Annotated in this window: 54 protein-coding genes and 3 tRNA genes; 37 read left to right on the top strand and 20 right to left on the bottom strand. The window is 70.7% G+C overall.

Annotation, left to right across the window (positions count from 1 at the left end; all coding sequences use genetic code 11):
• The 12 genes from ACFU8V_RS14870 to ACFU8V_RS14925 all read left to right on the top strand — a co-directional run.
• Positions 1–1,039 (top strand): acetate/propionate family kinase (locus ACFU8V_RS14870; RefSeq protein WP_378872369.1); only part of this gene is annotated, 1,039 nt, incomplete at its 5' end.
• Positions 1,040–1,138: 99 nt separating this feature from the next.
• Positions 1,139–1,897, top strand: coding sequence for a beta-phosphoglucomutase family hydrolase (locus ACFU8V_RS14875; protein WP_025104252.1), 759 nt, complete (start codon positions 1,139–1,141; stop codon positions 1,895–1,897).
• Positions 1,894–4,401, top strand: coding sequence for a glycoside hydrolase family 65 protein (locus ACFU8V_RS14880; RefSeq protein ID WP_025104253.1), 2,508 nt, complete (start codon positions 1,894–1,896; stop codon positions 4,399–4,401). The genes ACFU8V_RS14875 and ACFU8V_RS14880 overlap by 4 nt, the downstream gene beginning before the upstream one ends.
• Positions 4,402–4,527: 126 nt before the next feature.
• On the top strand, positions 4,528–6,780 hold the full coding sequence (locus ACFU8V_RS14885; RefSeq protein WP_378872374.1) for a DNA polymerase III subunit gamma and tau: 2,253 nt from the start codon (positions 4,528–4,530) through the stop codon (positions 6,778–6,780).
• Entirely contained in the window at positions 6,780–7,373 is a 594-nt protein-coding gene (recR, locus tag ACFU8V_RS14890) for a recombination mediator RecR (RefSeq protein ID WP_025104255.1), read from the top strand. Before ACFU8V_RS14885 ends, recR begins: the two co-directional genes overlap by 1 nt.
• Positions 7,370–8,284, top strand: a complete 915-nt coding sequence (locus ACFU8V_RS14895; protein ID WP_315109293.1) for a DMT family transporter — start codon at positions 7,370–7,372, stop codon at positions 8,282–8,284. The genes recR and ACFU8V_RS14895 overlap by 4 nt, the downstream gene beginning before the upstream one ends.
• Before the next feature lie 81 nt (positions 8,285–8,365).
• Entirely contained in the window at positions 8,366–9,646 is a 1,281-nt protein-coding gene (locus tag ACFU8V_RS14900; RefSeq protein WP_025104257.1) for an aspartate kinase, read from the top strand.
• A 249-nt stretch (positions 9,647–9,895) separates the two neighbouring features.
• Positions 9,896–10,966, top strand: a complete 1,071-nt coding sequence (locus tag ACFU8V_RS14905; RefSeq protein ID WP_378872379.1) for an aspartate-semialdehyde dehydrogenase — start codon at positions 9,896–9,898, stop codon at positions 10,964–10,966.
• Positions 10,967–11,012: 46 nt separating this feature from the next.
• Positions 11,013–12,485 carry a malate:quinone oxidoreductase gene (locus ACFU8V_RS14910; RefSeq protein WP_378872382.1) on the top strand — a complete coding sequence of 491 codons (1,473 nt, stop codon included), beginning with the start codon at positions 11,013–11,015 and terminating at the stop codon, positions 12,483–12,485.
• Positions 12,486–12,494: 9 nt separating this feature from the next.
• Positions 12,495–13,148 carry a thymidine kinase gene (locus ACFU8V_RS14915; protein WP_062636208.1) on the top strand — a complete coding sequence of 218 codons (654 nt, stop codon included), beginning with the start codon at positions 12,495–12,497 and terminating at the stop codon, positions 13,146–13,148.
• Positions 13,149–13,302: 154 nt separating this feature from the next.
• A complete protein-coding gene (locus ACFU8V_RS14920; protein ID WP_378872385.1) occupies positions 13,303–14,025 on the top strand; it encodes a FadR/GntR family transcriptional regulator in 723 nt (240 codons plus the stop codon).
• A 10-nt stretch (positions 14,026–14,035) separates the two neighbouring features.
• Positions 14,036–15,313, top strand: coding sequence for an alpha-hydroxy-acid oxidizing protein (locus ACFU8V_RS14925; protein WP_378872388.1), 1,278 nt, complete (start codon positions 14,036–14,038; stop codon positions 15,311–15,313).
• An 85-nt stretch (positions 15,314–15,398) separates the two neighbouring features.
• Here the strand turns inward: ACFU8V_RS14925 and ACFU8V_RS14930 are convergent, their stop codons facing one another.
• The 5 genes from ACFU8V_RS14930 to ACFU8V_RS14950 all read right to left on the bottom strand — a co-directional run bounded on the left by ACFU8V_RS14930 (position 15,399) and on the right by ACFU8V_RS14950 (position 20,396).
• Positions 15,399–16,166 carry an HAD-IIB family hydrolase gene (locus tag ACFU8V_RS14930; RefSeq protein WP_366215345.1) on the bottom strand — a complete coding sequence of 256 codons (768 nt, stop codon included), beginning with the start codon at positions 16,164–16,166 and terminating at the stop codon, positions 15,399–15,401.
• Positions 16,163–16,639: a VanZ family protein gene (locus ACFU8V_RS14935; protein ID WP_126894486.1), complete on the bottom strand. Its 477-nt coding sequence runs from the start codon at positions 16,637–16,639 to the stop codon at positions 16,163–16,165. Before ACFU8V_RS14935 ends, ACFU8V_RS14930 begins: the two co-directional genes overlap by 4 nt.
• A 68-nt stretch (positions 16,640–16,707) precedes the next feature.
• A tRNA-Pro gene (locus ACFU8V_RS14940) sits at positions 16,708–16,784 on the bottom strand.
• A 118-nt stretch (positions 16,785–16,902) separates the two neighbouring features.
• A complete protein-coding gene (locus ACFU8V_RS14945) occupies positions 16,903–17,844 on the bottom strand; it encodes a metallophosphoesterase (protein ID WP_378872392.1) in 942 nt (313 codons plus the stop codon).
• Positions 17,835–20,396, bottom strand: coding sequence for a transglycosylase domain-containing protein (locus ACFU8V_RS14950; RefSeq protein WP_378872395.1), 2,562 nt, complete (start codon positions 20,394–20,396; stop codon positions 17,835–17,837). The genes ACFU8V_RS14945 and ACFU8V_RS14950 overlap by 10 nt, the downstream gene beginning before the upstream one ends.
• Before the next feature lie 89 nt (positions 20,397–20,485).
• On the opposite strand from ACFU8V_RS14950, the gene ACFU8V_RS14955 reads away from it, so the two are divergent.
• On the top strand, positions 20,486–20,710 hold the full coding sequence (locus ACFU8V_RS14955; protein ID WP_378872398.1) for a hypothetical protein: 225 nt from the start codon (positions 20,486–20,488) through the stop codon (positions 20,708–20,710).
• Positions 20,707–21,165 carry a RidA family protein gene (locus ACFU8V_RS14960; protein WP_025104268.1) on the top strand — a complete coding sequence of 153 codons (459 nt, stop codon included), beginning with the start codon at positions 20,707–20,709 and terminating at the stop codon, positions 21,163–21,165. The genes ACFU8V_RS14955 and ACFU8V_RS14960 overlap by 4 nt, the downstream gene beginning before the upstream one ends.
• A 98-nt stretch (positions 21,166–21,263) precedes the next feature.
• Here the strand turns inward: ACFU8V_RS14960 and acs are convergent, their stop codons facing one another.
• Positions 21,264–23,231 carry an acetate--CoA ligase gene (gene acs, locus ACFU8V_RS14965; protein WP_378872401.1) on the bottom strand — a complete coding sequence of 656 codons (1,968 nt, stop codon included), beginning with the start codon at positions 23,229–23,231 and terminating at the stop codon, positions 21,264–21,266.
• A gap of 400 nt (positions 23,232–23,631) precedes the next feature.
• Between acs and ACFU8V_RS14970 the strand changes: the two genes are divergently transcribed.
• From ACFU8V_RS14970 to ACFU8V_RS15025, 12 genes are all read left to right on the top strand, one after another.
• The gene (locus ACFU8V_RS14970) at positions 23,632–24,636 is read left to right on the top strand and encodes a TadA family conjugal transfer-associated ATPase (RefSeq protein ID WP_378872404.1); all 1,005 of its coding nucleotides are present in this window, start codon (positions 23,632–23,634) and stop codon (positions 24,634–24,636) included.
• Positions 24,630–25,529, top strand: a complete 900-nt coding sequence (locus tag ACFU8V_RS14975) for a type II secretion system F family protein (protein WP_378872407.1) — start codon at positions 24,630–24,632, stop codon at positions 25,527–25,529. Before ACFU8V_RS14970 ends, ACFU8V_RS14975 begins: the two co-directional genes overlap by 7 nt.
• A gap of 37 nt (positions 25,530–25,566) precedes the next feature.
• Entirely contained in the window at positions 25,567–25,767 is a 201-nt protein-coding gene (locus tag ACFU8V_RS14980) for a DUF4244 domain-containing protein (protein ID WP_025104272.1), read from the top strand.
• Positions 25,764–26,144, top strand: a complete 381-nt coding sequence (locus tag ACFU8V_RS14985; RefSeq protein ID WP_025104273.1) for a TadE family type IV pilus minor pilin — start codon at positions 25,764–25,766, stop codon at positions 26,142–26,144. The genes ACFU8V_RS14980 and ACFU8V_RS14985 overlap by 4 nt, the downstream gene beginning before the upstream one ends.
• Positions 26,144–26,473, top strand: coding sequence for an Rv3654c family TadE-like protein (locus ACFU8V_RS14990; protein WP_085606247.1), 330 nt, complete (start codon positions 26,144–26,146; stop codon positions 26,471–26,473). Before ACFU8V_RS14985 ends, ACFU8V_RS14990 begins: the two co-directional genes overlap by 1 nt.
• A gap of 78 nt (positions 26,474–26,551) precedes the next feature.
• A complete protein-coding gene (gene topA, locus ACFU8V_RS14995) occupies positions 26,552–29,428 on the top strand; it encodes a type I DNA topoisomerase (protein ID WP_085606245.1) in 2,877 nt (958 codons plus the stop codon).
• A complete protein-coding gene (gene tmk, locus ACFU8V_RS15000) occupies positions 29,425–30,054 on the top strand; it encodes a dTMP kinase (RefSeq protein ID WP_025104276.1) in 630 nt (209 codons plus the stop codon). Before topA ends, tmk begins: the two co-directional genes overlap by 4 nt.
• Before the next feature lie 87 nt (positions 30,055–30,141).
• Positions 30,142–31,299: a DNA polymerase III subunit delta' gene (locus ACFU8V_RS15005; protein WP_378872414.1), complete on the top strand. Its 1,158-nt coding sequence runs from the start codon at positions 30,142–30,144 to the stop codon at positions 31,297–31,299.
• Entirely contained in the window at positions 31,296–32,849 is a 1,554-nt protein-coding gene (locus ACFU8V_RS15010) for an alpha/beta hydrolase (RefSeq protein ID WP_378872417.1), read from the top strand. Before ACFU8V_RS15005 ends, ACFU8V_RS15010 begins: the two co-directional genes overlap by 4 nt.
• Before the next feature lie 69 nt (positions 32,850–32,918).
• A tRNA-Thr gene (locus ACFU8V_RS15015) sits at positions 32,919–32,991 on the top strand.
• A 78-nt stretch (positions 32,992–33,069) separates the two neighbouring features.
• A complete protein-coding gene (locus ACFU8V_RS15020; protein WP_025104279.1) occupies positions 33,070–33,651 on the top strand; it encodes an isochorismatase family protein in 582 nt (193 codons plus the stop codon).
• Positions 33,648–34,181: a DUF1697 domain-containing protein gene (locus ACFU8V_RS15025; protein WP_025104280.1), complete on the top strand. Its 534-nt coding sequence runs from the start codon at positions 33,648–33,650 to the stop codon at positions 34,179–34,181. Before ACFU8V_RS15020 ends, ACFU8V_RS15025 begins: the two co-directional genes overlap by 4 nt.
• On the opposite strand, the gene ACFU8V_RS15030 is transcribed toward ACFU8V_RS15025, so the two are convergent.
• Positions 34,162–34,380, bottom strand: coding sequence for a hypothetical protein (locus ACFU8V_RS15030; protein ID WP_025104281.1), 219 nt, complete (start codon positions 34,378–34,380; stop codon positions 34,162–34,164). The two genes, ACFU8V_RS15025 and ACFU8V_RS15030, sit on opposite strands and share 20 nt — an antisense overlap.
• A gap of 25 nt (positions 34,381–34,405) precedes the next feature.
• Between ACFU8V_RS15030 and ACFU8V_RS15035 the strand changes: the two genes are divergently transcribed.
• Positions 34,406–34,924, top strand: coding sequence for a CGNR zinc finger domain-containing protein (locus ACFU8V_RS15035; RefSeq protein ID WP_025104282.1), 519 nt, complete (start codon positions 34,406–34,408; stop codon positions 34,922–34,924).
• Positions 34,925–34,927: 3 nt separating this feature from the next.
• Here ACFU8V_RS15035 and ACFU8V_RS15040 read toward each other — a convergent pair whose 3' ends face one another.
• Positions 34,928–35,473: a type 1 glutamine amidotransferase domain-containing protein gene (locus ACFU8V_RS15040; RefSeq protein WP_025104283.1), complete on the bottom strand. Its 546-nt coding sequence runs from the start codon at positions 35,471–35,473 to the stop codon at positions 34,928–34,930.
• Between the two features lie 158 nt (positions 35,474–35,631).
• Between ACFU8V_RS15040 and ACFU8V_RS15045 the strand changes: the two genes are divergently transcribed.
• A complete protein-coding gene (locus ACFU8V_RS15045) occupies positions 35,632–36,096 on the top strand; it encodes a hypothetical protein (RefSeq protein WP_338566544.1) in 465 nt (154 codons plus the stop codon).
• An 8-nt stretch (positions 36,097–36,104) separates the two neighbouring features.
• On the opposite strand, the gene ACFU8V_RS15050 is transcribed toward ACFU8V_RS15045, so the two are convergent.
• A tRNA-Lys gene (locus ACFU8V_RS15050) sits at positions 36,105–36,177 on the bottom strand.
• A 135-nt stretch (positions 36,178–36,312) separates the two neighbouring features.
• Positions 36,313–36,972, bottom strand: a complete 660-nt coding sequence (locus ACFU8V_RS15055) for a fasciclin domain-containing protein (protein ID WP_062636269.1) — start codon at positions 36,970–36,972, stop codon at positions 36,313–36,315.
• Between the two features lie 167 nt (positions 36,973–37,139).
• Here ACFU8V_RS15055 and ACFU8V_RS15060 point away from each other — a divergent pair, with 167 nt between their 5' ends.
• The 5 genes from ACFU8V_RS15060 to ACFU8V_RS15080 all read left to right on the top strand — a co-directional run bounded on the left by ACFU8V_RS15060 (position 37,140) and on the right by ACFU8V_RS15080 (position 41,977).
• The gene (locus ACFU8V_RS15060; RefSeq protein ID WP_126893379.1) at positions 37,140–38,852 is read left to right on the top strand and encodes a cytochrome c biogenesis protein DipZ; all 1,713 of its coding nucleotides are present in this window, start codon (positions 37,140–37,142) and stop codon (positions 38,850–38,852) included.
• A gap of 31 nt (positions 38,853–38,883) precedes the next feature.
• A complete protein-coding gene (gene sigK / locus ACFU8V_RS15065) occupies positions 38,884–39,486 on the top strand; it encodes an ECF RNA polymerase sigma factor SigK (RefSeq protein ID WP_025104287.1) in 603 nt (200 codons plus the stop codon).
• The gene (locus ACFU8V_RS15070; RefSeq protein ID WP_378872428.1) at positions 39,483–40,262 is read left to right on the top strand and encodes an anti-sigma factor domain-containing protein; all 780 of its coding nucleotides are present in this window, start codon (positions 39,483–39,485) and stop codon (positions 40,260–40,262) included. The genes sigK and ACFU8V_RS15070 overlap by 4 nt, the downstream gene beginning before the upstream one ends.
• A gap of 29 nt (positions 40,263–40,291) precedes the next feature.
• Positions 40,292–40,921, top strand: coding sequence for a DNA-directed RNA polymerase subunit beta (locus ACFU8V_RS15075; RefSeq protein WP_378872431.1), 630 nt, complete (start codon positions 40,292–40,294; stop codon positions 40,919–40,921).
• 171 nt (positions 40,922–41,092) lie between these two features.
• Entirely contained in the window at positions 41,093–41,977 is an 885-nt protein-coding gene (locus ACFU8V_RS15080; RefSeq protein ID WP_025104290.1) for an aminodeoxychorismate lyase, read from the top strand.
• Positions 41,978–42,091: 114 nt separating this feature from the next.
• Here ACFU8V_RS15080 and ACFU8V_RS15085 read toward each other — a convergent pair whose 3' ends face one another.
• The 8 genes from ACFU8V_RS15085 to ACFU8V_RS15120 all read right to left on the bottom strand — a co-directional run bounded on the left by ACFU8V_RS15085 (position 42,092) and on the right by ACFU8V_RS15120 (position 51,337).
• The gene (locus ACFU8V_RS15085; protein ID WP_378872434.1) at positions 42,092–42,904 is read right to left on the bottom strand and encodes a DUF559 domain-containing protein; all 813 of its coding nucleotides are present in this window, start codon (positions 42,902–42,904) and stop codon (positions 42,092–42,094) included.
• A gap of 225 nt (positions 42,905–43,129) precedes the next feature.
• On the bottom strand, positions 43,130–43,909 hold the full coding sequence (gene pstB / locus ACFU8V_RS15090; protein WP_062636281.1) for a phosphate ABC transporter ATP-binding protein PstB: 780 nt from the start codon (positions 43,907–43,909) through the stop codon (positions 43,130–43,132).
• 29 nt (positions 43,910–43,938) lie between these two features.
• Positions 43,939–45,036, bottom strand: a complete 1,098-nt coding sequence (gene pstA / locus ACFU8V_RS15095) for a phosphate ABC transporter permease PstA (protein ID WP_025104292.1) — start codon at positions 45,034–45,036, stop codon at positions 43,939–43,941.
• A gap of 1 nt (position 45,037) precedes the next feature.
• On the bottom strand, positions 45,038–46,021 hold the full coding sequence (pstC, locus tag ACFU8V_RS15100; RefSeq protein WP_060923075.1) for a phosphate ABC transporter permease subunit PstC: 984 nt from the start codon (positions 46,019–46,021) through the stop codon (positions 45,038–45,040).
• A gap of 106 nt (positions 46,022–46,127) precedes the next feature.
• Positions 46,128–47,231, bottom strand: a complete 1,104-nt coding sequence (locus ACFU8V_RS15105; protein ID WP_062636284.1) for a phosphate ABC transporter substrate-binding protein PstS — start codon at positions 47,229–47,231, stop codon at positions 46,128–46,130.
• Between the two features lie 225 nt (positions 47,232–47,456).
• Positions 47,457–48,443: an NUDIX domain-containing protein gene (locus tag ACFU8V_RS15110; RefSeq protein WP_378872439.1), complete on the bottom strand. Its 987-nt coding sequence runs from the start codon at positions 48,441–48,443 to the stop codon at positions 47,457–47,459.
• On the bottom strand, positions 48,440–50,608 hold the full coding sequence (locus tag ACFU8V_RS15115) for an RNA degradosome polyphosphate kinase (protein ID WP_025104296.1): 2,169 nt from the start codon (positions 50,606–50,608) through the stop codon (positions 48,440–48,442). The genes ACFU8V_RS15110 and ACFU8V_RS15115 overlap by 4 nt, the downstream gene beginning before the upstream one ends.
• Before the next feature lie 45 nt (positions 50,609–50,653).
• The gene (locus ACFU8V_RS15120) at positions 50,654–51,337 is read right to left on the bottom strand and encodes a response regulator transcription factor (protein ID WP_025104297.1); all 684 of its coding nucleotides are present in this window, start codon (positions 51,335–51,337) and stop codon (positions 50,654–50,656) included.
• A 74-nt stretch (positions 51,338–51,411) separates the two neighbouring features.
• Between ACFU8V_RS15120 and ACFU8V_RS15125 the strand changes: the two genes are divergently transcribed.
• The 3 genes from ACFU8V_RS15125 (at position 51,412) to ACFU8V_RS15135 (ending at position 53,580) form a co-directional block, all read left to right on the top strand.
• Positions 51,412–51,702 (top strand): hypothetical protein, encoded by a 291-nt coding sequence (locus ACFU8V_RS15125; protein WP_062636289.1) that lies wholly within the window; start codon positions 51,412–51,414, stop codon positions 51,700–51,702.
• A gap of 147 nt (positions 51,703–51,849) precedes the next feature.
• Positions 51,850–52,452, top strand: a complete 603-nt coding sequence (locus ACFU8V_RS15130; protein ID WP_025104300.1) for an FABP family protein — start codon at positions 51,850–51,852, stop codon at positions 52,450–52,452.
• 12 nt (positions 52,453–52,464) lie between these two features.
• A complete protein-coding gene (locus ACFU8V_RS15135; protein WP_378872444.1) occupies positions 52,465–53,580 on the top strand; it encodes a YgfZ/GcvT domain-containing protein in 1,116 nt (371 codons plus the stop codon).
• Positions 53,581–53,595: 15 nt separating this feature from the next.
• On the opposite strand, the gene ACFU8V_RS15140 is transcribed toward ACFU8V_RS15135, so the two are convergent.
• A complete protein-coding gene (locus ACFU8V_RS15140; protein ID WP_315105073.1) occupies positions 53,596–54,417 on the bottom strand; it encodes a class I SAM-dependent methyltransferase in 822 nt (273 codons plus the stop codon).
• 59 nt (positions 54,418–54,476) lie between these two features.
• Here ACFU8V_RS15140 and ACFU8V_RS15145 point away from each other — a divergent pair, with 59 nt between their 5' ends.
• Positions 54,477–55,226, top strand: a complete 750-nt coding sequence (locus ACFU8V_RS15145) for a phosphoglyceromutase (RefSeq protein WP_315105071.1) — start codon at positions 54,477–54,479, stop codon at positions 55,224–55,226.
• A 79-nt stretch (positions 55,227–55,305) separates the two neighbouring features.
• On the opposite strand, the gene phoU is transcribed toward ACFU8V_RS15145, so the two are convergent.
• A complete protein-coding gene (gene phoU / locus ACFU8V_RS15150) occupies positions 55,306–56,004 on the bottom strand; it encodes a phosphate signaling complex protein PhoU (protein ID WP_025104304.1) in 699 nt (232 codons plus the stop codon).
• Positions 56,005–56,072: the final 68 nt, after the last annotated feature.

The raw sequence follows: 56,072 nt of genomic DNA on the forward strand, positions 1-56,072 counted from the left end.
CGCCGTTGGGAGGGCGGGGAGACGAGCACGCCCCCGCTCGGTGGCGGATCGGGCCGCGACGGGTTCCCCCGCGCACGGCCCCTCCCTCGAGGCGCATCCCCCGGTCGCGGTCGGGCATCGGGTCGTGCACGGTGGTGCGCGCTTCTACGCGCCGACCCTGATCGACGCCGACGTCGAGCGGCAGATCGACGAGCTCGCCGTGCTCGCGCCGCTGCACAATCCGGCGAACCTCGCCGGCATCCGGGCGGCCCGCGCCGTGTTCGACAGCGTCCCGCACGTGGCGGTGTTCGACACCGCGTTCCACCAGACGCTGCCGCCGGCGGCCTACACCTACGCGATCGATGCGGCGCTCGCCGCCGAGCATCGGGTCCGTCGGTACGGATTCCACGGCACGAGCCACCAGTACGTCAGCGAGACCGCCGCGAGTTTCCTCGGGCGCGACCTCGGGACCCTCCGGCAGCTCGTGTTCCACCTCGGCAACGGCGCGTCGGTCACCGCGATCGACGGGGGTCGCTCGGTCGAGACCTCGATGGGCCTCACGCCGCTCGAGGGCCTCGTCATGGGCACGCGGTCGGGCGACATCGACCCGGCCGCTCTCGTGCACCTGTCCCGCCGCGCCGGCTACACCATCGACGACCTCGACGCGCTGCTGAACACCCGCAGCGGGCTGGCGGGACTCGCCGGACGCAGCGACATGCGCGACATCCTCGCGGGCGTCGCCGCGGGGGAGGAGGCCGCGACGCTGGCCTTCGACGTGTACGTCCACCGTCTGCGGGCCTACGCCGGCGCGTACATCGCGCAGCTCGGCGGGGTCGACGTCGTGTCCTTCACCGCGGGCGTCGGGGAGAATGCGGCGCCCGTGCGGGCGGCGGCGATGGCGACGCTCGGCTTCGCGGGGATCGAGATCGACCCGGCCCGCAACGAGGCGAAGGAGCGCGGCGTCCGCGTCATCTCGACGGATGCCTCGGCCGTGACGGTCCTCGTCGTCCCCACCGACGAGGAGCTCCAGATCGCCAGGCAGACCGCCGAACTGCTCTGATCGCGGTCCGGGGTTACCCCGCGCGCGCCACCGCCATTACGCTTGCACAGTGGCACGGAGAGGTGCCGACCCGACCCTCGTCCTTCTCCTGGAGGCTCTGTGCCAGACGCGCTGCCCGACCTGTTCCACGCCGACGGTGTGCTGTTCGACCTCGACGGCGTCCTCACGCCGACCGCCGAGGTGCATATGCGCGCCTGGAAGGCGGTCTTCGATGACGTCTTCGCCCGCTGGGACATCACGCCGCCGTACACCGACGAGGACTACTTCGCCTACGTCGACGGCAAGAAGCGCTACGACGGCGTCGCGAGCCTGCTGCGCAGCCGCAATGTCGAGGTGCCCTGGGGCTCGGTGGACGACGACCCGTCCGCCGAGACCATCTGCGGGATCGGCAACCGCAAGAACGCCGCGTTCGCGGCGTCGCTCCGCAGCCAGGGCATCGCTCCGTTCCCCGGCTCCCTCGCCGTGGTCGAGGCGCTGCACGCCGCGGGGATCCCGCTCGGTGTCGTCTCCAGCTCCAAGAACGCCGAGGAGGTACTGGCGGCCGCCGGCATCCGGTCCTTCTTCCGCGTCGTGATCGACGGCGTCGTCGCCGAGCGTGAGCACCTCGCCTCCAAGCCCGCGGCCGACATGTTCGCCGCCGGCGCCACGGCCCTCGGCGTCGACCCGGCCCGCAGCATCGCCGTCGAGGACGCCACCTCCGGCGCCGCTTCGGCCGCCGCCGCCGGATACGCCGTCGTCATCGGCGTCGACCGCGGCGCCGGCGCCGACGCACTCCGCGCCGCCGGCGCGACCCACGTCGTCGACGACCTCGGCGTCCTGCTTCCCGCCGCCCGCACCGACACCCCGGAGACCGCATGATCGACCGCGACCGCTTCCCCGTCGACCCGTGGCGTCTCATCGAGACGCGCTACTCGGAGGAGGGCGTCGGCGAGACGCTGTTCTCGGTCGGCAACGGCTACCTCGGGCTCCGGGGCAACCACATCGAGGGGCGCGGCGCGCAGGAGCACGGCACCTTCATCAACGGCCTGCACGAGACGTGGCCGATCCGGCACGCCGAGCAGGCCTACGGCTTCGCCGAGGTCGGCCAGACGATCGTCAACGCCCCCGACGCCAAGGTGATGCGCCTCTACGTCGACGACGAGCCGATCTCCCTCGACGACGCGGACGTGCGCGAGTACGCCCGCACGCTCGACATGCGCACGGGTGTGCTGGAACGGCGCGTCGTCTGGGAGACCCCGTCCGGCAAGCGGGTACGCATGCGGGATCAGCGTCTCGTGAGCTTCGAGGAGCGCCACCTCGCCGTGCTGCGGCTCGAGGTCGTGGTCGAGAACGCCAACGCCCCGGTCACGATCAGCTGCCAGCTGCTCAACCGTCAGGACGGGGCGGGCGTCTACGCCGGCTCCCCGATGACGACCAAGGGCGCCGCCTTCGACCCGCGCAAGGCCGAGCGCATCGCGGACCGCGTGCTGGAGCCGGCCGAGCACTGGCAGGACGGCCTGCGCTCCGCGCTGTCGTACCGGGTCGCCGCGTCCGGGATGACCGTCGCCGTCGTCGCCGATCACATCATCGAGACGGAGAACGACTACAACGTCCGCACGCTCATCGAGCCGGACATCGCCAAGAACGTCTTCCGCGTCCAGGCGAAGGCCGGCGTCCCCATCACGATCACCAAGCTCGTCAGCTACCACTCGTCCCGCGGCGTGCCCCCGCGGGAGCTCGTCGACCGCTGCCGTCGCTCTCTCGACCGGGCAGCGGACGAGGGCGTGGAGACGGTCTTCCGTCGTCAGCGCGAGTGGCTCGACGCGTTCTGGGAGCGCAGCGACGTGCAGATCGGCGGGCGCGACGACCTGCAGCAGGCCACCCGGTGGTGCCTGTTCCAGCTCGCGCAGGCCTCGGCCAGGGCGGACGGCGCCGGCGTCCCCGCGAAGGGACTCACCGGCTCCGGCTACAGCGGCCACTACTTCTGGGACACCGAGATCTACGTGCTCCCGTTCCTCACCTACACGACGCCGCGCTGGGCGTACAACGCTCTCCGGGCCCGGGTGAAGATGCTCCCCGCGGCGCGCCGCCGGGCCGCTCAGCTCAACGAGGCCGGAGCGCTCTTCCCGTGGCGCACGATCAACGGCGAGGAGGCCTCGGCGTACTACGCCGCCGGCACCGCGCAGTACCACATCAACGCCGACATCAGCTTCGCGCTCGGCAAGTACGTGCGGGCGACCGGGGACGAGGCCTTCCTGCGGCGCGAGGGCGCCGACGTCGCGATCGAGACCGCGCGGCTCTGGGCCACCCTCGGCTTCTGGCGGGGATCGCGGCTCGTGGAGCAGTCCGGCGCCGGCGACGGCCTCCAGACGTTCCACATCCACGGCGTCACCGGCCCGGACGAGTACACGACCGTCGTGAACGACAACCTGTACACGAACGTCATGGCACGGTACAACCTCCGGTACGCGGCCAAGGTCGTGCGGGAGATCCGCGACAGTTACCCCGAGGACTACGCGGCCCTCGTCGAGCGCACGGGCCTCGGCTCCGGTGAGGCGGAGTCCTGGGAGCGTGCCGCGGAGGCGATGTACATCCCGTACAGCGAGAGCCTCGGCATCCACCCGCAGGATTCGCTGTTCCTGGAGCGGGAGGTCTGGGACCTCGCGAACACCCCGGCCGACCAGCGCCCGCTGTTGCTGCACTTCCACCCGCTCGTGATCTACCGCTTCCAGGTGCTCAAGCAGGCTGACGTCGTGCTGGCGCTGTTCCTCCAGGGCAACCACTTCTCGCCCGAGGAGAAGAAGGCCGACTTCGACTACTACGACCCGCTGACGACGGGCGACTCGACCCTCTCGGCGGTCGTGCAGTCGATCCTCGCGGCAGAGGTGGGCTATCAGGACCTCGCGCAGAAGTACTTCGAGCAGTCGCTGTTCGTCGATCTGCACGACCTGCACCACAACGCGGCGGACGGGGTGCACGTGGCCTCGGCCGGTGGCGTGTGGACGGCCCTCGTCTGCGGCTTCGGCGGTATGCGCGACTACGGCGGTGACCTCAGCTTCGACCCGCGGCTCCCCGAATCCTGGCCGTCGCTGTCGTTCCCGCTGCAGTGGCAGGGGACCGCGATGCAGGTGACCGTCACGAGGCACGAGCTGCGCGTCGAGGTGCGCAGCGGACCTCCGGTGCCGTTCAGCGTGCGGGACAACGCGTACATCGCGACACTGGAGGACGAGGTCATCGTCCCGCTCGCGAACCAGGGACCCGTGATCCCCGGACGCCCGACCCTGCAGGAGTTCGCCGACGCCCGCCGCGACGACGGCACGCGGCTTTCGGCCTCGGTCCCCGTGATCACGAGCGCGATCCCCGTCATCGAGAACCTCGACTGACCGCCGACCCACCCCTCTGCGTGCGTCCCACCCCGTTGCGGACGCGCGCAGAGGGGTGGCTCGCGTGAAAGGGGCCGGGTCGACCGGGAGGGGAGCAACGTCGGTGGCACGCCGTAGGCTGGAGGGGTGACCACAGCCCTCTACCGCCGCTACCGACCCGAGACGTTCGGCGAGATGATCGGGCAGTCGCAGGTGACCGATCCGCTCATGACTGCGCTGCGTGGCGACCGCGTCGGCCACGCCTACCTGTTCTCCGGCCCGCGCGGTTGCGGCAAGACCACCTCGGCGCGCATCCTCGCCCGGTGCCTGAACTGCGCGGAGGGCCCGACCGACACCCCCTGCGGGACCTGCCCGAGCTGTGTCGAGCTGTCCAGGGCGGGCGGCGGATCGCTCGACGTCGTCGAGATCGACGCGGCGAGTCACAACGGCGTCGACGACGCGCGCGACCTGCGCGAGCGGGCGACCTTCGCCCCGAGCCGCGACCGCTTCAAGATCTTCATCCTCGATGAGGCGCACATGGTCACCCCGCAGGGCTTCAACGCGCTGCTGAAGCTGGTCGAGGAGCCCCCGCCGCACGTCAAGTTCATCTTCGCGACGACGGAGCCCGAGAAGGTGCTCGGCACGATCCGCTCGCGCACCCATCACTACCCGTTCCGGCTGGTCCCGCCCGCCGCGATGCTCGACTACGTCGAGAAGCTCTGCGCGGAGGAGGGGGTCATCGTCGAGCAGGGCGTCCTCCCGCTCGTCGTCCGCGCCGGGGGTGGCTCGCCCCGCGACACCCTGTCGCTGCTGGACCAGCTCATCGCGGGGTCGGACGCCCCTGCCGGCTCGGAGACTGTCACTGTCGGCTACGCGCGCGCGGTCGCGCTGCTCGGGTACACCCACGGGGCCCTCCTCGACGAGATCGTCGATGCGCTGGCGGCGGGCGACGCCGCGACCGCCTTCCCGGCCATCGACCGCGTCGTGCAGACCGGACAAGACCCGCGTCGCTTCGTCGACGACCTCCTGGAGCGCCTGCGCGACCTCATCGTGATCGCCGCCGTGGGCTCCGGTGCCTCCGCCGTGCTCCGCGGGATCGCCGAAGACGAGCTCGACCGCATGCGCCGCCAGGCCGAGTCGTTCGGCGCCGCGCGGCTCTCCCGTACGGCAGACGTGGTCAGCGCGGCTCTCGACGACATGTCCGGAGCCACGTCGCCCCGCCTCCACCTCGAGCTCATGGTGGCCCGCGTCCTCGCCGCATCCGGGGGGTCGACCTCGTCCGGAGCGGCCGCGTCGGGCGCGCTGCACCCGCCGGCCACGACGCCCCCGCCGGTGATCCCGCCCGCGGCCGCGGCGCCGTCTCCCACGGCTGCGCCCGGTACGGAGACCGCGCCGGCAGTGCCCTCGACGCCCGCGGCACCGGCTCCCTCCGCGCCGGCCGTCTCCGCCCCTGTGGCCGCCGCCGAGCCCGAGCGCTCCCCGGAGCCCGAGCCGGCGCCGGAACCCGCCCGTCCCGCGGAGCCCGACCCCACGCCGGCTCCGGCCCCGGCGTCGTCCGCGCCGTCCGCCCCCGTCACGTTCGACCGCGTCCGCGATGCCTGGCCGGCCGTGCTGAAGCGTCTCGAAGGCATCAGCCGCACGTCCTGGCTGCTCGCCACCGCTGTGCAGCCGCTGGCCTACGACGGCGAGTCCGAGGTCCTGACCCTCGGATTCACGAGTCAGCACGACGTCGCGAAGTTCAAGGGGACCACGCCCGGCTCCGGGCCGTCCGACCACCTCCGCACGGCCATCGAGCAGGAGGTCGGGGTGCGGGTCAAGTACCTGCCGGCCCCGATGCCGCCCGGCGGTGCGCCGCGGCAGCCCGCCTCCTCGGGATCCGCCGCCCCGGCCGACACCGCTCCCGCATCGGAGCCTGCGTCAGCGCGTCCCTCCCGCCCGCAGACCCGCGCCGCCGCGGCCCCCGTGACGGAGTGGGCGGTCGCACCCATCCCGACGACAGCGGCCGCCGCGCCCGCAGCGCCCCTCGCCGTCGACGAGGAGCCGGAGGATGTCGAGGCCGCCCCCGCCGCCCCGACCCCGCCGGCCGACGGCAGGATCGATCGCGATGAGCCGCCGCTGCCCGGCGACGACGACGCTCCCGCGTTCGACGAGGAGCCGCCGTACGATCCGGCCTACGAGCCCCCGGCTCCGTACGACCGCCCTCCCTCCCCACGCGCGACTCCGGCGGCGGCCCCGAAGGCGGCCGCCCGCGCGGCCCCCGCGGCCGCTCCACCGGTCATCGTCGAGCGCACCCCTGCCGCCGGCGGCGTGCAGCGCTACGGAGAGGCCGTGATCCGCCAGGTGCTCGGCGCGACGTTCCTTCGCGAAGAGCCCTACGAGCCCCCCACGAGGTTCTCCTGATGTACGACGGCATCGTCCAAGAGCTGATCGACGAGTTCGGCCGCCTTCCCGGCATCGGCCCGAAGTCGGCGCAGCGCATCGCGTTCCACATCCTGCAGACGCCGACGTTCGACGTCGCCCGTCTCGCCGAGCTGCTGACCGAGATCCGCATCCGGGTCCGCTTCTGCGAGATCTGCGGCAACGTCGCGGAGCAGGAACGCTGCGCGATCTGTCGCGACCCTCGCCGCAACCAGGCGCTGATCTGCGTGGTCGAGGACGCGAAGGACGTCGCGGCGATCGAGCGCACGCGGGAGTTCCGCGGCCTGTACCACGTGCTCGGCGGCGCGATCAGCCCCATCGCGGGCATCGGGCCGGACGACCTCCGGATCGCGCAGCTCATGACGCGGCTCGCCGACGGCACCGTGCAGGAGGTCATCATCGCCACGAACCCCAATCTGGAGGGCGAGGCGACGGCGAGCTACCTGAGCCGGCTCCTGACGACGATGCAGATCACGGTCTCGCGGCTCGCCTCGGGCCTCCCGGTCGGCGGCGACCTCGAGTACGCAGACGAGGTGACGCTCGGCCGGGCCTTCGAGGGCCGGCGCGTGCTGTGACCCCGCAGTCCGGCTTCTCCCGCCGGGGCTGGCTGCTCTTCGGGGCCATGGCCCTGCTCTGGGGCGTTCCCTACCTCTTCATCAGCGTGGCGGTGGATTCGATCTCCCCGCCGGCGATCGTGGCGGGACGGACGCTGATCGCCGCCCTCCTCCTGCTGCCGTTCGCCCTGCGCAGCGGCGCCCTTCGCGCGGCGCTCCGGCACTGGCCGTGGGTGCTGGCCTTCGGGGCCGTGGAGATGGCCGGACCGTTCCTCCTCCTCGGACACGCCGAGATGACGCTGCCCTCCGGCATGACCGGACTCCTCGTCGCGACCGTGCCGCTGTTCGCCGCCCTCATCGCGCTGGGCGGTGGTGACCGCGGCGTGCTGCGTCCCGCCCGCGGCATCGGCCTGCTGGTCGGCTTCGTCGGCGTCGCCATCGTCGTGGCGGGGCCCGGGCTCTTCGGGGGAGAGGTGAGTCTGCTCGCGGCCGGCGAGGTGCTGCTCGTCGCGGTGCTGTACGCGATCGCACCGTTCATCGTGGCGCGCAAGTTGAACGACGTGCCCTCGCTCGGCACGATCACGCTGTCCCTGCTCATGATCGGCATCTTCTATCTCCCGATCGGTCTGCTCACGCAGCACGAGGTGCCGACGCTCCCGTCGATCGGCGCCCTCCTCGCCCTCGCCGTCATCTGCACGGCGCTGGCGTTCCTGGCCTTCTTCGCGCTGATCCGCGAGGTCGGACCGGTCAGGGCGCCGCTGTTCACCTACGTGAACCCCGTCGTGGCGATCGTGCTCGGCGCGATCGTGCTCGCCGAGCCCCTCACCCCGGGGCTCCTCCTCGGATTCCCGCTGATCATCGTCGGGTGCTGGTTCGCCGCCACCGGAGGGCGCCTGCGCCCGGTGACGCCCGTCCCGCCCGCCCCCGCCTGAGCCGTCACATGCGCGGGGCGGCATGCGCGCCGATCGTAGAATGACCGTGGGCGGATCCGCCCGACATCCCAGGGAGTGAACGTGGCCCTCATCGTGCAGAAGTACGGCGGCTCGTCCGTCGCCGACGCAGAGAGCATCAAGCGCGTCGCCAAGCGCATCGTCGACACCCGTCGCGCCGGTCACGACGTCGTCGTCGCCGTGAGCGCCATGGGCGACACGACCGATGAGCTGCTCGACCTCGCGAACGAGGTCGCGCCGATCCCGGCTCCGCGCGAACTCGACATGCTCCTCTCCAGCGGCGAGCGGATCTCGATGGCGCTGCTGGCGATGGCGATCCACTCGATGGGCTTCGAAGCGCGGTCGTTCACCGGCAGCCAGGCCGGCATGATCACCGACTCGCAGCACGGGGCGGCGCGCATCGTCGACGTCACACCGGTCCGGCTCCGCGAGGCGCTCGACGAGGGCGCGATCGTCATCGTCGCCGGCTTCCAGGGCTTCAATCGCGACACCCGCGACATCACCACGCTCGGCCGTGGCGGATCGGACACGACGGCCGTCGCGCTGGCGGCCGCGCTGTCGGCCGACGTCTGCGAGATCTACAGCGATGTGGACGGCATTTTCACCGCCGACCCGCGCGTGATCCCGAAGGCGCAGAAGCTCGACCACGTCTCCAGCGAGGAGATGCTGGAGCTCGCCGCCAACGGCGCCAAGGTCCTCTACATCCGTGCCGTGGAGTACGCCCGCCGGCACGGCGTCCTCATCCACGCTCGGTCGACGTTCTCGTCGGCCGAGGGCACATACGTTCTGGGCGAGGGCATGAAGAACCCTCGCGAAGCCGAGGGAGCAGTCATGGAAGAACCGATCGTCGCCGGCGTCGCCACCGACTTCAGCCAGGCCAAGATCACCGTCGCCGGAGTGCCCGACGTCCCGGGCAAGGCCGCAGAGATCTTCAAGATCGTCGCGAAGTCCGGCGCCAACGTCGACATGATCGTGCAGAACGTCTCCGCCACCGGGCGCACGGACATCTCGTTCACGGTCCCCAAGGCCGACGCCGCTGCCGCACTCAAGGCCCTCGCCGGCGAGCAGACCGAGGTCGGCTTCCAGAACCTCATCCACGACGACCAGATCGGCAAGCTGTCCGTGGTCGGCGCGGGCATGCGCACGCACTCCGGTGTCTCGGCGACCCTGTTCGAGGCCCTGTCCGCCGGCGGCATCAACATCGAGATGATCTCCACCTCGGAGATCCGCATCTCGGTCGTGCTCCGCGACACCGACCTCACCGAGGCCGCCCGCACCGTGCACACCGCCTACGGTCTCGACGGCGACGCGGAGGCCACGGTCCACGCCGGCACCGGCCGCTGACCCCACGCCAGCGCGCCACGCTAGCTCAGGCGTTCGCGCTAACTCAGGCGGCCCTGTCCGCGCGTGCCTGTTGTCCCGCGTTCGCCTGATGTACCGGGCGCGCGTGCCTTCGTGAAACGGACGGGCTTCGGGGTGGTCGTGGCGCGATAGACTCGCGGAAACCCTGACACCGGCGCCAGGCGCAGCATCAGCATCCCGACGCCGCGCCCGAAGCCTCGTACGCCGTACCGCACGAAGCCAAGGAACATCATGACCCGCATCTCCGAATCAGGACTCTCCGTCGCCATCGTCGGCGCCACCGGCCAGGTGGGCACCGTGATGCGCGAGATTCTCGCGGAGCGTTCGTTCCCGATCCGCGAGCTGCGGCTGTTCTCGTCGGCGCGTTCCGCGGGCACGGCGATCGAGTTCGGCGGACAGACGGTCATCGTCGAGGACGTCGAGGCCGCCGACCCGTCCGGGATCGACATCGCGCTGTTCTCCGCCGGTGCCACCGCCAGCCGCGCCTACGCCCCCCGCTTCGCCGAGGCCGGCGCCGTGGTCGTCGACAACTCCAGCGCCTGGCGCATGGACCCCGAGGTCCCCCTCGTCGTCAGCGAGGTCAACCCGCACGCGATCGACGACCGGCCCAAGGGCATCATCGCGAACCCGAACTGCACCACGATGGCGGCGATGCCGGTGCTGAAGGTCCTCGACGCCGAGGCCGGCCTGGAGCGCCTGATCGTGTCGACCTACCAGGCGGTGTCCGGCTCCGGACTCGCCGGCGCACAGGAGCTGCTCGGCCAGGTCGAGGGCGTGCTCGCGCAGGGCGACACCCTCCGCCTCGTGCACGACGGCTCCGCGGTCGACTTCTCCGAGCCCGAGAAGTACGTCGCGCCGATCGCCTTCGACGTGATCCCGTTCGCGGGGAACCTCGTGGACGATGGCGACAACGAGACCGACGAGGAGAAGAAGCTCCGCAACGAGAGCCGGAAGATCCTCGAGCTGCCCGACCTCCGCGTCGCCGGTACCTGCGTCCGCGTGCCGGTGTTCACGGGCCACTCGCTGTCGATCCACGCCGAGTTCTCCCGCGACCTGACGCCCGAGCGCGCCACGGAGGTGCTGAGCGCGGCGCCCGGCGTCGTGCTCGACGAGGTGCCGACCCCGCTGCAGGCCGCGGGCAAGGACCCGAGCTTCGTGGGCCGCATCCGTGCCGACCAGTCGGCTCCGGAGGGCAAGGGTCTCGTGCTCTTCATCAGCAACGACAACCTCCGCAAGGGGGCGGCGTTGAACGCGGTGCAGATCGCCGAAGTGCTCGCCGAGCGCCTCGCCCCGGTGTCCTGACCGCCCGGTGGTCGGCGGGGTCCTGCCCGCGAACTAGACTGTTCGGGTGACTGAAAACGTCGATGTCGTCCTGATCGGCGGTGGCATCATGAGCGCCACCCTGGGTACCCTGCTGCACGAGCTGCAGCCGGACTGGAAGATCGTCGCCTTCGAGCGGCTGTCGGACGTGGCGCAGGAGAGCTCGAACCCCTGGAACAACGCCGGGACCGGGCATGCCGCCCTGTGCGAGCTGAACTACATGCCGCAGCAGGGCGACGCTCCGCTCGACCCCGCCAAGGCGATCTCGATCAACGAGCAGTTCCAGCAGAGCCGCCAGTTCTGGTCCTCCCTCGTGGAGAAGGGCGTGCTGGACGAGCCGACGACCTTCATCAACGCGACGCCGCACATGACGTTCGTGCGGGGTGAGAAGGACGTGGCCTACCTCAAGAAGCGCTATGAGGTGCTCAAGGAGCAGCCGCTGTTCGCCGGCATCGAGTACAGCGAAGACTCCCGCGTCATCAACCAGTGGGCGCCGCTGCTCATGCAGAAGCGGCGGAAGGGCGAGCCGTTCGCGGCCACCCGGGTGCCCGCCGGCACCGACGTCGACTTCGGCGCGCTGACGCATCAGCTCTTCGATCACCTGCGTGACTCGGGCGTCGCCGTGCGCACGAACCACGAGGTCAAGTCGCTCAAGCGCCAGAAGGACGGCACCTGGCTCATCAAGTACCGCACGACGGTCGGCCGCACCCCGAACGAGATCAAGGCGAAGTTCGTGTTCGTCGGGGCCGGTGGCTGGGCGCTGAAGCTCCTGCAGAATTCCGGTATCCCTGAGATCAAGGGCTACGGCGTCTTCCCGATCGGCGGCCAGTTCCTCAAGACAACGAACCCGAAGATCGTCGCGCAGCACAAGGCGAAGGTCTATTCGCAGGCCTCGGTCGGCGCGCCGCCGATGTCGGTCCCGCACCTCGACACGCGTGTCGTCGACGGCGAGGCATCGCTGATGTTCGGGCCGTTCGCGACGTTCAGCCCGAAGTTCCTCAAGAACGGCTCGATGCTCGACATCGTCACGCAGGTCCGGCCGCACAACCTCTGGCCGATGCTGCGGGTCGCCTTCGCCAATCCCGACCTCATCACGTACCTCATCAGCGAGCTGATGAAGAACCACCGCAAGAAGGTCGACAGCCTCCGCACGTTCATGCCGACGGCCAAGGACGAGGACTGGACGCTCATCGACGCCGGTCAGCGCGCTCAGGTCATGAAGAAGGACCCGAAGAAGGGCGGCGTGCTGCAGTTCGGCACCGAGGTGGTCGCCTCGGGCGACGGCTCGATCGCCGGTCTCCTCGGTGCATCCCCCGGGGCTTCGACCGCCGTGCCGATCATGCTCGACCTGCTGAAGAAGTGCTTCCCCGGCGAGTACCCGGGGTGGGAGTCGCAGCTGCGTGAGCTCATCCCCACCTTCGGCCGGAAGCTCAACGGCGACGCGGAGCTCGCGGAGGAGTCGACCGCCGCGACTGCCGCCGTCCTCGGCATCAACGTCTGACCTGGGCCCGTGGCGAAGCTCTACTTCCGCTACGGCGCGATGAACTCGGGCAAGTCGACCGCTCTGCTGCAGGTCGCCTACAACTACGAGGAGCGCGGCCAGCACGTGCTCCTCGCCAAGCCCGCGATCGACACCAAGGGCGCGGGGCAGATCGAGAGTCGCCTCGGCGTCACGCGGCCGGTCGACTTCCTCGTCGGTCCGGACGATGACGTGCGCGCGCTCTTCGCGGTCCACCGCGAGCGGATGCAGCGGTCCACGGAGGAGGAGCTCCTCCCGACCGGGCCGATAGACGTGGCCTGTCTCCTCATCGACGAGGCGCAGTTCCTCACGCCGACACAGATCGACGACCTGTTCCGCATCGCGGTGGAGGACGGCATCCCGGTGATGGCCTACGGCATCCGCAACGACTTCCGCACCCACGCCTTCCCCGGCTCCGCCCGGCTCCTGGCCATCGCGCACTCCCTGGAGGAGCTCAAGACGATCTGCCGCTGCGGGCGCAAGGCGGTGTTCAACGGCCGCGTGGTCGGCGGCCGCTTCGTGTTCGACGGCGACCAGGTCGCGATCGACGAGGGCGCCGACGGTTCCGCCTCGCCCGAGCTCACGACCTATGAGTCGCTGTGCGGCACCTGCTATCTGGAGGAGTCCGGCGGCCGTCTGGGCTGACCCGCCGACCCACCCCCTTCCGGTCGCCCCACCCCTCTGCGTGCGTACGCACCGGGCCGGGACGCACGGAGAGGGGTGGCTCGCGCGCGCCGCATCGCCGCATTGCGTGGTCTGACCACACGCGCTAACCTGTGGTCTGACCACAGGAGGCGGGATGACGGAGCAGCCGGCGCGTGCATGGCGACTCGTGCTCGAGCACATCGAGCGTGACCTGCTCGACGGTCGTCTCGGCCCGGGGGACCGGCTGCCGTCCGAACGGGACCTCGCGAGCGACCTCGGCGTCGGGCGGTCGAGTGTGCGAGAGGCGTTCCGGGTGCTCGAGGTGCTCGGCCTCATCCGCACCGCCACCGGCTCCGGGCCGCAGGCGGGCGCCATCGTCATCGCGACCCCCACCGGCGGGATGTCGGCGCTCCTGCGGCTCCAGGTGGCCGCGCGGGGCTTCCCGCTCGATGACGTCGTCCGCACGCGACTCGTGCTCGAGGACGCGGTCGTCGACGCCATGGCATCGGCCGCCCACCGGGACACCGTCCGGGCGCACGAGCTGCTCACGGCCATGGACGACGGCGCCCTCACTCCGGCCGAGTTCCTGGCCCTCGACGCGCAGCTGCACCTCTCCCTCGCCGAGGGCAGCGGCAACACCGTCATCGCGGCGATGATGGCGGGCCTCCGCTCCGCCATCGAGTCGTACGTGCTCGCGGGCGCGGCGAGCGTCGACGACTGGGATCGCATGGCCGACCGCCTGCGGTCCGAGCACCACGCACTGGTCGCGGCGATCGATGCGGGCGAGGTCGACACCGCCCGGCGCCTGGTCCGCGCCCACATCACCGGCTACTACACCGCCGCGGGCCTCACCCGCACCGTCCCCCCGCAGAACTGAGAGGCAGAACATGGTCCAGCGCCAGCTCCCCAACCCCGCCGAGCTGTTGGAGCTCATGAAGTTCAAGAAGCCCGAGCTCGACGGGCGCAAGCGCCGTCTCGACGCCGCGCTCACCATCGACGATCTGCGCACGATCGCCAAGCGCCGCACACCGAAGGCCGCCTTCGACTACACGGACGGCGCGGCCGAGGGCGAGCTCTCGCTGAGCCGCGCCCGTCAGGCGTTCCAGGACGTGGAGTTCCACCCCGGCATCCTCAAGCCGGCGCCGGACGTCGACACGGCCGTCGAGATCCTCGGCGGTCCGTCCGCGCTCCCGTTCGGCATCGCGCCGACCGGCTTCACCCGGCTCATGCAGACCGAGGGCGAGGTCGCGGGTGCCGGAGCCGCGGCCGCTGCGGGCATCCCGTTCACGCTGTCCACCCTCGGGACCACCTCGATCGAGGACGTCAAGGCGGCGACGGTCCGGGAGCCGCAGGGCCCCGTGCCCGGACGGAACTGGTTCCAGCTTTACGTCATGCGCGACCGCGAGATCTCGTACGAGCTCGCCCGCCGCGCCGCCGCCGCCGGCTTCGACACCCTGCAGTTCACCGTCGACACCCCGGTCGCCGGTGCCCGTCTCCGCGACAAGCGCAACGGCTTCAGCATCCCGCCGCAGCTCACCCTCGGCACGATCATCAACGCCATCCCGCGGCCCTGGTGGTGGTTCGACTTCCTGACCACGCCGAAGCTGGAGTTCGCGTCGCTGAGCGCGACCGGCGGCACCGTGGGCGAGCTCCTCGACGCGGCGATGGACCCGACGATCAGCTACGACGACCTCGCCGTCATCCGCGACATCTGGCCCGGCAAGATCGTCATCAAGGGCGTGCAGAACATCGAGGACTCCGTGCGCCTGCGGGACGCGGGCGTCGACGGCATCGTGCTGTCGAACCACGGCGGGCGCCAGCTCGACCGCGCCCCGATCCCGTTCCACCTCCTGCCCGAGGTCCGTCGTGCGGTCGGCGACGACTTCACGGTCATGATCGACACCGGCATCATGAACGGCGCCGACATCGTGGCGTCCGTCGCCCTCGGCGCCGACTTCACGCTGATCGGCCGCGCCTACCTCTACGGGCTGATGGCGGGGGGACGGCAGGGCGTCGACCGCACGATCGCCATCCTGCGCGGCGAGATCGAGCGCACGATGCGGCTGCTGGGCGTGGCCTCCCTCGCGGAGCTCGAGCCGGGGCACGTGACCCAGCTCACGCGTCTGGTGCCCGTCTCCCGCGCGGCCGGCGTCGAGGTGCGCTGACGCCTCTGCACGACCAGACCACGCCTGCACGACGGATTCGATCGTCCCGTCGTGCAGGCGGGTCGACGTCGTGCGAACGTGCGCGTCAGACCCGGGTGGAGAGGGTCGGCAGGAGAGCCTCGAGGCGGGCCGCCGTGTCCTCCCAGCCCTCGACGGCCACCGACGGCACGCCCAGCGCGAGGACGGGGTAGTCGTTGCCGCCCTCGTCGAGACGGTCGCCGTAGAACAGCATCGCCGTGAGCTCGATCCCGGTGTGCGTGGCGAGCTGTCGCATGCCGAACGCCTTGTCGATGCCGGCGCGGGTGATGTCGATGGAGGTCGAGCCGCCGGAGCGCACCTCGAGGCCAGGAAGCCGCGCGGCGACGGCATCGCGCAGGGCGCCGCGCTTCGCGCCGGTCGGATCCCAGGCGTGCTTCGCGTCACGCGGTGCCTGCTGGCCGAGGGCCGAGAACGTGATCTGCGAGCCGCGGTCCTCGAGGATCTCGCCCCAGGGCTCGGTCTCCCAGAGCCCGAGGCGCTCCGCCTCCTCGCGGAGGGCCGTGAGGGCGGCGGACTTCTCCTCGTCGCTCAGGTCGTGGGCGTACACGGCTACGAAGTCGCTGCCGTCATGCCGCAGGTATCGCGTGCCGCACGTCGGAAGCAGGTGCAGGCGGGCGAGCGCCTCCGGGTCGGCGTCCGCGAGTTGCGCGACGACCTGCGTGCGGAACTGCGCCTCGTTGCCCCCGGAGATGATGGCGACGTCGACGGACTGGAGCAGCTCGTTCAGGAGCGCGGCGATCCGCGGGTCGATCGTGCCCTTGGACGGCGCGAGCGTGTCATCGAGGTCGAAGGCGACGAGAGAGGGCGATGTCATGATGCCTCCACTGTAGGTGTTCGCGGCCGGGAGGAGGGTGTGGTGGCGAGCAGCGTGCAGAACACCGCGATGACGATGCCGATCGTCGCCCCGGTGGAGTTGGCCAGCACGTCGCTCACGGTCGCGGCGCGGTGGGGGAGGGCCAGGTACTGCGCCGTCTCGATCACAAGCGAGAGGGTCGGGCCCACGAGCAGCGACAGCGGCCAGAGTCGGCGGGGAAGGAGCAGGAACGCGAGGATGCCGACGGGGACGAAGACGATGACGTTCGCGAGGATCTCGAGGCGCGTGAAGTCGAGGCCCGTCCAGCCGACGCGGTGGAGTGCGCCGAGGGCGAGGTCCACCACGGAGGGCATCGTCTGCTCCACCCGCGCGGGCGTGAGCGTAAGGAACGCGATGCCGGCGAGGAACGGCAGCCCGAGAGCGAGCGCCCAGATGCGCGTCGAACGACGCGGCGGCGGCAGGAGCCTCCCCATGCGTTCCCCTCTCGCACGACATCCCGATACAGAGAAGGCCGCCCCTGCGGGCGGCCTTCTCGTGTCACTGGTCGGGGTGACAGGATTTGAACCTGCGACCTCTTCGTCCCGAACGAAGCGCGCTACCAAGCTGCGCCACACCCCGTTTTGCAACCCTCCGAGTCTACAGCGAAATGCCTCCAGCACCGAATCGAGCGCGCACATCCGCGTGGCGCGCCGTGCGGGAGCCGTCGGCGCGGGGACCCGCACCCGTGTCGGACGGCTCAGGCGCGCGGGGTCAGGGTGAGCAGCGTCGCCTCGGGGCGGCACGCGAAGCGCACGGGGGCGTAGATCGAGTGTCCGCAGCCGGCACTCACATTCAGCGGCGCCGAACGCCCGTCGTGCGTCCAGGTGCTCAGCCCCTTGGCCTGCTTGAGGGGGATGTCGCAGTTGGCGACGAGCGCGCCGTACCCCGGGAGGCACACCTGGCCCCCGTGCGTGTGTCCGCCGAGGATCGCGTCCGCGCCGAGGTCGACGAAGCCGTTGAGCACCCGCTGATAGGGGGCGTGCGTCACCCCCAGCAGGGGAGCACCGCCCGGGCGGGGACCGAGGCCGGCCAGGGCGTCGGGGAGCACGTCCAGACGATCCCAGTCGCGATGCGCGTCGTTCACGCCGAACAGGTCGACGGGCGCTCCGCGGACGGTCAGCCGAGCCGCGGCGTTGTTCAGATCGGCCCAGCCGAGCTCGTCCGTGAAGTAGTCGTCCATCGCGGCGGTGTCGAGCAGCGCCGGCTGTCGGATCTTCTGAGACGGGCCCGCGAAGTAGCGCAGCGGATTGCGCGGCGTGGGGACGTTGACGTCGTTCGACCCGTGCACGAACACACCGGGGATGCCTGCGAGGGGAGCGAAGGCGCGACGGATCCCCTGCAGCCCGTCCTCGTGACCGAGGTTGTCGCCGGTGTTGACGATGAGGTCGGGCTGAAGCTCGGCGAGCGAGGCGAGCCAGTCCTGCTTCCGACGCTGCCAGGGCGCCATGTGCGCATCGGACAGGTGCAGGATGCGCAGCGGCTCCGCGCCGGCGGGAAGGGCCTCCGCCGTCACCTCCCGCACGGTGAACAGGTAGCGCTCGATCCCGATGCCCCACACCGCGGCGGCCGCACCGACGGCCCCCACCGCGCCGAGCGCGATGAGGGCCGGGTGTGCCGCGCGGGGCGCGCCTACTTGCACGTCACCCTGATCGGCGTGGACTTCGTGGCCGCGGTGTTCGCGGCCGGGTCCGTCGAGGTCACCTTCGCATCGTCCGCGTTGCACGACCCGGCGCGTTCGACCGACGTGAAGCCGGCTGCGATCAGCGCGGCGTTCGCGGCGGTCGGGGACTGGCCGGTGACGTCGGGGACGGTCGCGCCGTCGCCGTTGCTCGGCGAGATCGTGATGGTGGCGCCCGACGGAGCTTGACCACTGGGATCCTGCGCGACGACGATGTTGGTCGCCTTGTCGCTGTCGACGGGATCGCCCACCGAGACGGTGAACCCGGCACGCTCGAGGGTGGCCGTCGCCTCCTCCACCGTCTGTCCGACCACATCGGGCACGTCCACCCGGATCTGCCGGATGAGGTTGCCGTCGGGCTGCGGGAAGGCGTCGCCGCCGTAGACCATGTTGGCCGCGTGCTGAGCCGCCCTCGCCAGCGGATAGCGCACCTCGTTGAGGAGGTGGCTGCCGGTCCAGACGTTGAAGACGTTGTCGTGGTTGCCGTTCGACCGGCCGGCCCAGACCGCGGTCGCGACCTTGGTGCTCGACTCGATCATCATCGTCGACCAGAGGTCGTGGGTACCGGTCTTGCCGATCAGCGGCGTGCCGTCGAACGGGTTGGCCCTGGCACCGGTGCCTCCGCCGGCCATGACGCCCTGGAGCGCGTAGGCGGCGGTCGCGGCGACCTCCGGGGCGAGCACGCCCTCCGTGCACGAGGCCTTGGGAAGCTCGCGCTCCTTGCCCTCCGCGTCGATCACCTTGTCGATCGCGCGCGGCGTGCAGTACGTGCCGCCGCTCGCGACGGTCGCGTACGCGTTCGCCATCGCGATGGGGGAGATGTTCTTCGGGCCGAGCACGTCGTACGGCACGTTCTCCTCAGTGACCTTGTTGCCGTTGGCCAGCGTGACGCCCATCTTGTCGGCGACCTTGTTGATGTCGCAGACGTCGAGCTTGGCCGCCATGGCGAAGTAGCCACTGTTGAGCGACTGGGCGGTGAAGGTCATCGGGGTGCCGGGGTAGCCGCGGCTGCGGCCGAAGTTGCCGATCTCCGCCGTGTTCGTCGCCTGCGGGCTGCCGCAGACGGGGATCCGCAGATTGGTCTGCACGGTGCCGTTCAGGTTCTCCCGGACGGAGTGCCCCTTCTCGAGCCAGTCGATGAGGGTGAACAGCTTGTACGTCGACCCCACCTGGAAGCCGCCGGACTTGCCGTACTTCTGGTCGCCGGCGAACACGAGGGAGGAGTACGCCTGATCGGTGGTCGGCGTCTCCGAGAACATCGTGTTCTGGGTGATCGAGAGGATGCGACCGGTGCCGACCTCGATGGAGACACCCGCGGCGCCGAAGTACTTGTTGTCGAAGTTGGCCGGGACGACGTTGGCCATCTCCTCGGCGGCCGGGTCCTGCACCCGGAAGTCGAGCGACGTGTAGATCTTCAGGCCACCGCGGCGGAGCAGATCCCGACGGTCCTGGATGTCCTCGCCGAAGGCCTCGTCGTTCTCGATGATCGACTTCACGTACTGGCAGAAGTAGGCGTTGCGCCCGGCCGCCGCACAGCCCTGGACGGGAACGGTGATCGCCGGCTCGATCGCCGAGGCCATCGCCTCGTCGTACTGGGCCTGGGTGATCTTCTTGTCGGCGAGCATGCGCCCGAGGACGTAGTCACGACGGTCCTTGGCATCCTTGTAGCCGTCCTCCGCGGAGTTGTGGGCGACGCCGTCCTTGGTCGTGTACGTGCCCTCCGGCTTGTCGATCCGGTAGGTGTTCGGGTTCTGCACGATGCCGGCGAGGGTCGCGGCCTGGGCGACGCTGAGCTTGCTGGCGGACGTGGAGAAGTAGTAGCGCGACGCGGCCTCGATTCCGTAGACCGTGCCGCCGAAGTTCGCGATGTTCAGGTAGCCGAGGAGGATCTCGTTCTTCGAGTAGTCCTTCTCGATCTGGATGGCGTAGCGCATCTCCTGGAGCTTGCGCTCGATGCCGTCGACGCCCGACGCGTTGGTGGCGTCCTGCCAGCACTGCTGCAGCTCGTCCGCGTAGGTCTCGGAGGCGGTGCTGACGTTCTGCTCGCACTGCTGGATGCGGACGTTCTTCACGAACTGCTGGCTGATGGTCGAGGCACCACGGCTCGAGGTGCCGCGAACGTTGTCGACGAGGGCCTTCACCGTCGCGCCGAGGTTGACCCCGCCGTGGGTGTAGAAGTTCTTGTCCTCACTCGAGAGGATCGCGTCGTAGAGGACCGGCGAGACATCCTCGTACTTCACCGGGACGCGGTTCTGCTCGTAGAACGACGCCAGCACGACCGGCTTGCCCTCGGGGTTCGTGGCGTAGATGGTCGACTGCTCCATGGGAGTGTCGACCTTCAGCACCTCGGGCAGCTCATCGAAGATGGTCAGCGCCGTGGTGCCGGCGACGCCGGTCATCGCGAGGACGGGGGTGACGCTGGCGGTGACCAGCAGACCGGCGATGGCGCTCAGTCCGACGAGCCCGACGAGACCGCCGAGCACGCCCTTCACCGTGCGGTTCTTTTGGGGCATACGCTTGATCGTAGGGGAGTTCCCTGAATACCGGCTTTGACGAGCGCGGCCCGGTCTGCCCTGGACGCGCCCTGATCGACAGGAGTGCCATGACCACGTGGGAGTACCTCACCACGCCGCTGCTGATCCACAACACCGCGGCCATCCTCAACAACTGGGGCAAGCAGGGCTGGGAGCTCGTCCAGGTGGTGCAGGGCCCCGAAGGCGGTCTGGTCGCCTACTTCAAGCGCCCCGTGACCACGGACGGCTCGACCAACTCCGGTCTCGCCGCCGCCGCCGAGGCCTCGCGCCAGTTCGAGGGAGGCCAGGCATGAGCATCGCCGCCCGCCTCTCCGAGCTCGGCATCGAGCTGCCCGCCGTCGCCGCTCCGGTCGCCGCCTACGTGCCGGCGGTCGTGCACGGCGGCCTCGTCTACACGTCGGGCCAGCTCCCGTTCGTCGACGGCGCCCTCCCCGCGACCGGCAAGGTCGGCGCGGAGGTGTCCGCCGAGGACGCGAAGGCCTACGCCAGGACGTGCGCTCTGAACGCGCTGGCCGCCGCGGCCGACGTCGCGGGCGGCGTGGACCGCATCGCCGGCGTCGTCCGGGTCGGCGGCTTCGTCGGCTCGGCGGAGGGCTTCACCGGACAGCCCGGCGTCATCAACGGCGCGAGCGAGGTGCTCGGCGAGATCTTCGGCGAGGAGGGCCGGCACGCGCGTGCCGCCGTCGGCGTCGCGGAGCTCCCGCTCGGCAGCCCCGTCGAGGTCGAGGTCACGTTCCGCCTCGCGTAGTTCCCGCGCCCGGCACGCCCAGACCCTGGGCACACGTCGAGACCCCCTGCTGCAGACGTCTGCAACAGGGGGTCTCGACGTGAACCCGGGGTCTCGCGTTACTTGACCTGGGCGGAGATGATGCTCATCACGGCGGTGTCCGCGAGCGTCGTCGTGTCGCCGACCTCGCGCCCCTCGGCCACGTCGCGGAGCAGACGGCGCATGATCTTCCCGGAGCGGGTCTTCGGCAGCTCGCCGACGATGTAGACGTCACGCGGACGGGCGATCGCGCCGATCTGCTCGCCCACCCAGAGTCGCAGCTGCTGCGCGAGTCCCGCCGGGTCGTGCGCGGAGAGGTAGCTCTCCTTGATGATCACGAAGGCCACGACCGCCTGACCCGTGGTCTCGTCCGAGGCGCCGACGACGGCGGCTTCGGCCGTGGCCTCGTGCGCGACGAGGGAGGACTCGATCTCCGCGGTCGACAGGCGGTGACCCGAGACGTTCATCACGTCGTCGACGCGTCCGAGCAGCCAGAGGTCGCCGTCCTCGTCGAGCCGTGCGCCGTCACCCGCGAAGTAGTAGCCCTGCTTCTCGAACTTCTCCCAGTAGGTCTCGCGGAAGCGCTCCGGGTCGCCCCAGATGCCGCGCAGCATGCTCGGCCAGGGTTCGGTGATGACGAGGAGCCCGCCGTTGCCGTTGCCGACCTCGACGCCCCGCTCGTCCACCACGTCGATCGAGATGCCGGGCAGCGGCACCTGGGCGGAGCCGGGCTTCGTCGCGGTGATGCCGGGGAGCGCCGACACCATGATCGCGCCGGTCTCGGTCTGCCACCACGTGTCGACGATCGGGGTCGTGCCGGCGCCGATGACCTCGCGGTACCACATCCAGGCCTCGGGGTTGATGGGCTCGCCCACCGAGCCGAGCACGCGCAGCGAGGACAGGTCGAACTTCTGCGGGACGCTGCGACCGATCTTCATGAACGAGCGGATCGCGGTCGGGGCCGTGTAGAAGATCGAGACCTTGTACTTCTCGATGAGCTCCCACCAGCGGCCGGGGTGCGGGGTGTCGGGCGTGCCCTCGTAGAGCACCTGCGTCGCGCCGTTCGCGAGCGGGCCATAGGTGACGTAGGTGTGTCCGGTGATCCAGCCGATGTCGGCGGTGCACCAGTAGACGTCGGTCTCCGGCTTCAGGTCGAAGACGTTCTTGTGCGAGTACGCCGCCTGGGTGAGGTAGCCGCCGGAGGTGTGCAGGATGCCCTTCGGCTTCCCCGTCGTGCCCGAGGTGTACAGGATGAAGAGGGGGTTCTCGGCGGGGAACGCCTGCGCCGTGTGGTCGGCCGAGGCCGCGGGGACGACGTCGTGCCACCAGAGGTCGCGGCCCTCCGTCCACTCCACCTCGTTCTCGCCGCGCTTGACCACGAGCACGTGCTCGACGGTCTGCTGTTCGCCCTCGCCGCGGTCGGCCAGCGCCTGGTCCACCGCCGGCTTCAGCGCGGAGACGCGGCCCTTGCGGTACCCACCGTCCGCGGTGATGACGAGCTTGGCGCCGGCGTCGTCGATCCGGGAGCGCAGGCTGTCCGCGCTGAACCCGCCGAAGACGACCGAGTGGATGGCGCCCACGCGCGCCACGGCGAGCATCGCGGCGATCGCCTCGGGGATCATCGGCAGATAGATCGCGACGCGGTCGCCCTGCCCGATGCCGAGACTCTCGAGCACGTTTGCGACGCGCTTGACCTCGTCCGTCAGCTCGGCGTAGGTGATGCGGCGGCTGTCGCCCGGCTCGCCCTCCCAGAAGAGCGCGACGCGGTCGCCGTTGCCGGCCTCGACGTGCCGGTCGAGGCAGTTGTAGGCCACGTTGAGCTCGCCGTCGTCGAACCACTTGGCGAAGGGCGGGTTGCTCCAGTCGAGGACCTGGGTGAAGGGCTTGTGCCAGTGCACGAGCTCGCGCGACTGATCGGCCCAGAAGCCCTCGCGATCCGCGGCGGCGCGCTCGTAGAGCTCTTTCGAGGCGACGGATTGGGCGGCGAACTCCTCCGACGGCGCGAAGCGCCGGGTCTCGTCGAGAAGGTGATCGATCTGACTGCTCATCGGCAGGCGCTCCTTTGCGGCGTTCGGGTCGTGCAGGCATGGCCGCAGGGGGAGTGCGACCAGGTCAGGGTGAATCTATCCCCGGCCCCCACCGTCGAATACTGCCGAAAGTCGGTAGTCGGGTGGGTTTTGTCAGGACGGTCGCCTTGCGTACACTCGACGACAGCCGAAATCTCATTCCGGCCTTGGCGTGCCCGATTCCCCCGATCGAGAGCCGCCGTGGGCGGCACCTCATTCCCCCCATGAGGTGCCGCCCTTTCTTATGGGAGCGCTCCCGATCCGCGCTCGCTTCGCGATCGGCTCCTGCACTGCGGGAGACGGCGCCGGCTTGTGCACACGCGCCGCGGGAGCCCAGGCACCGCGCGGTCCAGGTGGGCGGCCTGCGGCCTACCGTCGCCGTATGCCTGACCGATTCGTCATCCAGCCGCGCTCGTCCGAGGCGCGCGCGACGCCACGCTCGCCGCAGGAGGCTCTCCGGAGCGAGCCGGCTTTCGCCCCGCTCGCGCCGTTCATCGACGACGAGGTCACGGACGTGTTCCTGAACGGCGCGGACGCGCTGTTCGTGGACAGGGGGAGGGGCGCGGTACGTGTGCCGGAGTGGCGGGCGACGGAGCGGGAGGTCCGGGAGCTCGCCGTGGCGCTCGTCGCGATCGGCGGGCGACACCTCGACGATCAGACGCCGTGCGTCGACGTCCGCCTCGGGTCCGGGGTCCGGGTGCACGCCGCGCTGGCTCCGGTGTCGGCGCGAGGCACCGCCCTGTCGATCCGCGTCCCTCGCGTGCATGCCGCCGACCTCGATGCGCTCGCGGCGCGCGGAGCGTTCGATCCGCGGCAGCGGCGATGGCTCGGCGCGCTGGTCCGCGACCAGGCGAACCTCCTCCTCACCGGGGGCACGGGCTCCGGCAAGACGACGCTGCTGTCGGCCCTGCTGTCGGAGGTCCCGCCCGAGGAGCGCATCGTCACCATCGAAGACGTCGCGGAGCTGCGGCCCCGGCACCCGCACCATGTCGCTCTGGAGGCCCGGCAGGCCAACCTCGAAGGCGCCGGTGAGATCGATCTGGCGCGGCTCGTGCGGGAGTCCCTGCGCATGCGGCCCGACCGCCTCGTGGTGGGCGAATGCCGAGGAGTGGAAGTGCGGGAGCTGCTCACCGCGCTCAACACCGGGCACGACGGCGGCGCCGGCACTCTGCACGCCAGCGGTCTGGCCGACGTCCCCGCGCGGTTGGAGGCCCTGGGAGCGCTCGCCGGCATGGACGCGGTAGCGCTCGCGCGTCAGGCGGTGAGTGCCTTCACCATCGTGTTGCACCTGGAGCGGGCTCGGGATGGCATCCGACGCATCGCGAAGGCCGGCCGTCTCGCGCTCGCGGGCGACCGCCTGACGATCGAGGAGGTCGAGCCGTGGTGACGCTCCGTGTGCCGCGTCCGGCGTCGGCGGCCGGTCCGCATGTCGCCGATTCCGTCCAGACGCTCGCCGTGCTCCTGCAGGCCGGGGCGATCCCCCTCGTCGCCTGGAGGCACCTCGCGGGCACGGGAGACCCCGCCGCGACGGCGGTGCTCGAACGAACGAGTGAGGGCATGCCGCTGGTGTCCGCGATCGAGGCGCAGGGTGGCATGTGGACGGAGCTGGCGGCGGCGTGGGAGGTCGCCACGACGGTGGGGGCACCGCTGGCCGACGTGCTCCGCACCATCGCCGAGGCGCTGCGCGATGCCGCGTCGGCGGCCGACGATGTCCGAGTGGCTCTCGCCGAGCCTGCGGGGACGGCGCGACTGCTGTTGTGGATGCCGCTGGCCGGTCTGCTGCTCGGCGTCGCGCTGGGATTCGACACCCTGGGCGCGATCATCGGCAACCCCCTCGGGGGCGTATGCGTCGTCGCGGGGCTGCTGCTGGTCGCGGCCGCTCGGCTCTGGACAGGGCGGCTGCTGCGCCAAGCACGCCCAGCGCCGGGCACGCCGGGCATGGCCGCGGAACTCGTCGCGGTGGCGCTCGCCGGCGGCGCACCGATCGACCGCGCCGTCGCGCTCGTCACCGAGACCGGCGTCGTCGACCCCGCCGAGCGCGACCGCGTCGGCCAGGTGCTCGAGCTCTCCCGCGCGGCCGGCGTCCCCGCCGTTGAGCTGCTGCGCGCGGCGGCGGCGCAGGACCGGCATCGCGCCAGGGTGCACGGGCGTCTCCGCGCCGCGCGTCTCTCCACGCGCCTGCTGCTTCCGCTCGGCGTCTGCACGCTGCCGGCGTTCCTCCTGCTCGGTGTGGCGCCCCTCCTGCTCAGTGTGCTCGCCTCCACGCCGCTGCCGACCTGACCCTTCCGTGATCACCGACAAAGAAAGAGGTACGAAGATGAACGACACACTCCCCACCCTGGACCGGCGCCGCGCCAGGGCGCTCTTCGGAGACGACACCGGCGCGGCGACCGCCGAATACGCCATCACCACCATGGCCGCGGTCGCCTTCGCCGGTCTGCTCGTGGCGATCATGCGCTCGGACGAGGTGCGGGGCATCCTCACCGGTCTCGTCCGTCGAGCCCTGACCGTGTCATGACGCACGGCGGACACGACGCTCGCGCGACCGCGGCCCCGGCATGGTGGCGGGGCGACCGCGGTGCCGTCGCGGCGGAGCTCGCCCTGGCGCTGCCCGCCATCGTGCTGGTGCTGCTGCTGGGGGCGGGCGCTCTCCTGGCGGCGTCGCGGCAGGTCGCGCTGCAGGATGCTGCCGCCGACGCCGCCCGACTGCTCGGTCGTGGTGAGGACGCGGCGGCGGCTGCCCGGGTCATCCACGAGGCGATCCCGGGCGCCGGTACCGCGTTCGCCCCTGCCGGCGATCTCGTGTGCGCCACGGCGACGCTCCGGGTGTCGCTCGGAGCGGTCATCAGCGTCCCGCTGCGCGCCTCGAGCTGTGCCCTGGACGGGGGCCGCTGATGGCGGGGTCGGCGCTCGCGGCCGCGCTCCTCGTGGTGAGCGCCACGCTGTCCGTCGGTCTCGCGGCGGTGGGCGGTGCGGCGGTCACGGCACAGCGTGCGGCGGGCGCGGCCGACGCCGCCGCGCTCGCCGCCGCCGATGCCGCGAGCGGCGCGGTGCCGACGGCGGACGAGCCCTGTGCGTTGGCCGCCAGGGTCGCCGCGGCGGACGGGGCGGCCCTGACGAGCTGTTCGCTGGAAGGGTATGTGGCGACCGTGTCGGTGGAGGCGGCGTACGCTGGACTCGCTGCCGTCTCCCGCGCTCGTGCCGGGCCACCCGAGGAACCATGACGGCGGCTCTACCCCTCGCCCGCTGTGAACGACCCCTGATAGCGGTGTGTATGGTGTGCTTCGAAGAAAGGACGCCCCTTGGCTGAAGGCAAGAAGCTCGTCATCGTCGAGTCCCCGACGAAGATGCGGTCTATTCAGGGATACCTCGGCGACGGTTACGAGGTGCTCAGCTCCGTCGGCCACATCCGCGATCTCGCCGACAAGAAGGACATCCCGGCCGAGGACAAGAAGGCGTACGGCAAGTACTCCATCGACATCGACAACGGCTTCGACCCTTACTACGTGGTGTCGGACCGCAAGACCAAGACGGTCGCCGAGCTCAAGCGCGCGCTCAAGCACGCGGATGAGGTCCTGCTCGCCACTGATGAGGACCGCGAGGGCGAGGCCATCGCCTGGCACCTGCTGGAGACGCTCAAGCCCAAGGTGCCGGTCAAGCGCATGGTCTTCCACGAGATCACCAAGGACGCGATCCAGGCCGCTGTCGGCAACACCCGTGAACTCGACCACGCCCTCGTCGATGCGCAGGAGACCCGCCGCATCCTCGACCGCCTCTACGGGTGGGACGTCTCGCCCGTGCTCTGGTACAAGGTCAAGACCGGGATCTCGGCCGGCCGCGTGCAGTCCGCCGCGACCCGCCTGATCGTCGACCGCGAGCGCGAGCGCATGGCCTTCGTCTCCGCGGAGTACTGGGACGTGGACGCCGACGCGGCCGCGACCGGCACGTCGTTCCGCATCCGCCTGGTGCGCGTGGACGGCGGCCAGCTCGCCCGCGGCTCCGACTTCGACGACACCGGGAAGCTCAAGAAGGCGGTCGTGGTCCTCGACGAGGCGAAGGCGGCGGCCCTTGCGCGCGCCGTCGACGCCGCCGGGGCGGGAACCGTCACCAAGGTCGAGGCCAAGCCGGGAACCCGCAGCCCCTACGCGCCCTTCACGACCTCCACCATGCAGCAGGAGGCGGGCCGCAAGCTCTCGATGAGCGCGAAGCAGGCGATGAGCGTCGCCCAGCGCCTCTACGAGAAGGGGTACATCACCTATATGCGTACCGACTCCACGGCGCTGAGCACCCAGGCGGTGCAGGCGGCCCGGAGTCAGGCCGTGGCTCTCTACGGCGACAACGCGGTGCCGCTCAAGCCGCGCGTCTACAAGTCGAAGAGCAAGAACGCCCAGGAGGCGCACGAGGCGATCCGCCCGTCGGGGGAGAACTTCCGCACGCCGTCCTCGCTGTCCGGCGAGCTCGACCGCGAGGAGCAGCGGCTGTACGACCTGATCTGGAAGCGCACCGTCGCGAGCCAGATGTCGGACGCCAAGTACGAGACGACGACCGTCACCATCGCGGTCGAGGCGGACGGCCAGACGGCGGAGTTCACCGCCTCCGGCACGGTCTACACGTTCAAGGGCTTCCTCGAGGCGTACGAGGAGGGCCGCGACGAGAAGCGCAGCGACGCCGACGCCGCGGAGAACCAGTCCCTGCCCGCGGTCTCCGTCGGCGATGAGCTGGCGGTGTCCGCTGCCGAGGCGAAGGGGCACCGCACCACGCCGAAGCCGCGCTACACCGAGGCCTCGCTGGTGAAGGTGCTCGAGGAGAAGGGCATCGGCCGTCCCTCGACCTTCGCCACGATCCCGGAGACGATCCTCGATCGCGGGTACGCGGTCAAGCGCGGCCAGGCCCTCGTGCCGACGTGGCTCGCATTCAGCGTGGTGCGTCTGCTCGAGGAGCACTTCGCCGAGCTCGTCGACTACGACTTCACCGCGGCGCTCGAGGACGACCTCGACACCATCGCCCGCGGCGAGCAGAACCGTGTCGAGTGGCTGAAGTCGTTCTACTTCGGCTCCGACTCGCACGTGGGTCTGCGCCAGGTCGTCGACAACCTCGGCGAGATCGACGCCCGCGCGCTGAACTCGACGCGGATCACCGACACCGCGACGCTGCGCTTCGGCAAGTACGGCCCCTACCTCGAGGTGACGGACCCGAAGGATCCGGAGGCCAAGCCGCGGATCGTCAATGTCCCCGAAGATCTCGCGCCCGACGAGCTCACGGCGGAGAAGGCCCAGGAGCTCATCGACGCGCCGGTCGCCGGCGACCGTGTCCTCGGGGTGAACCCGGAGAACGGCAAGGTCGTCGTCGTCAAGGACGGACGCTTCGGCCCCTACGTGCAGGAGAACGATCCGGTCTCCGACGACGCCGTCGTCGATGAGGCCACCGGCGAGGTCGTCGACCTTCGACAGGCTCAGGCACCCAGCGCGAAGGGGAAGCGCGGTGCGAAGAAGGAAGCGGCGCCCAAGCCCCGCACCGCCTCGCTGTTCCGCTCGATGTCGGTCGACACGATCGACCTCGACACCGCGCTGCAGCTGCTGAGCCTGCCGCGCGTGGTCGGCGTCGACCCGGAGTCGGGCGACGAGATCACCGCGCAGAACGGGCGCTTCGGTCCGTACCTGAAGAAGGGTGCCGACTCCCGGTCGCTGGAGAGCGAGTCGCAGATCTTCGACGTCACGCTGGAACAGGCGCTGGAGATCTACCAGCAGCCCAAGTACGGCGCCCGCCGGGCGTCGAGCGCGCTGGCGGAGTTCGACGCCGACCCGGTGAGCGGCAAGCCCATCCGCGTGCGCGACGGCCGCTTCGGCCCGTACGTCACCGACGGTGAGACGAACGTCACCATCCCGCGCGGACAGACCCCGGACGACATCACGTTCGAGATCGCCGTGCAGATGCTCGCGGACAAGCGCGCCAAGGGTCCGGCACCCAAGCGGGGAGCGGCGAAGAAGGCTCCCGCGAAGAAGGCTCCGGCCAAGAAGGCGCCGGCGAAGAAGACGTCGGCGAAGGCCTCCACGGCGAAGAAGTCCACGGCGGCGAAGACGTCGACCACGTCGGCAGCCCGCTCGGCGGCGGCCAAGAAGGCGGCGGCGACCCGGGCCGCGAACGCGGCGGCGAAGGCGGCAGAGAAGGCGGACTCGTGACCGCAGGCCCCGGCCTCTGGATCACGCTGGAGGGCGGGGACGGCTCCGGGAAGACGACCCAGTCGAACCTCCTCGCCACGTGGCTCGAGCAGAGCGGTCGGACGGTCGTGCGCACCCGGGAGCCGGGCGGCTCCGAGGTCGGGCAGCTCATCCGAGACATCGTGCTCCACCACCGCGGTGACATCGCGCCGCGCGCGGAGGCGCTGCTCTACGCCGCCGACCGCGCGCACCACGTCGCGACGGTGGTGCGCCCCGCGCTCGCTCGCGGCGAGATCGTGCTGCAGGACCGCTATCTCGACTCCTCGGTGGCGTACCAGGGCGCCGGACGCGTCCTCGACGCCACGGAGATCCGCGACCTCTCGCTGTGGGCTGCGGAGGGTGCTCTTCCGGATCTCACCGTGCTCCTCGACCTCGATCCGGCCACGGCGCGCACGCGCCTCGATTCGGCCGACAAGCCGTTCGACCGGCTGGAGGCCGAGAAGGAGGCCTTCCACGCCCGTGTGCGCGACGCCTACCTCGAACTGGCCCGTGCGGAGCCCGCCCGGTTCCTCGTGATCGACGCCGCGGCGTCGCCCGAGCGCATCGCCGATCGGATCCGCGCCCGCGTCTCGGCGCTCTTCGACTGATCCTCCACAGAGACGGCTTGGTCCGACGGGACGCACGGTCCGTCAGCGGGTGGTGGGAGCGTCGGCGGTCCCGATTAGGCTGAGTGCATGCCCTCGACCCTCGCCCCGCCGTTTCCCTGGGCCGATGTCTGGGGGCAGGAGGCCGCCGTCGAGACGTTGCGCGCCGCCTCGGCCGATCCGGCCGCGCTCTCGCACGCCTGGTTGATCACGGGCCCTCCGGGATCCGGACGCTCGACGCTCGCCTATGCCTTCGCCGCAGCGCTCATCGCCGAGGGGCCGGACGACGAGGCCACGATGCGCCAGGTCCTCGCCGGCACCCACCCCGATGTGACGGCGCTGCGCACCGACAAGGTGATCATCACCATCGCCGAAGCACGGGCCCTCGTCGAGCGCTCCTACTTCGCCCCGTCCGCCGGCCGCTATCGGGTCATCGTCGTCGAAGACGCCGACCGGATGGTGGAGCGCACGTCCAACGTGCTGCTCAAGGCGCTGGAGGAGCCGCCGGAGCAGACCGTCTGGATCCTCTGCGCGCCGAGTGAGGCCGACCTCCTCCCGACCATCCGCTCACGCGTGCGGTCGCTCCGACTCCGCGAACCCGACGTGGTGGACGTGTCCCGCCTCATCAGCCTCCGCACGGGCGTGGACGAGGCCGTCGCCGAGCAGGCCGCCCGACACGCGCAGCGCCACATCGGCATGGCCCAGCGACTCGCCACCGACGACGCCGCCCGGCGACGCCGCGACGAGACGCTCCGCGCCGTGATGGGCGTGCGCGGGGTCAACGACGCGGTCGAGGTCGCCGGGCGCATCATCCAGGCGGCGACGGAAGACGCCAAGGCACTCACGGCCGAGCGGGATGCGGCGGAACGCGCCGCGCTCCTGCGCGCCGTCGGGGTCGCCGAGGGGCAGGCCGTGCCTCCGGCGCTGCGGGCCCAGGTGTCCGCGCTGGAGGACGAACAGAAGAAGCGGGCGACGCGGAGTCTGCGGGACGGCATCGACCGCGTCCTCACGGATCTGCAGTCGCTCTTCCGCGATGTCGTGATGCTGCAGTACGGCCGCGGTGACGATCTCATCAATCGCGAGCTGCACGCCGAGCTGGCCGCCCTCGCCGCCGCCTGGAGCGTCGAGCGTACGCTCGTCGTGCTCGACCACCTGGCCGAGACCCGTGAGGCGCTGGAGCGCAACGTCGCCCCGCTGCTCGCACTCGAGAGTTTGCTCGTGACCGTCACGAGCGGGAGGAAACCGTGAAGACTCGATCCCTGCCCCGCCTCCGTCGCTCCGCGGCGCTCATCGCCGGTCTGGCCGCCGCCTCGGTCGTGCTCTCCGGGTGCCTCTACGCCATGATCCCGGAGCAGTCCTCGAAGCCGGCCGTGGAGAAGACCCCGGACACCGAGGGTGTCGCGGAAGATCTGCTTCCCTTCTACTCCCAGGGGCTGGACTGGACCGAGTGCGGTCCGGGCTTCGACTGCACGACCGTCACCGCGCCGCTCGACTGGGAAGACCCGGGAGCGGGAGAGATCGAGCTCGCCGTCGTGCGGCATCGGGCCGAGGGCGAGGCGATCGGCTCGCTGCTCACGAACCCCGGTGGCCCCGGTTCCAGCGGCGTCGACCTCATCCAGGGAAGCCTCGACTACGCGGTGGGTCCGGCGCTCATCGAGAACTACGACGTCATCGGCTTCGACCCGCGCGGGGTCGGCGCCTCCACCGCCGTCACCTGCTACGACGCGAAGGAGATGGACGAGTACCTCTACGGCATCCCTTCGGCGCCGCGGGGCACCCCGGAGTGGGAGACGGAGCTGCTCGATTCCGCCCGCGGCTTCGGAGAGGCGTGCGACGCCAACAGCGGGGGCATCCTCCCGTACATCACGACCGTGAACGCCGCCCGCGACATGGACCTCCTCCGCGCCGTCCTGGGCGACAAGGAGCTCAACTACCTCGGGTACTCTTACGGCACGTTCCTCGGGGCGACCTACGCCAAGCTCTACCCGGAGAAGGCCGGGCGGCTCGTGCTCGACGGGGCGATCGATCCCTCCGTCCCCGGCCTCGAGGTCGGCGCCACGCAGGCGCTGGGCTTCGAGTCGGCCCTGCGGGCCTACATGCAGAACTGCCTCGACTCCGGCTCTTGCCCCTTCAGCGGGACGGTCGACGAGGCGATGGCCGATCTCGGCGCCCTGCTCGCGAGCGCGGACCGCACGCCGTTGAAGAACGGCGACGGCCGGCTCATGGGCGCCGACGCCCTGATGACGGCGATCATCGCGGCGCTGTACTCGGAGGACAGCTGGGAGATCCTCACCCAGGCCCTGGACGAGGCGCTGCAGGGCGACCCGTCGACGGCCTTCCGCCTCGCCGACTTCTACAACGGCCGGGAGAACGGCACCTACATCGACAACTCGACCGAGGCCTTCCGCGCGTACAACTGCATGGACTACCCGGTCGAGGACGACCCTGCGGCCGAGGCGGCCACGGAGAAGAAGATCGCGGAGGGGGCGCCGACCATCGCTCCGTACTGGTCGGGACCCGACCCGTGCGAGGTGTGGCCGTATCCGCCCACCGGCACCCGCGAGAAGATCACGGCGGAAGGTGCGGGTCCCATCGTCGTCGTCGGTACGACCAACGATCCCGCGACCCCGTACGAGTGGTCGGAGTCGCTCGCCGACCAGCTCTCCGAGGGCGTCCTCATCACCCGCGTGGGTGAGGGCCACACCGGCTACAACAAGGGCAACGTCTGCGTCGACGAGGCGGTGGAGGCGTTCCTCCTCGAAGACGTGGTGCCGGAAGACGGCCTGCGCTGCGAGTGAGAGAGCCTCGATTCGCGAGCGAGCGCGAGACAGGGTAATATCGGTGATCGCGCCGCTCACGCGTCGCACGCCGCTTTAGCTCAGTCGGCAGAGCATTTCACTCGTAATGAAAAGGTCGTCAGTTCGATTCTGACAAGCGGCTCAGGAAAACCCCCGGAACCCTCGTGGTCCCGGGGGTTTCCTCGTTCCCGGGCCCGGCCGCGGGGCGTACGCTCGGAGCATGAGCAGAGCGCTTCTCATCGTCGACGTGCAGAACGACTTCACCGAGGGCGGCGCCCTCGCGGTTGCGGGCGGTGACGCGGTGGCCGCCGCCGTCTCCGCCTACCTCGCGTCCCACGCCGACGACTACGAGGTCGTCGTGGCCTCCCGGGACTGGCACGATCCCGACGGCGACAACGGCGGCCACTTCTCCACGACCCCGGACTACACCGACTCCTGGCCCGTGCACTGCGTCGCTGGCACGGCCGGAGCCGACTACGACCCGCTGCTCGTGACCGACGGTGTCACCCATCACGTGCGCAAGGGACAGGGCCGTCCGGCCTACTCGATGTTCGAGGGGGTGACCGACGACGGGGCGACGGTCGCCGCGGTGCTGAGCGCGGCCGGCGTCGTGACGGCCGACGTCGTCGGCATCGCCACGGACCACTGCGTCCGTGCCTCCGCACTCGATGCGATCGCCCACGGCGTCCACGTCCGCGTCCTCGCCGACCTGGTCGCCGGAGTGGCGCCCGAACCCAGTGCCGCGGCCCTCGCCGAGCTCGCGCATGCCGGTGCCGAGCTCCTCGAGAGCTCGGAGGCGTGAGCCGCAGCGTCCTCCTCCTCCGCGCGGTCAACGTCAGCGGACGCAGCAGTGTGCCGATGGTGCGGTTGCGGGAGGTGCTCGCCGCCGCGACCGACCTGGAGGACGTCTCCACCTACATCGCGAGCGGCAACATCCTCTGCGCGACGCCGCGGGAACCCGCGGCTGCCTGCGCGTCGGTCCGTGCGCTCATCGCGGCGGAGTTCGGCGTCGACACTCCGGTGATCCACCGCACGCACACCGAGCTCGCCGAGTCTGAAGCGGCCCAGCCCTTCCCGGAGGGGGAGCTGAAGCTCGTGCACGCGATGTTCCTCGAGGGCGCTCCCGCCGCGGGCGCCCTCGAGGCGCTGCACGAGCGCCTCGTCCCGGGGGAGCGTCTCGCCCTGGTCGGACACGATCTGTGGATCGACTACGCCCCCGGCGGGGTGCACACGACGAAGCTCACGAAGGCCGTGCTGGACCGGGCGCTCGGGGTTCCCGGTACGGCGCGCAACCTCCGCACCGTGCGGAAGCTCATCGCGCTGACGGCGTGACCACGGCCCGGCTCAGCGCGGTCGGCGGCATCGGGGTATGCGTGGCGAGGTCGACCCGGCGCGAGTCGCAGCCCGCGCACCGGACGTAGACGACGACGCCCTCGCTGGTGGGGTGACGCGACTCCACGAGCCAGGCGTGCTCGTGGATGTCGTCGGCGGAGGCGAGCCGGGGGATCGGGAGGGTGTCGGAGGAGGTCATGGGACCAGCGTGATGTAATGGTCTTATGCATCTCAACCCTTACGGTGAGTATGCGGTGCTCCTCGCCGCCTCCCTCGCGAACGACTGGCCGGTCGATCGCGCGGGCATCGAGGAGCGGTCGCTCGCGCTCGGGATGACGCAGACGTTTCCGCCGGCCCCCGACGACCACGCGCAGGTGCGCGCCGTGATCGACGACTGGCTGGCCATCGTGGATGAGCCGGACCCTGATGCGCGGGCCGCCCTGCTCAACGATCAGCTCGCCACCGCGGGTGCCTATCCGCGGCTCACCAATCACGATGACGAGGGCTGGCACCTGCACTACCGGGACGACGTGCGCTCGCTGCCCTTCGTGCTGCGCGCGATCATCAACCTCGGCACGGCGCTGCACCTCGTGACCAGGGGGATGAACCGACTCGGGCGCTGTGACGCGCCGCCGTGCACCAACGTCGTCGCGGACGTGACGCGCAACGGCCGCCAGCGGTTCTGCTCCGTGAGGTGCGCGAACCGGGCGGCCGTGCGGCGCCATCGGGCGCGGGTCAGCTGAGGGTCAGGCGGTCTGCCCTGCGTGCTTGCCCTCGCCGATCTCCTCGACGAGCTTGGCGTTGAATGCCGGGAGGTCATCGGGGGTGCGGCTCGACACGAGACCCTCGTCGACCACGACCTCCTCGTCCACCCAGCTCGCGCCGGCGTTGCGGAGGTCGGTCTTCAGGCTCGGGTAGCTCGTGATGGTCCGCCCGTCGACGACACCGGCCTCGATGAGGATCCAGGCGCCGTGGCAGATCACGCCCACGGGCTTGTGCTGCTCGAAGAACGCACGGGCCAGGTCGATCGAGGCCTGATCCATGCGGAGGTGGTCGGCGTTCACCACGCCGCCCGGCAGCACGAGCGCGTCGAACTGGTCGGCGCTGGCGTCCGCGGCCTTCAGGTCGACGGCCTGTTCGTGACCGTTCTTGCCGGTGATCGCCGCTCCGTCCGGGGCGATGAGCGTGGCGCTCGCGCCTTCCGTCGTCACCGCCTCCCAGGGGCTCGTGAGCTCGCTGTCCTCGAAGCCGTCCGTCGCCAGGAATGCCACGCGGTTTCCGGTGAGAGTCATGGTCCGTCCTTTCGGTGGGAAGTCGCCCTGTTCCGGGGACTCCTCGACCCTCTCCCACCGCATCAGACCTCGCCAGGGGGTGGCCAGCCGTCGGCGACGGTGATACAGCAGGGCCGCGTCGGCGCGGGGCGGCGCGGTCGAGTCGATACGATCCAGACATGCGCCTCCGTCCTGCTCTCCTCCTCCTGCCGGTGCTGGTCGTGCTCGCGGGCTGCACACCCGCTCCGGAACCGACGCCGACCGCGACGTCCAGCGCCTCGGCGACGCCGTCGTCCTCGCCCGCCCCGCCCACGGCCCCGACGCCCACGGAGACGTCTTCGCCCCCGGCCGCCGGCACCTTCGCGAAGGGGCAGCTCGTGTCGCTCTGCACCGAGAAGATCCGCTCGATCTCGCCGGATGCGACGTTCTTCGCCGACATGGCGACCACGGAGTGGCTGGAGGAGTCGGCGGTGTGGTTCGTGGCCGTCCCGGAGACGATCGACGGTCAGGACAACGTCGCCGTCTGCGGCATCGGGGGAAGCCCGGAGGCGCCGGACTTCGTGATGCACGGCGAGTCGCTGCCGGACGGCGTCGCGGGGATCCGCGACGACCTGCTCGCCGGGAACGTCGGCGGCGACGACTGAGGATGCGGTGGGCCCCGTGGGGCTCGAACCCACGACCCGCGGATTAAAAGTCCGATGCTCTGCCAACTGAGCTAGAGGCCCGTGCTCCCAGTCTAGGGGGCGCACGACGAGGGGCCGTCGGCGCCACAGCCGCCGACGGCCCCTTCACCTGCCCCGTGTCCCTCCTGACAACAGGGGAGGCCGTGTGCCGGTCGGGTCGCCGGCACCGTCCCTGGCTTACTCAGCCGGGGGCATCAGGACCGAGTCGATGAGGTACACGGTCGCGTTCGCGGTCTGCACGCCGCCGCAGATGACGTTGGCGTCGTTGACCATCCACTCGTCACCGCTGCCGGTCACCTCGAGGTCGGCGCCCTGGACGGTGGTGTGCATGCCCTCGATGTCGGACGGCTCGATCTGGCCGGGGACCACGTGGTACGTGAGGATCGAGGTCAGCAGGTCGCTGTCGGTCTTCAGCGTCTCGATGGTCGCGGGGTCGATCTTCGCGAAGGCGTCGTCGACCGGCGCGAACACGGTGAACTCGTCGCCGTTGAGCGTGTCGACGAGGTTCACGTCGGGGTTCAGCTCGCCGCTCACCGCCGACACGAGCGTCGTCAGCATGGGGTTGTTCGAGGCGGCGACCGCCACCGGGTCCTGGGACATGCCCTGGATGGAACCGGCGCCGTCCGGGACCTCTTCCGCGTACGCCGCGCAGCCCGGGCCGACGAGGTTCGCCGCGGGGTCCATCTCCATCGGCGTCGACTCCGACGTCTCCGGAGTCGTCGGCTCCGACGACTCCTCCGTGCTCGTTCCGCTGCCCATGGAACATGCCGAGAGCAGGAATGCGCTCGCCAGACCCAGGGTGACTGCTGCGGTGACCTTCTTCTTGGTGCTGAACATGTCGAGCTCCTTCGAAACTCCGGCCACGGCCTCTCCGTGGCGTCGAGGGCTGTTCGGAAGCCTCTGCGGATCGGATGGGAGGAATTTCGAGATTCTCCGAAATCGGATCCGATCCAATCCGCTGCGGGGGGTCGGCGCGAACAGCACCCGACAGAGACGAGGACCTCATGGACCTGATCATCATCGGCCTGCTCGGCGGGCTCATCACCGGCATCTCGCCGTGCATCCTGCCCGTGCTCCCGGTGATCTTCCTCACCGGCGGTGCCCAGTCGGCGTCCTACGAGGGGGAGGCGGTGCCGGCGAAGCGCAGCCGCCCCTACTTCGTCATCGCCGGCCTCGTGCTGAGCTTCACGCTCGTGACGCTCGCCGGGTCGCTCCTGCTGGGCCTGCTGAACCTGCCGCAGGACATCATCCGCTGGGTCGGCATCGCGGTGCTGGTCGTCATCGGGGTGGGACTCATCGTGCCGCGGTTCCAGCACATCCTGGAGCGGCCGTTCCAGCGCTTCGGACAGCGCGAGGTGAAGAACCGCGGCAACGGCTTCGGCGTCGGCCTTGCTCTCGGGGCCGTGTTCGTCCCCTGCGCGGGCCCGGTCCTCGCGGCCATCATCGTCGCCGGCTCCACAGGGCAGATCGGCGTGGGCACCGTGCTCCTCACCGTCTCCTTCGCGATCGGCGTCGCGGTGCCGCTGCTGGTCTTCGCACTCGCGGGTCGCAGCGTCATCGAGCGCATCCGGGCCTTCCGGACGAAGGAGCGCGCGCTGCGGATCGCCGCCGGCGTGGCGATGATCGCCCTCGCCGTGGGACTCGTCTTCAACGTGCCGCAGGCGCTGCAGCGTCTGCTCCCGGACTACACCGCGCCGCTGCAGGAGCAGATCGCCGACTCCGAGCAGGTGCAGGACGCCCTCGACCTCGGCGGCCTGGTGAACGAGGAGAACAAGGACCTCGACAAGTGCACGAACGGCGCGACCGAGCTGGAGTCCTGCGGGACGGCGCCCTCCATCAAGGGGATCCAGCAGTGGCTCAACACCCCGGACGGGGAGGCGATCGACCTGAAGGACCTGCGCGGACAGGTGGTCCTCATCGACTTCTGGGCGTACTCCTGCATCAACTGCCAGCGCTCCATCCCGCACGTCGTGGCCTGGGACGAGGCCTACCGGGACGCGGGGCTGCAGGTGATCGGCATCCACTCGCCCGAGTACGCGTTCGAGAAGGATCCGGGGAACGTCGCGGCGGGCGCGCGCGACTTCGGCATCGAGTACCCGGTCGCTCTCGACAACACCCTCTCCACCTGGACCAACTACCGCAACCGGTACTGGCCCGCGCACTACCTCATCGATGCGGAGGGGACCGTCCGCCACATCTCCTTCGGCGAGGGCAACTACGCCGCGACGGAGGCGATGATCCGGGAGCTGCTGCAGGACGCCGACCCCGACGTCGAGCTGCCCGCCGCCACGGACGTGAAGGACGAGACCCCCGAGGTGGGAGCCACGACCCGGGAGACCTTCCTCGGCTCCTCGAAGGACGTCAACTACGGCGGCGGCGACGAGTACCGCCGCGGCGACGGCAGCTTCCGCTTCCCCGATGACCAGCCCGACGACAGCTTCGCGCTGGACGGCGACTGGACCGTGGACACGCAGTACGTCACGCCGACCGCTGAGGACGCGCGGATCCGGCTGCAGTATCGCGCGGCCGAGGTGCGCATGGTCGTCGCGGGGTCGGGCGAGGTGGTGGTCACCGACGCCGACGGGAACGCGCAGACGATCCGGATCGACGGGACGCCACGCTCCTACGGCCTGCTCGAGCAGGACGACATCGAGAAGGGCACGTTCACGCTCGAGGTCCCCACCGGCGTCGAGGTGTATTCGTTCACATTCGGGTGACGTCTGCACGGGAAGAGGGAGGAGATACGGCATGCTTATGGAGATGGTCATCGATGGGATGGACGTCCCCGAGGACGGGACGGCGCCGCAGGATGCTGTCGCCGACCTCCTCGTCCGCGTCGCCTCCGGTGATCAGGCTGCCTTCGCCACGCTGTACGACTCCCTCTCCTCCCGTGTGTTCGGCCTCATCCTGCGCGTCCTCGTGAACCGCGCGCAGAGCGAGGAAGTGCTGCAGGAGGTGTTCCTCGAGATCTGGCAATCCGCTTCCCGGTTCGCTCCGAACAAGGGACAGGGACGAACCTGGGTGATGACCATCGCGCATCGCCGGGCCGTGGATCGGGTGCGGGCTTCGCAGTCGAGTGCGGACCGGGACGTACGCGCGGGCTTCAAGGACCTCGGCGTCGCGCACGACAGCGTGGCGGAACGGGTGGAGCTGGGGATCGAGGGAGAGCGGGTCGTCGCGGCGCTGTCGGGGCTTCCGGAGGCGCAGCGGGAGGCGCTCGTCCTCGCCTACTACGGCGGTTACAGTCAGAACGAGATCGCGGCGCTCGTGGGAGCACCGCTGGGCACGATCAAGACACGGATGAGAGACGGGCTGACCCGGCTCCGCACGGCGATGGGGGTGACGGCATGAACGAGAAGGACTTCGCGGAACTCGCGGCAGGTGCCGCGCTCCACGCGCTCTCGGCGGACGACGAGCGCCGGTACCGCCGTGCCCTCGCCGAGCACCCGGAGTGGGCGGCGCAGGACGACACCGACGCCCAGACGGGCGCTCTCCTCGCCGACGGCGTGGCCCCGGTAGCTCCGCCCGCCGGTATCCGTGCGGCTCTGCTCGCGCAGATCGCCCAGACTCCGCAGGGCGGCGCCGCGGAATCCTCGTCCGACTCGGGCGAGCCCGACGGACCCGCGGACGAGAGCCCTGCCTCCGGTGCCGCCGCTCCCGCTCCGGCTCGCCGCTGGACCCGGCTCGCTTTCGCGCTCGCCGCATGCCTCGCGCTCCTCGTGGGCGTCGGGATCGGTGCGGTCGCTCTGAACGACCAGCTGAACCGCCCGGCGAGTGTCGTCGCGCTGCAGGAGATCGAATCCGCGGGCGACGCGCAGAAGGCGACGGTCGAGCTCGACGACGGCGCGACGGCGACGGCGCACTGGTCGGGCTCGGTCGGCAAGGCCGTGCTCGTCACGGACGGACTGCCCGAGGTAGCGGACGGCAAGACCTATGAGCTGTGGTTCGTGCGCGGGGAGGATCCCATCGCCGCGGGTGTGTTCGACGTCGACGACGGAGAGGCCACCGCGCTCCTCGAGGGCGAGATGCAGGCGGGCGACGCCATCGCGGTCACGGTCGAGCAGGAGGGCGGATCGCCGTCCGGGCTGCCCACGACCGACCCGGTGATCGTCATCCCGACGGCCTGAGCGTCGGAGGCGGGGCGTACCCTGGAGGGATGCCCGAGCAGCACCACCGCCCCGTGCGTCGTCCGACGAGCGCCTTCGACAACATCGTCGGCGCCCATGATCCCGCCGAGGAGACGCGTGTCGCACACGCCACCGCCTCCGCGCTGCTGACCCGCGTCCGCGAGGACGAGAGCGGGGCGAGCGTCGAGCGGCTGATCGCCTTCACGAGCGAGCACGGCATCGACGAGATCGCGGAGCTGTGGTCGAAGGCGCCGTCGCGCACCCTCCCCGGGTCGCTGTGGCGGCTGTACGTGCTCCAGCTCGCGATCCACGGCGATCCGCGTACCGCGGCCCTGCTCTACGACCGGGGTCGGGTCGAGCTGCCGTCGGCCGACGCCGTGGTCGCCGGGGCGCCCGTGCCGGCGAGCCCGGACGAGCTCGTCGCGCTCATCGACACGATCCTGCGCGGCGCCTTCCGCGGCGACTTCGCCGTGGCGCTGGAGCGGGCGGCGGCGTTCTGCCGCGTCCAGGCCTCGGGGGCGACGCACACCGCCGACGACTACGAGCCCACGGAGCCCGCTCGGGCGAGCGAGCTCACCACGCGGGCGCTGCGGCTGAGCAGCTATGCCCATGACCTCGCGGCGTCGGCGGCCCTGTGGCGCACCGGCGCCCTGGCCTGAGTCCGAGCGGGCGGGACAGCGTCCGGACAGAGAAAGACCGGGCCGCAAGAACGCCTCTCGGCGGAAGGCCGCTCGCAGCGGCGAAAATTGGAGCCCGGGGTTATGCGGCCCGGCCACTCCAGTGTAACGCGAGGACGCGGTGGGTATTCCCGGCGGCCTAGGCTCGGTGACATGACCCGTCGCTTCGCCCTCATGATCGATCCCGTCGCCGCCGACGAGCAGCGTGCCGACTACGCCGACACGTTCACGCAGGTGGACGCCGCGGCCCCCGCCCTCAGTGTCGGCGAGCTGAGCACGCAACGGGGCGACGGCGTGTTCGAGTCCATCGGGGTCGTCGACGGACATGCGCAGGAGGTCGTCCCGCATCTGGAACGCCTTGCGCATTCGGCGCGACTCTGCGACCTCCCGGTGCCGAACCAGGAGCAGTGGCGGCGGGCGATCCAGCAGGCCGCCGCACAGCTCGGGGCGGGGGAGTCGGTCATCAAGCTGATCCTCAGTCGCGGCGTCGAGCACGGGCCGACGCCGACCGCCTGGGTCACGGCGGCTCCGGCGGCGGACTTCGCGGCCGTACGGCGGAACGGTGTCAAGGTCGTCACCCTCGACCGCGGATACGACCTCGGCGCAGCGGAACGGGCGCCCTGGCTGCTGCTCGGCGCCAAGACGCTGTCCTACGCCGTGAACATGGCGGCCCTGCGCGAGGCCAAGCGCCGCGGAGCCGACGACGCGATCTTCCTGTCGAGCGACGGCTTCGTGCTGGAGGCTCCGACGGCCTCCCTCATCCTGCGCTTCGGCGACCGCTTCACGACCCCGGCCCCGAACGGCGGGATCCTGCACGGCACCACGCAGCTCAGCGTCTACGACCACCTTCTCGCGCGGGGCTTCGAGGTGGGGTACGACCGCATCCCCGCCGCCGATCTGACGCGGGCCGACGCCGCATGGCTCGTGTCGAGCGTGCGTCTCGCGACCGCCATCACCGCGATCGACGGCACGCCGGTCGCCGTGGACACCTCCCTCACGGACGACCTCAACGCCTACCTCCTCTCCCCGCGCGACTGAGTCCTCCGGGTCCCCGGGCACGACTTCGGAGATGCCGGACGACACGCCGTGGGCCGCGCCCCGACACCGGCGTGTCGTCGACGATCTCCGAAGCTGTGCCCGGCACAGGCGGGATCAGGGGCGGCGGCGCATGGTCTCGACGATGGCGCGCTCGACGAGGGGCCAATCGTGCAGGACCATCGCGTAGTCGAAGCGGAGCGTGGCGTGGCCCCAGCCGGCGGCGGTCGCATCGCGGACCAGATCGCGGTGGCGGAGAGAGCTCTCCTCGTGGTTGGCGCGTCCGTCCGTCTCGACGATGAGCCAGTCATCGATGAGGAGGTCCACCCGGCCCGTCCCGACCACGCCGACCTGCGTCCGCACGCGCCACCCGTAGCGTCGGATCCTCAGCCGCACCAAGGATTCCAGGCCGCTGTCGGCATCGGCCCGCGAGAAGGCGATGAGGTCGCGCCCCTCGGGCCCGAGCCGGTCACCGAGACGGCGCAGCCCGACCGCATCGATGAGTCCGAGCCGCCGGGCCGACTCCAGAGCGACGAAGAACGCCTCCGCCCCGCGGCAGCCGTAGATCTGCCGGAGTACGAGGGGCACCCCCGGCTGCTCGAAGGCACTGCCCGATGTCGCCGCATCCCAATGCGTCACGCAGTCGCAGTCCTCGTGGGGATACTGATGGCGGTCGTGGTGCATCCAGACGTGCAGAGCCGGCTCGTCGAGCACCCAGATCCCGAGGTGCCGCGCCGCGGACTCGCAGCCGAGGACCCCGCCATGAGCGGCGGCGGTCACGACCTCCCCGCACGCGGCGGCCGTCGCGTAGACCCCGCGCCGGACCCGGATGAGGGCGCCGCCGCGCACCTGACGCTCGATCTGCCGTCGTCCGTACCGGGCGCGGAGCGCGGCATACGGCCACACCTGCGTCCCTGGCCCCGTGCACATCCCGCCATCATTCGCGCCGCCTCGCCCTCTCTGGCCGCGTCACGACTCGGTAGCCCGCCGTCTGTGGACGATGCTCGCCACTCGCGATCCGTGCAGGAGTCACGACCCGTGCGCAGCTTCGGAGATCGAAGGAGACACGCCGGGGCGGGAGGCCAGGCGACGGCGTGTCGCCGAACATCTCCGAAGTTGTGCCCGGGGGTAGGAGGGACGGGGCCGGGGTACGGGTCAGCCGAAACGGCCGGAGACGTAGTCCTCGGTGGCCTGCACGGACGGGGTGGTGAAGATGTTCGTCGTGTCGTCGTACTCGATGAGCTTTCCGGGCTTGCCGGTGCCGGCGATGTTGAAGAACGCGGTCTTGTCGGAGACCCGGCTCGCCTGCTGCATGTTGTGCGTCACGATGACGATCGTGAACTCGTTCTTGAGCTCGCCGATCAGCTCCTCGATCGCGTAGGTCGAGATGGGGTCGAGGGCGGAGCACGGCTCGTCCATCAACAGCACCTCCGGGGAGACGGCGATCGCGCGGGCGATGCAGAGACGCTGCTGCTGGCCGCCCGAGAGCCCGGAGCCCGGACGGTCGAGGCGGTCCTTGACCTCGTTCCACAGGTTCGCGCCGGTGAGCGACTTCTCGACGAGGTCGTCCTGCTCGCTCTTCGACATGCGCTTGTTGTTGAGCTTCACGCCGGCGAGCACGTTCTCCTTGATCGACATCGTGGGGAACGGGTTCGGCCGCTGGAACACCATGCCGACCTGGCGACGCACGAGCACCGGGTCCACGCCGGCACCGTAGAGGTCCTTGCCGTCGAGCAGCACCTCGCCCTCGACGCGGGCGCCGGGGATCACCTCGTGCATGCGGTTCAGGGTGCGGAGGAAGGTGGACTTGCCGCAGCCCGACGGGCCGATGAAGGCCGTGACACTGCGCGGCTGGATGTCGAGGGAGACGCCTTCGACCGCGAGGAAGTTGCCGTAGTAGACGTTGAGGTCGTTGACTTCGATGCTCTTGGACACGTGGATTCCTATTCTGAGTGGTCGGGCGCTCAGCGGCCGTTGACCTTCGGGGCGAACAGCTTCGCGATCAGGCGGGCGAGCAGGTTCAGCACCATGACGATGAGGATGAGGGTGAGGGCGGCGGCCCAGGCGCGCGCGACGGCGGCGTCCGGGCTCGTGCCCTGGTTCATGTACTGGTTGTAGGCGAACACCGGGAGGGTCATCATCTGGCCGTCGAAGATGTTCGTGTTGAGGCTCTGCGTGAAGCCGGCGGTGAGCAGCAGCGGCGCGGTCTCGCCGATCACGCGGGAGATGGCGAGCATGACCGAGGTCATGATGCCGGCGATCGAGGTGGGCAGGACGACCTTGAGGATCGTGAGCCACTTCGGCACGCCCAGGGCGTAGGAGGCCTCGCGCAGCTCGTTCGGGACGATCCGGAGCAGCTCCTCGCTGCCGCGCACCACGACAGGCGTCATCAGCACGGCGAGGGCGAGAGCGCCCATGAAGCCCATGGAGATCCCGGGACGGATCAGGAGGGCGAACACCGCGTAGATGAACAGACCGGCGACGATCGAGGGGATGCCCGTCATCACGTCGACGAAGAACGTGATGGCCTTGGCGATCTTGCCGCGGCCGTACTCGACCAGGTAGATCGAGGTCATCAGACCGACCGGCACGGAGATGATCGTGGCCGTCAGCGTGATGAGGACCGTGCCCCAGATGGCGTGCACGATACCGCCGCCTTCACCGACGACGTTGCGCATCGAGTAGGTGAAGAACTCGGCGTCGAAGCGCTCGAGGCCGTTCGCCACCACGGTCCACAGCAGGGAGATCAGCGGCAGCAGGGCGATGAGGAAGGCTGTGGCGACGAGGGCCGTCATCAGGCGGTCGACGGCCTTGCGACGGCTCTCCGCGATGGAGGAGATCACCGTGATGATCACCATGTAGAGCAGGATGCCGACGACGACGGTGCCCGCGATGTTGAAGTCGGCGAGCGGGGTGTCCGAGCCGGCGGCGGCGACACCGAAGACGGCGGCGGACACGACGAACGAGACGCCGAGGAGGGCCCATGGAGCCCACTTCGGCAGGCGGCCGGAGGTGAGGGCGGTGGTGCTCGCGGCGGGCGGAGCGCTGGTGAGGGCGGTCATGTCAGTTCGCTCCCGAGAACTCGGCGCGGCGGGCGACGATCCAGCGCGCCAGCGCGTTGACCGCGAAGGTCACGACGAAGAGGATGAGGCCGGTCGCGATCAGCGTGTTCACACCGGTGCCGTGCGCCTCCGGGAAGGCGAGGGCGATGTTCGCGGGGATCGGCGTGGGGTTCGTGGCGGTGAGCACGAGGAAGCTGACGACCGCGGAGGGGGAGAGCACCATCGTCACGGCCATCGTCTCGCCGAGCGCGCGGCCGAGGGCCAGCATCGCCGCCGACACCATGCCGCCGCGCGCGAAGGGGAGCACGGCCATGCGGACCATCTCCCAGCGCGTGGAGCCGAGGGCGAGGGCCGCCTCCTCGTGGAGCTTGGGGGTCTGCAGGAAGACCTCGCGGCAGATGGCGGTCATGATCGGGATGCACATCACGGCGAGGACGAGGGCGGCGGTGAGGATGGTCTTGCCCGTCGCGGAGACCTGGCCGCCGAAGAACGGCACCCACGAGGCGTTCTCGTTGAGCCACACGTAGATCGGCTGGAGCATGGGGGCGAGCACGAGGCCGCCCCAGAGGCCGAACACCACGGAGGGCACCGCGGCGAGCAGGTCGATGATGTAGCCGAGGAACGACGCGAGCCGGCGGTGGGCGTAGTGCGAGATGAAGAGCGCGATGCCGATGGCGATCGGGGCGGCGATCAGCAGGGCGATGAACGAGGCCCAGAGGGTGCCGAAGACGAGCGGCCAGACGTACACCCAGAACGACTCGCCCCGGAGGATGTGGTTGTCGGTGGTGTCGAGCTGGAAGGCCGGCAGGCTCTGGATGATGAGGAAGGCGGCGACGAGCGCCAGCACGATCAGGATGATGATGCCGGCGGCCAGCGCGGTGCCGGAGAAGACCCGGTCGCCGAGGCGCTGCTTGGCCTTGATCGGTGTGGGCGGCGCCGGTGTCGGTGCCGGTGCCGTTGTCGGCTCCTGCGCGGTCGTGCTCATGATCTCCCTGTTTCGGGCCGGGTGGAGATGGATCGGGTGCTGACCTGGCGGAGCCCCCGCGCCCGCTCGGGGACGCGGGGGCACCGTCGTCAGTGGATCGGCAGGATCAGCCGACCTGGATGAGGTCGATCGCGGCCTGGACCTGCTCGCGCAGGCCGTCCGAGATCGGGGCGCTGCCGGCGTTCTCGGCGGCGGCGTCCTGGCCCTCGGCGCTCGCGATGTACGTGAAGTACTCCTTCACGAGCTCCGCGACGTTGCTGTCCTCGTACTGCTCGCAGCCGATGAGGTAGCTGACCAGGGCGATCGGGTAGGCGCCGTCCGCAGCAGCGGCAGGGTCGACGTCGAAGACGAGGTCGCCCTCACCACGGCCCTCGGCGAGCGGCGAGCCCTCGACGAGCTTCGCGGCGGCCTCGGCCGAGTAGGAGACGAAGTCCTCGCCGACGCCCACGGCGACCTGGCCGAGGCCGTCCGCCTGGGATGCGTCGAGGAAGCCGATCGCGCCGTTGCCGGCGGTGAGGGCCTGCTTCACGCCCGAGGTGCCCTGAGCGGCCTCGCCGCCCTGGATCGGCCACTCGTCGGAGACCTCGTAGGTCCAGACGTCGGGGGCCGTCGCGCTGAGGTACTTGGCGAAGGTCTCCTGGGTGCCCGAGGGGTCGGAGCGGTGCACGGGGGAGATCGCCAGGTCGGGGAGCTCGACGCCGTCGTTCAGGGCGGCGATGGCCTCGTCGTTCCAGTTGGTGATCGTGCCGGCGAAGATGCCCGCGATCGTGGCGGCGTCGAGGTTCAGCGTGTCGATGCCCTCGAGGTTGAAGGCGACGGCGACGGGGGAGATGTAGAGGGGGACCTCGACGATGTCGTCGGTGGTGCAGGCGCCGAAGCCGCCGGCGGCGATCTCCTCGTCGTTGAACGCGCGGTCCGAGCCGATGAAGTTGCTGCCGCCCTCGAGGAAGTTCTCGCGGCCGGTGCCCGAGCCGGTGGGCTCGTAGTTGACCGTCACATCGGGGTTGGCCGTCTGGAAAGCGGCGACCCAGGCCTCCTGGGCTGCGGTCTGCGAGGACGCGCCGGTCGCGTCGATCGTGCCGGAGAGCGTGGACTCCGAGGGCTCTTCGCTGGAGCCGCCGGCTCCGCCTTCGTTCGCGGCACAGCCGGCGAGGGCGAGAGCGGCGACGGCGCCGATGGCGCCGATTCGTGCGATTCGGGAGATCTTCACTGTGGATCCTTCGATCTTGGAGGGGTGGGGCCCGGTGCAGGGCACACAGTGACGCTAGGGGCGACGGTTAACGAGACTCTCCCGCGCAGGTGAACGGCAGGTGAACGACCGGCGACTCTCTGGAGCCGATCCCCGTCACCGCGCGGCCCCCTCCATTTCGAATCGCCCGATTTGCGCCATCCCCGGCCGAGATGCAGCGAAGTGCGCGATTCGAACGAGGGAGGGTCAGACCCTCGGGGCGTGGGTCTCGATCGAGATGATGCCGGAGCCGGGGTTGGTCGCCGAGACGTGCACCACGGAGAACGCGCCGGTCTCCAGATCGGCGGCGCTGCCGACGTACGAGCCGTGCACCGTGCCGGTCGCGAGGGCGATCTCCGAGAGGAGCGCAGGCAGCACCGGGCCGTGGCTGCAGAGCACGGCGGGCTTGCCGGCGCGGATGCGGCGGCCGACGACGGAGCGGAGATCGGCGACGCCGTCCTCCCAGGCGTCCTGGCTGATCTTCTCGGTGAGGACCGGCTTGCGGTCCAGGGCCTTGGCGAGCGGCGTGACGGTCTGCACGCAGCGCACCGCGTCGCTGGTGACGATCTTGCGCACCCCGAACGCGCGGAGCGGTCCGACGATGGCCTTGGCCTGGCGCTTCCCGCGGTCGGTGAGCGGCCGGGCCGCGTCCGCCTTGTCCCACTCCGAACGGGGAAGGGCCTTCGCGTGCCGGAGGGCGATCACCGGGAAGGTCCGCAGCACGCCGTCGTCGACGAGGGCCGCGAACGCATCGAGGATCTCGAGGTCGACGGGGTAGCTCAGCGCGGCACGGGCCTTCTTCACGCTGACCCACTCGAGCGCGGCGATCTCGCGGTTGGGCACGAAGGTCGAGGCGCGGATCGCGGCATCCGTCGCCTCGGCAGCCCAGTAGTGCACGACCTTCTGCTTGCGGGACGCGAGGTGGTAGCGGCTGATCCCGACCGGCACGCCGAGGGCCACGCGGATGCCGGTCTCCTCGTGCACCTCGCGGACAGCGGTCTCCGCGAGCATCTCGCCCGGGTCGACCTTGCCCTTCGGCAGGGTGACGTCGCGGTACTTCGTGCGGTGGATGAGCAGGATCCGCAGCTTGCCGTCGACCAGACGCCACACGACGGCGCCGGCCGCGTACACGGCCTTGTCCGCCCACTTCGCGTCGGCCGCGGATGGCGGGAGCTGGACCTGCCGCGCCGTCATCGAACCGCCCGCGCCCGACGACGTCGCTGGATCATCCCCATGGTCTTATCCTGCAGGTCGGTGAGCGGCTTGCCGTCGGCATCCACGGCGTGGCGCTCCCACACGCCGTCGCGGCCGAGGTGCCACGACGAGGTCCGGTCGTCCATCGCCAGGTCGAAGAAGGCGGTGAGCTCCTTGAGATGCGCCGGGTCGGTGACCCGCACCAGGGCCTCGACGCGCCGGTCGAGGTTGCGGTGCATCATGTCGGCGCTGCCGATGTACACCTGCGGGTCGCCGTCGTTCTCGAACGTGAAGATGCGCGAGTGCTCGAGGTAGCGGCCGAGGATGCTGCGGACGGTGATGTTGTCGCTGATCCCGTCGAGGTCGGGCCGCAGGCTGCAGATTCCGCGCACCCACACGTCGACCTTCACCCCTGCGGCGCTGGCGCGGTAGAGGGCGTCGATGATCTCCTCGTCGACCATCGAGTTGACCTTGATGCGGATGTGCGCGGGCTTGCCCGACTCGGCGATCCGGCGCTCGGCGTCGATCAGCCGCACGAGGCCCTTGCGGAGGTGGAGCGGGGCGACGAGCAGACGCTTGAACTTCTTCTCGATCGCGTAGCCGCTGAGCTCGTTGAACAGCCGGGTGAGGTCCTTGCCGACCTGGGCATCGGCGGTGAACAGACCGAAGTCCTCGTAGATGCGGCTCGTCTTCGGGTTGTAGTTGCCGGTGCCGACGTGCGAGTAGTGCTGGAGTCTGCCCTCCTCCTCGCGGATCACGAGGGCGAGCTTGCAGTGGGTCTTGAGCCCGACGAGGCCGTACACCACGTGCACGCCGGCCTTCTCGAGCTTGCGCGCCCACACGATGTTGTTGGCCTCGTCGAAGCGGGCCTTCACCTCGACGAGCGCGAGCACCTGCTTGCCGGCCTCGGCGGCGTCGATGAGGGCCTGCACGACGGGGCTGTCGCCGGACGTCCGGTACAGCGTCTGCTTGATGGCGAGCACGTGCGGGTCGCGGGCGGCCTGCTCCAGGAACGCCTGGACACTCGTGGTGAAGGACTCGTACGGGTGGTGCACGAGCACGTCGGACTTCCGGATCGCCTTGAAGATGTCCGCACGGGTGTTGGAGCCCGTCGGCTGGAAGGCCACCGCGGTGGTGGGGAGGTGCGGCGGGTACCGCAGATCGGGGCGATCGATGCGCGACAGATCGAAGAGGCCGCGCAGATCGAGCGGCCCGGGGAGGCGGTAGACCTCCTGGTCGGTGATGTCGAGCTCGCGCACGAGGAGGTCCATCGTGACCTCGTCCATGTCGTCGGTGATCTCGAGCCGGATCGGCGGCCCGAACCGGCGGCGCAGCAGCTCGGCCTCCAGCGCCTGGATGAGGTTCTCGCTCTCGTCCTCCTCGATCTCCACGTCCTCGTTGCGGGTGAGGCGGAACGCGTGGTGGTCGAGCACCTCCATGCCGGGGAACAGGTCGCCGAGGTGGTTGGCGATGAGCTCCTCGAGGCGGAGGAAGCGCTTGATCTCGCCGGTGGACGGCACCTCGACGAAGCGCGGCAGCATGGGCGGCACCTTGAGGCGGGCGAACTCCTGGCGGCCGGTCCGCGCGTTGCGGATGCGGATGGCGAGGTTCAGGGAGAGCCCGGAGATGTAGGGGAACGGGTGCGCCGGGTCGACCGCCAGCGGCATCAGCACCGGGAAGACCTGTGCGCCGAAGTAGTCGGACAGCGCGCTGCGCTCGTCGTCGGTGAGATCCGACCACTCCGTGATCTCGATGCCGGAGTCGGCGAGGGCGGGGCGGACGAGCTTCGTCCAGGCGTCCGCGTGGCGGAGCTGGAGGGCGTGCGCCTCGCGCGAGATATCGGCGAGGGCGTCGACGGGGGAGCGTCCGATGTTGGTGGGCACGGCGAGACCGGTCATGATGCGCCGCTTGAGACCGGCCACGCGCACCATGAAGAACTCGTCGAGGTTGCTGGCGAAGATGGCCAGGAAGTTCGCCCGCTCCAGCTCCGGCAGCGACGGGTCCTCCGCGAGTTCGAGCACCCGCTGGTTGAACGCGAGCCAGCTCAGCTCGCGGTCCAGGTAGCGATGGTCGGGGAGCTGCGAGTCCGGCGCCTCGACGGCGTCGTCGAAGTCGTCGTCTTCGGCGTCACCGAGTCCGGCGTCGGCGAGTGCGGGATCGATCATGGGGTACATCTAAGCACCGGCAGGTGTCGGGCGTGTGAACGGCGGTCAGCGCGAGCCGACCAGGCTGTCGTCCTCGTAGACGTTGAAGCGGTACCCGACGTTGCGCACGGTGCCGATGATCTGCTCCTGATCGCCGAGCTTGGCGCGGAGCCGTCGCACGTGCACGTCGACGGTCCTGGTGCCGCCGAAGTAGTCGTACCCCCACACCTCGCTGAGCAGCTGCTCGCGGGTGAACACCCGGGACGGGTGGGTGGCGAGGAAGTGCAGGAGCTGGAACTCCTTGTAGGTGAGGTCCAGCGGCCGCCCGTGGAGCTTGGCCGAGTAGGACTGCTCGTCGATCGTGACGCCGGAGGCCTGCACGCGCGCCGGTTCGGCGACCTCGTCCCGTCGCGCGAGCGCCAGACGCACGCGTGCGTCGATCTCCGCGGGACCGGCCGTCGCCAGCAGGACGTCGTCGATGCCCCACTCGCCCGACAGTGCGCTCATGCCGCCCTCGGTCACCACGAGCAGGAGCGGCGCGTCCTGTCCGGTGGCCCGCAGCAGTCGGCACAGCGACTTCGCCCCGACGAGGTCGTGGCGGCCGTCGACGATCACGATGTCGTACTCCGGGGCATTGATCAGCTGCGCCGGCTCCGCCGGGATCTGCCGCGTGCGATGGCTCAGCAGCTCGAGGGCGGGCAGCACCTGCTCCGAGAGCGGAGCATTGGTCAGAACCAGCACCAGGGCCACGCGCACTCCTCACCGGCGGGGGGATCGACGCCGTGCCGCCATGATAGCGGCCACCGATGCGCAAGAATGGAGACATGTCAGAACCGGCACTCGCGCCCCGCAACGCCTTCACCGGCGTCATCGCGGTCTGGGCGACCGCGTTCGTCGGCAGCATCGTCATCGGGATCTTCGCTCCGGAGGAGTGGCGCATCCCCTGGATGCTGGTCGGCTTCGGGGCGGTGGTGCTGCTGTCCTTCGCCGTGCAGCTCTGGTACGGGCGCACGCAGGGCTTCATCTTCCGCGTCGCGAGCAGCGTGACCGGTGCGCTGCTGCTGATGGGGATCATCTCGGTCGGCTTCGGCCTGGCCGCCCTCATCCCCTCCTGACCCGGATCGCCGGGGGTAAGGTGGAGGTCATGGACATCATGGCGCTCGAAATCTCCTTCATCGGCCTGCTCGGCCTGGCGAGCCTCGCGATCGTTTTCGTGTCGGCCGTGGTGCTGCGCAACCTCTTCCGCGGCCAGCGCTGACGACATGATCGAACTCCCCACCGACCTTCCCGCCGACCTCGCCCCGCTGGCGTGGCTGATCGGCGTGTGGGAGGGGTCCGGGGTGATCGACTACCCGGTCGGCGAGGAGCGTCTGCAGGGCGAGTTCACGCATCGCGTCAGCTTCAGCCACGACGGGGGACCGTTCCTCAACTACGCGGCCACGGCGACCTTCGTCGGTGACGAGGGTGCGCCCGCCGTCCCGCTGACCGCCGAGTCCGGTTTCTGGCGTCTGGCGCGTCCGGCCGCGGCGACCGACGCGGGACCGGCGCTGCTGCCGCCGACGGCGACCCCCGTCACCCGCACGGTCGACGACGTGGAGGCGCTGCGGTCGGACAACGGCGCGTTCCCGCTCGAGGTGTCGCTGGCGCGCTCGGACGGCATGCTCGAGTACTACCTCGGCGAGATCAACGGACCGCGGGTCGACCTCGCGTCGGACGCGATCGTGCGCGGCGCCGGTGCCAAGGACTACGGCTCCGCCTCGCGGATGTACGGACTCGTCGACGGGCACCTGCTGTGGGCGTGGGACATCGCCGCCCTCGGCACACCTCTGCGGGCGCACGCCTCGGCGCGTCTCGCTCGCGTCTGAACGGAGCACACGGTGAGCACCAGCGTCTTCGACGGCGTCCCCGGCGCGACAGCGGGGGAGCGCGGGATCGCCCACTTCGGTGATCCGTTCCGGGAGCAGCGCCGCCTCGCGGCCGGAACGGCGATCGCGCCCCTCGACGACCGGACGGTCATCGAGGTGTCCGGCCCCGAACGCCTCCCCTGGCTCGACTCCATCACGTCGCAGGCGGTGGGTCGCCTGCGCGCGGGGGAGAGCACCGAGCTCCTCGTCCTCGATCCGCAGGGACGGGTGGAGCACGCGGCCGGCGTCCTCGACGACGGCACCTCGACCTGGCTCCTGGCGGATGCCGGCGATGCCGAGGGGCTCGCGACGTGGCTGACGCGGATGAAGTTCCGCACCCAGGCCACGGTCGAGCTGCGCCCCGACCTCGCGCTGCTCGGCTTCGTCGACGGCGGACCCGCGGCCGAGCGCGTGCGCGGCCTCGACGACGCGCGGATCTGGGTCGACCCGTGGCAGCAGGTCTCCGTCGGCGGCCATCAGTATGCGGACGTGGCCGCGCACCCCGGGGCCGACCTCGCCTGGCGGGTCGGCATCGTGCCCGAGACGGCGGCGCGGGCGCTCGCCGCGGTGCTCGAGCGGGAGGACGCCGCCGGTCTCCTCGCCGCCGAAGCTCTGCGCATCGCCGCCTGGCGTCCGCGGTGGGCGGCCGAGGTGGACGAGCGATCGCTGCCGCACGAGTCGGACTGGCTCCGCAGCGCCGTGCACCTGAACAAGGGCTGCTACCGCGGGCAGGAGACCGTCGCGAAGGTGCACAACCTCGGTCATCCACCGCGGCGGCTCGCACTGCTCCAGCTCGACGGCAGCGACGCCGTGCTGCCGGAACCCGGAGCCTCCGTGTTCGCGGGCGATGACGAGGTCGGGCACATCACCTCCTCCGCGCGGCATCATGAGGACGGGCCGATCGCCCTCGCCCTCCTGTCTCGTCGGGCCCCGATCGGCGATCTCGTCGTCCGGGCCGAGGGGATCGACATCGCCGCGTCCCAGCAGATCATCGTCCCGGCCGACGCCGGCGCCACCGCGGACATCCCGCGCCTGACGCGGCTGTCCCGCCGACCCACGGCGCCCGATCCCCGCGACGCCGGGGTCTGAGACACCGGACCCTGGTCAGGCCGGTGCCACGGCGTCCCACGGCAGGGTGAGCTCGCCCAGTCGCCAGCGGCTCCGCCCGCCCTGCACAGGCCAGCCCTGCGCGCGCAGCGCGGTCACCGCGGCGAGGAAGCGCTGCGTGGCCCCGAAGGTCGACAGGGGAGCGGCGCGCTCCCACTCCCGGTCCAGGTCGACGAGCAGCGCATGGATGCGCTCGCCGGGCACGTTGCGGTGGATGAGGGCCTTGGGCAGCCGCTCCGCCACGATGCTCGGGACCTCGAGCCCGCGGAGGCGGAGGGAGACGGTGAAGCGGAGCGGCGTGCCGCCGGGATCGACATCGACCCAGCTCGCCACGCGCCCGATCTCGTCGCAGGTGCCCTCCACCAGGAGCCCGTCCGGCGCGAGGCGGTGCGCCATCGTCCGCCAGGCGGCGGCGACCTCGGCCTCGTCATACTGCCGCAGGACGTTCATCGCCCGGATGACGGCGGGGCGCCGACCGCCGGGGAGCGGTACCTCGAACCCGCCGCGGGCGAAGGAGACGCGGAGGTCGGCGGGAAAGGGCGTGCGGCCGGCCCGGACCTCGGCGAGCTGCTGCTCCGCGGTGGCCACCCGGTCCGGGTCGAGCTCCAGACCGCGCACCTCCGCGTCCGGCCGCACGCGTCGCAGTCGGGCGGCCAGCTCGAACGCGGTCACCCCGCTCGCCCCGAAACCGAGGTCGACGACGAGGGGGTCGGCCGCGCGTCGGAAGGCGGGGGAGGCGGCGATCCACCGGTCGTTCCGACGCAGCCGGTTCGTCCCTGTCGTGCCGCGGGTCGGCCGACCGAGGGGAGATGACGCCATGCGTCCATCCTCCCTCCTCCGCCGCTGTGCCCGCTCCGCGCCCCGGATAAACTGGCGACATGACTGCGAAGCGCACCCTGATCCTGCTCCGCCACGGCCAGAGCGAGTGGAACGAACTGAACCTCTTCACCGGCTGGGTGGACGTCCGCCTGACCGCGCAGGGCAAGAACGAGGCCCGTCGCGGCGGTGAGCTGCTCGCCGAGTCCGGCATCCTGCCCGACGTCCTGCACACGTCCCTGCTGAGCCGGGCGATCCAGACCGCCGACATCGCGCTGGACGCCGCCGACCGGCTGTGGATCCCGGTGAAGCGCTCCTGGCGGCTCAACGAGCGCCACTACGGGGCGCTGCAGGGCAAGGACAAGGCGCAGACGCTCGAGGAGTTCGGTCCGGAGCAGTTCCAGCTGTGGCGCCGCTCGTTCGATGTGCCGCCGCCCCCGCTGGACGACGCGAGCGAGTTCAGCCAGGTGGGCGACGCCCGCTACGAGGGCATCGACGGCGAGGTGCCGCGCACGGAGTCGCTCAAGCTCGTCATCGACCGCCTCCTGCCGTACTGGGACGCGGAGATCGTCCCCGATCTGGAAGCCGGCAAGACCGTCCTCGTGACCGCGCACGGCAACTCGCTGCGCGGCCTCGTCAAGCACCTCGAGGGCATCAGCGACGACGACATCGCCGGCCTGAACATCCCGACCGGCATTCCGCTGGTGTACGAGCTCGACGAGAACAACGCGCCGACCGGTCCCGGCCGGTACCTCGACCCGGAGGCCGCCGCCGCCGGTGCCGCGGCCGTGGCCGCCCAGGGCAAGAAGTAACCGAGCCCCCGGTTTCGCGTCGAGACCCCCTGCCGCAGGCGACTGCAGCAGGGGGTCTCGGCGATGAGGCGGGGTCTCGTCAGGCGTGGCCGAGTTGCTCCTGCTGCTCCACCGCGAGGGCGATGTCCTCCTCCTCGACGTGCCAGTCGCCCGTCGCGAGGTAGACGACCTTCTTGGCGACGGCGACCGCGTGGTCCGCGAACCGCTCGTGGTAGCGGCTGGCGAGCGTCGCGTCGACCGTGGCGACGGCCTCGCCCTTCCAGTTGTCGCTCAGCACCTTCTCGAAGACGCTGGCGTGCAGTTCGTCGACGTCGTCATCGGCGTTGCGGATCGCGTCGGCGAACTTCAGATCCTGGGTGCGGAGGAGCTCCGTGAGCGTGCGGGAGATCTCCACGTCCAGCTCGCCCATCTTCACGAACGTGCCCTTCAGGCCCTTCGGGATCGCGCGCTCCGGGAAGCGCAGGCGGGCGAGCTGGGCGATGTGCTCGGACATGTCGCCCATCCGCTCCAGGGACGCGCTGACGCGGAGCGCCGTGACGACGATCCGGAGGTCGCGCGCGACCGGCTGCTGTCGGGCGAGGATCTCGATGGCCTGCTCGTCCAGCGCGACGGCGAGCTCGTCGATCTTCGCGTCGTCGGCGATGACCTCCTCGGCCAGCGCGACGTCGCTCGTGGCGAACGCGCGGGTCGCCTTGTCGATGGAGACCGTGACGAGCTCGGCGATCTCGACGAGGCGGGACTGCAGGTCCTCGAGGGACTGGTGGAAGACTTCGCGCATGGTGGGCGCAACCTTTCATTCGGATCCCGGCTGACGGTCCAGCGCGGGGCGGCGGGGCGTCCGCGGGG

The organism is Microbacterium sp. NPDC057658 (assembly GCF_042799975.1).
GTDB lineage: Bacteria > Actinomycetota > Actinomycetes > Actinomycetales > Microbacteriaceae > Microbacterium.

Coding starts and splice junctions, on each gene's coding strand:
- ACFU8V_RS14950 (WP_378872395.1), bottom strand. CDS start 20,396: ATGCCCCAAAAGAACCGCACGGTGAAGGGCGTGCTCGGCGGTCTCGTC.
- ACFU8V_RS15055 (WP_062636269.1), bottom strand. CDS start 36,972: ATGTTCAGCACCAAGAAGAAGGTCACCGCAGCAGTCACCCTGGGTCTG.
- acs (WP_378872401.1), bottom strand. CDS start 23,231: ATGAGCAGTCAGATCGATCACCTTCTCGACGAGACCCGGCGCTTCGCG.
- ACFU8V_RS15130 (WP_025104300.1), top strand. CDS start 51,850: ATGATCGAACTCCCCACCGACCTTCCCGCCGACCTCGCCCCGCTGGCG.
- ACFU8V_RS15060 (WP_126893379.1), top strand. CDS start 37,140: ATGGACCTGATCATCATCGGCCTGCTCGGCGGGCTCATCACCGGCATC.
- ACFU8V_RS14925 (WP_378872388.1), top strand. CDS start 14,036: ATGGTCCAGCGCCAGCTCCCCAACCCCGCCGAGCTGTTGGAGCTCATG.
- ACFU8V_RS15085 (WP_378872434.1), bottom strand. CDS start 42,904: ATGTGCACGGGGCCAGGGACGCAGGTGTGGCCGTATGCCGCGCTCCGC.
- ACFU8V_RS14920 (WP_378872385.1), top strand. CDS start 13,303: ATGACGGAGCAGCCGGCGCGTGCATGGCGACTCGTGCTCGAGCACATC.
- pstC (WP_060923075.1), bottom strand. CDS start 46,021: ATGAGCACGACCGCGCAGGAGCCGACAACGGCACCGGCACCGACACCG.
- ACFU8V_RS15045 (WP_338566544.1), top strand. CDS start 35,632: ATGCGCCTCCGTCCTGCTCTCCTCCTCCTGCCGGTGCTGGTCGTGCTC.
- ACFU8V_RS15035 (WP_025104282.1), top strand. CDS start 34,406: ATGCATCTCAACCCTTACGGTGAGTATGCGGTGCTCCTCGCCGCCTCC.
- ACFU8V_RS15075 (WP_378872431.1), top strand. CDS start 40,292: ATGCCCGAGCAGCACCACCGCCCCGTGCGTCGTCCGACGAGCGCCTTC.
- ACFU8V_RS14880 (WP_025104253.1), top strand. CDS start 1,894: ATGATCGACCGCGACCGCTTCCCCGTCGACCCGTGGCGTCTCATCGAG.
- ACFU8V_RS14930 (WP_366215345.1), bottom strand. CDS start 16,166: ATGACATCGCCCTCTCTCGTCGCCTTCGACCTCGATGACACGCTCGCG.
- sigK (WP_025104287.1), top strand. CDS start 38,884: ATGCTTATGGAGATGGTCATCGATGGGATGGACGTCCCCGAGGACGGG.
- ACFU8V_RS14970 (WP_378872404.1), top strand. CDS start 23,632: ATGCCTGACCGATTCGTCATCCAGCCGCGCTCGTCCGAGGCGCGCGCG.
- ACFU8V_RS14980 (WP_025104272.1), top strand. CDS start 25,567: ATGAACGACACACTCCCCACCCTGGACCGGCGCCGCGCCAGGGCGCTC.
- ACFU8V_RS14985 (WP_025104273.1), top strand. CDS start 25,764: ATGACGCACGGCGGACACGACGCTCGCGCGACCGCGGCCCCGGCATGG.
- ACFU8V_RS15145 (WP_315105071.1), top strand. CDS start 54,477: ATGACTGCGAAGCGCACCCTGATCCTGCTCCGCCACGGCCAGAGCGAG.
- ACFU8V_RS15125 (WP_062636289.1), top strand. CDS start 51,412: ATGTCAGAACCGGCACTCGCGCCCCGCAACGCCTTCACCGGCGTCATC.
- ACFU8V_RS15110 (WP_378872439.1), bottom strand. CDS start 48,443: ATGACGGCGCGGCAGGTCCAGCTCCCGCCATCCGCGGCCGACGCGAAG.
- pstA (WP_025104292.1), bottom strand. CDS start 45,036: ATGACCGCCCTCACCAGCGCTCCGCCCGCCGCGAGCACCACCGCCCTC.
- ACFU8V_RS14990 (WP_085606247.1), top strand. CDS start 26,144: ATGGCGGGGTCGGCGCTCGCGGCCGCGCTCCTCGTGGTGAGCGCCACG.
- ACFU8V_RS14935 (WP_126894486.1), bottom strand. CDS start 16,639: ATGGGGAGGCTCCTGCCGCCGCCGCGTCGTTCGACGCGCATCTGGGCG.
- ACFU8V_RS14955 (WP_378872398.1), top strand. CDS start 20,486: ATGACCACGTGGGAGTACCTCACCACGCCGCTGCTGATCCACAACACC.
- ACFU8V_RS15020 (WP_025104279.1), top strand. CDS start 33,070: ATGAGCAGAGCGCTTCTCATCGTCGACGTGCAGAACGACTTCACCGAG.
- ACFU8V_RS15115 (WP_025104296.1), bottom strand. CDS start 50,608: ATGATCGATCCCGCACTCGCCGACGCCGGACTCGGTGACGCCGAAGAC.
- ACFU8V_RS14905 (WP_378872379.1), top strand. CDS start 9,896: ATGACCCGCATCTCCGAATCAGGACTCTCCGTCGCCATCGTCGGCGCC.
- ACFU8V_RS15005 (WP_378872414.1), top strand. CDS start 30,142: ATGCCCTCGACCCTCGCCCCGCCGTTTCCCTGGGCCGATGTCTGGGGG.
- phoU (WP_025104304.1), bottom strand. CDS start 56,004: ATGCGCGAAGTCTTCCACCAGTCCCTCGAGGACCTGCAGTCCCGCCTC.
- ACFU8V_RS14960 (WP_025104268.1), top strand. CDS start 20,707: ATGAGCATCGCCGCCCGCCTCTCCGAGCTCGGCATCGAGCTGCCCGCC.
- ACFU8V_RS15080 (WP_025104290.1), top strand. CDS start 41,093: ATGACCCGTCGCTTCGCCCTCATGATCGATCCCGTCGCCGCCGACGAG.
- ACFU8V_RS15140 (WP_315105073.1), bottom strand. CDS start 54,417: ATGGCGTCATCTCCCCTCGGTCGGCCGACCCGCGGCACGACAGGGACG.
- ACFU8V_RS15030 (WP_025104281.1), bottom strand. CDS start 34,380: ATGACCTCCTCCGACACCCTCCCGATCCCCCGGCTCGCCTCCGCCGAC.
- ACFU8V_RS15040 (WP_025104283.1), bottom strand. CDS start 35,473: ATGACTCTCACCGGAAACCGCGTGGCATTCCTGGCGACGGACGGCTTC.
- recR (WP_025104255.1), top strand. CDS start 6,780: ATGTACGACGGCATCGTCCAAGAGCTGATCGACGAGTTCGGCCGCCTT.
- ACFU8V_RS15070 (WP_378872428.1), top strand. CDS start 39,483: ATGAACGAGAAGGACTTCGCGGAACTCGCGGCAGGTGCCGCGCTCCAC.